Origin of the sequence: Marinomonas foliarum, assembly GCF_016906065.1 — a bacterium.
GTDB classification, from domain to species: Bacteria; Pseudomonadota; Gammaproteobacteria; order Pseudomonadales; family Marinomonadaceae; genus Marinomonas; species Marinomonas foliarum.
In genome coordinates, this window is the sequence record NZ_CP070273.1 from 3888711 (window position 1) to 3946381 (window position 57671).

48 protein-coding genes (2 of these 48 cut by a window edge) are annotated in these 57671 nt (G+C 43.1%); 33 read left to right on the forward strand and 15 right to left on the reverse strand.

The annotated features are described in order from the left end of the window. Positions 1-763: the 5' portion of an IclR family transcriptional regulator gene (locus tag JSY38_RS18005; protein ID WP_205114568.1), read on the reverse strand. It extends 26 nt beyond the left edge of the window; only the first 763 of its 789 coding nucleotides appear in the window; it begins with the start codon at positions 761-763; the stop codon falls past the left edge of the window. Positions 764-1069: 306 nt separating this feature from the next. Between JSY38_RS18005 and JSY38_RS18010 the strand changes: the two genes are divergently transcribed. The 10 genes from JSY38_RS18010 (at position 1070) to JSY38_RS18055 (ending at position 13974) form a co-directional block, all read left to right on the forward strand. Continuing rightward, positions 1070-2071 (forward strand): 2-dehydro-3-deoxygalactonokinase, encoded by a 1002-nt coding sequence (locus JSY38_RS18010; RefSeq protein ID WP_205114570.1) that lies wholly within the window; start codon positions 1070-1072, stop codon positions 2069-2071. Positions 2072-2075: 4 nt separating this feature from the next. Further along, positions 2076-2711, forward strand: coding sequence for a 2-dehydro-3-deoxy-6-phosphogalactonate aldolase (locus tag JSY38_RS18015; protein WP_205114572.1), 636 nt, complete (start codon positions 2076-2078; stop codon positions 2709-2711). Between the two features lie 40 nt (positions 2712-2751). After that, positions 2752-3630 carry an SMP-30/gluconolactonase/LRE family protein gene (locus JSY38_RS18020; protein ID WP_114412131.1) on the forward strand — a complete coding sequence of 293 codons (879 nt, stop codon included), beginning with the start codon at positions 2752-2754 and terminating at the stop codon, positions 3628-3630. A gap of 127 nt (positions 3631-3757) precedes the next feature. Further along, on the forward strand, positions 3758-5314 hold the full coding sequence (locus JSY38_RS18025) for an ABC transporter substrate-binding protein (RefSeq protein ID WP_239544048.1): 1557 nt from the start codon (positions 3758-3760) through the stop codon (positions 5312-5314). Beyond that, positions 5311-6243 (forward strand): ABC transporter permease, encoded by a 933-nt coding sequence (locus JSY38_RS18030; protein WP_205114573.1) that lies wholly within the window; start codon positions 5311-5313, stop codon positions 6241-6243. Before JSY38_RS18025 ends, JSY38_RS18030 begins: the two co-directional genes overlap by 4 nt. Then, entirely contained in the window at positions 6240-7025 is a 786-nt protein-coding gene (locus tag JSY38_RS18035; RefSeq protein WP_239544051.1) for an ABC transporter permease, read from the forward strand. The genes JSY38_RS18030 and JSY38_RS18035 overlap by 4 nt, the downstream gene beginning before the upstream one ends. Continuing rightward, positions 7022-8410 carry an ABC transporter ATP-binding protein gene (locus JSY38_RS18040; protein WP_205114575.1) on the forward strand — a complete coding sequence of 463 codons (1389 nt, stop codon included), beginning with the start codon at positions 7022-7024 and terminating at the stop codon, positions 8408-8410. The genes JSY38_RS18035 and JSY38_RS18040 overlap by 4 nt, the downstream gene beginning before the upstream one ends. A 184-nt stretch (positions 8411-8594) precedes the next feature. Continuing rightward, complete coding sequence (locus tag JSY38_RS18045; protein ID WP_114412136.1) at positions 8595-8846, forward strand: hypothetical protein; 252 nt, start codon at positions 8595-8597, stop codon at positions 8844-8846. 110 nt (positions 8847-8956) lie between these two features. Next, positions 8957-13057, forward strand: coding sequence for a response regulator (locus JSY38_RS18050; RefSeq protein ID WP_205114577.1), 4101 nt, complete (start codon positions 8957-8959; stop codon positions 13055-13057). Then, on the forward strand, positions 13048-13974 hold the full coding sequence (locus tag JSY38_RS18055; protein ID WP_205114579.1) for a GGDEF domain-containing response regulator: 927 nt from the start codon (positions 13048-13050) through the stop codon (positions 13972-13974). Before JSY38_RS18050 ends, JSY38_RS18055 begins: the two co-directional genes overlap by 10 nt. Positions 13975-14067: 93 nt before the next feature. On the opposite strand, the gene leuA is transcribed toward JSY38_RS18055, so the two are convergent. Next, positions 14068-15741, reverse strand: coding sequence for a 2-isopropylmalate synthase (leuA, locus tag JSY38_RS18060; protein ID WP_114412139.1), 1674 nt, complete (start codon positions 15739-15741; stop codon positions 14068-14070). A gap of 213 nt (positions 15742-15954) precedes the next feature. Here leuA and JSY38_RS18065 point away from each other — a divergent pair, with 213 nt between their 5' ends. Both JSY38_RS18065 and ribA read left to right on the forward strand, forming a co-directional pair. Continuing rightward, complete coding sequence (locus tag JSY38_RS18065) at positions 15955-16428, forward strand: Lrp/AsnC family transcriptional regulator (protein WP_114412140.1); 474 nt, start codon at positions 15955-15957, stop codon at positions 16426-16428. Between the two features lie 98 nt (positions 16429-16526). Then, a complete protein-coding gene (ribA, locus tag JSY38_RS18070; protein WP_114412141.1) occupies positions 16527-17135 on the forward strand; it encodes a GTP cyclohydrolase II in 609 nt (202 codons plus the stop codon). 79 nt (positions 17136-17214) lie between these two features. Here ribA and JSY38_RS18075 read toward each other — a convergent pair whose 3' ends face one another. Continuing rightward, positions 17215-18420 (reverse strand): DEAD/DEAH box helicase, encoded by a 1206-nt coding sequence (locus tag JSY38_RS18075; protein ID WP_114412142.1) that lies wholly within the window; start codon positions 18418-18420, stop codon positions 17215-17217. Between the two features lie 231 nt (positions 18421-18651). On the opposite strand from JSY38_RS18075, the gene JSY38_RS18080 reads away from it, so the two are divergent. Together JSY38_RS18080 and JSY38_RS18085 are read left to right on the forward strand one after the other, a co-directional pair. Continuing rightward, the gene (locus tag JSY38_RS18080) at positions 18652-19212 is read left to right on the forward strand and encodes a DUF1415 domain-containing protein (RefSeq protein WP_114412143.1); all 561 of its coding nucleotides are present in this window, start codon (positions 18652-18654) and stop codon (positions 19210-19212) included. A gap of 80 nt (positions 19213-19292) precedes the next feature. Beyond that, positions 19293-20126, forward strand: coding sequence for a CvfB family protein (locus tag JSY38_RS18085; protein WP_114412186.1), 834 nt, complete (start codon positions 19293-19295; stop codon positions 20124-20126). A gap of 26 nt (positions 20127-20152) precedes the next feature. On the opposite strand, the gene JSY38_RS18090 is transcribed toward JSY38_RS18085, so the two are convergent. Beyond that, the gene (locus JSY38_RS18090; protein ID WP_205114580.1) at positions 20153-21100 is read right to left on the reverse strand and encodes a ketopantoate reductase family protein; all 948 of its coding nucleotides are present in this window, start codon (positions 21098-21100) and stop codon (positions 20153-20155) included. 83 nt (positions 21101-21183) lie between these two features. Here JSY38_RS18090 and JSY38_RS18095 point away from each other — a divergent pair, with 83 nt between their 5' ends. Then, positions 21184-21669, forward strand: coding sequence for a YajQ family cyclic di-GMP-binding protein (locus tag JSY38_RS18095; protein WP_114412145.1), 486 nt, complete (start codon positions 21184-21186; stop codon positions 21667-21669). A gap of 45 nt (positions 21670-21714) precedes the next feature. On the opposite strand, the gene JSY38_RS18100 is transcribed toward JSY38_RS18095, so the two are convergent. Next, positions 21715-22047 carry an MGMT family protein gene (locus JSY38_RS18100; protein ID WP_114412146.1) on the reverse strand — a complete coding sequence of 111 codons (333 nt, stop codon included), beginning with the start codon at positions 22045-22047 and terminating at the stop codon, positions 21715-21717. A 48-nt stretch (positions 22048-22095) separates the two neighbouring features. On the opposite strand from JSY38_RS18100, the gene JSY38_RS18105 reads away from it, so the two are divergent. The 14 genes from JSY38_RS18105 (at position 22096) to JSY38_RS18170 (ending at position 36860) form a co-directional block, all read left to right on the forward strand. Then, positions 22096-22566 carry an FxsA family protein gene (locus tag JSY38_RS18105; RefSeq protein WP_114412147.1) on the forward strand — a complete coding sequence of 157 codons (471 nt, stop codon included), beginning with the start codon at positions 22096-22098 and terminating at the stop codon, positions 22564-22566. Positions 22567-22694: 128 nt separating this feature from the next. Continuing rightward, positions 22695-22985, forward strand: coding sequence for a co-chaperone GroES (locus tag JSY38_RS18110; RefSeq protein WP_024022707.1), 291 nt, complete (start codon positions 22695-22697; stop codon positions 22983-22985). Positions 22986-23045: 60 nt separating this feature from the next. Further along, entirely contained in the window at positions 23046-24692 is a 1647-nt protein-coding gene (gene groL, locus JSY38_RS18115) for a chaperonin GroEL (protein WP_114412148.1), read from the forward strand. 321 nt (positions 24693-25013) lie between these two features. After that, positions 25014-27239, forward strand: a complete 2226-nt coding sequence (locus JSY38_RS18120; protein ID WP_205114581.1) for a motility hub landmark protein FimV — start codon at positions 25014-25016, stop codon at positions 27237-27239. Then, positions 27232-28056, forward strand: coding sequence for a tRNA pseudouridine(38-40) synthase TruA (gene truA / locus JSY38_RS18125; RefSeq protein ID WP_205114582.1), 825 nt, complete (start codon positions 27232-27234; stop codon positions 28054-28056). The genes JSY38_RS18120 and truA overlap by 8 nt, the downstream gene beginning before the upstream one ends. After that, the gene (locus JSY38_RS18130) at positions 28040-28657 is read left to right on the forward strand and encodes a phosphoribosylanthranilate isomerase (protein WP_205114583.1); all 618 of its coding nucleotides are present in this window, start codon (positions 28040-28042) and stop codon (positions 28655-28657) included. Before truA ends, JSY38_RS18130 begins: the two co-directional genes overlap by 17 nt. Beyond that, on the forward strand, positions 28650-29861 hold the full coding sequence (gene trpB / locus JSY38_RS18135) for a tryptophan synthase subunit beta (protein ID WP_114412152.1): 1212 nt from the start codon (positions 28650-28652) through the stop codon (positions 29859-29861). Before JSY38_RS18130 ends, trpB begins: the two co-directional genes overlap by 8 nt. Continuing rightward, positions 29858-30664 carry a tryptophan synthase subunit alpha gene (trpA, locus tag JSY38_RS18140; protein ID WP_205114584.1) on the forward strand — a complete coding sequence of 269 codons (807 nt, stop codon included), beginning with the start codon at positions 29858-29860 and terminating at the stop codon, positions 30662-30664. Before trpB ends, trpA begins: the two co-directional genes overlap by 4 nt. Before the next feature lie 31 nt (positions 30665-30695). Next, positions 30696-31562, forward strand: coding sequence for an acetyl-CoA carboxylase, carboxyltransferase subunit beta (gene accD / locus JSY38_RS18145; RefSeq protein WP_114412154.1), 867 nt, complete (start codon positions 30696-30698; stop codon positions 31560-31562). A gap of 4 nt (positions 31563-31566) precedes the next feature. After that, positions 31567-32823 carry a bifunctional tetrahydrofolate synthase/dihydrofolate synthase gene (gene folC / locus JSY38_RS18150; RefSeq protein WP_114412155.1) on the forward strand — a complete coding sequence of 419 codons (1257 nt, stop codon included), beginning with the start codon at positions 31567-31569 and terminating at the stop codon, positions 32821-32823. A gap of 3 nt (positions 32824-32826) precedes the next feature. After that, positions 32827-33405 (forward strand): SPOR domain-containing protein, encoded by a 579-nt coding sequence (locus JSY38_RS18155; RefSeq protein WP_239544060.1) that lies wholly within the window; start codon positions 32827-32829, stop codon positions 33403-33405. Between the two features lie 76 nt (positions 33406-33481). Continuing rightward, positions 33482-34015 carry a CvpA family protein gene (locus JSY38_RS18160; protein ID WP_114412156.1) on the forward strand — a complete coding sequence of 178 codons (534 nt, stop codon included), beginning with the start codon at positions 33482-33484 and terminating at the stop codon, positions 34013-34015. A 75-nt stretch (positions 34016-34090) separates the two neighbouring features. Continuing rightward, positions 34091-35599 (forward strand): amidophosphoribosyltransferase, encoded by a 1509-nt coding sequence (purF, locus tag JSY38_RS18165; RefSeq protein WP_205114586.1) that lies wholly within the window; start codon positions 34091-34093, stop codon positions 35597-35599. A gap of 88 nt (positions 35600-35687) precedes the next feature. After that, positions 35688-36860: an O-succinylhomoserine sulfhydrylase gene (locus JSY38_RS18170; RefSeq protein WP_205114588.1), complete on the forward strand. Its 1173-nt coding sequence runs from the start codon at positions 35688-35690 to the stop codon at positions 36858-36860. 124 nt (positions 36861-36984) lie between these two features. Here JSY38_RS18170 and JSY38_RS18175 read toward each other — a convergent pair whose 3' ends face one another. Continuing rightward, on the reverse strand, positions 36985-40158 hold the full coding sequence (locus JSY38_RS18175; protein ID WP_205114590.1) for an efflux RND transporter permease subunit: 3174 nt from the start codon (positions 40156-40158) through the stop codon (positions 36985-36987). Positions 40159-40172: 14 nt separating this feature from the next. Beyond that, positions 40173-41267 (reverse strand): efflux RND transporter periplasmic adaptor subunit, encoded by a 1095-nt coding sequence (locus JSY38_RS18180; protein WP_205114592.1) that lies wholly within the window; start codon positions 41265-41267, stop codon positions 40173-40175. A gap of 256 nt (positions 41268-41523) precedes the next feature. Between JSY38_RS18180 and JSY38_RS18185 the strand changes: the two genes are divergently transcribed. From JSY38_RS18185 to JSY38_RS18200, 4 genes are read left to right on the forward strand one after another with little or no spacing between them, the layout of a single operon-like run. Then, positions 41524-43452, forward strand: a complete 1929-nt coding sequence (locus JSY38_RS18185) for an ATP-binding cassette domain-containing protein (RefSeq protein WP_205114594.1) — start codon at positions 41524-41526, stop codon at positions 43450-43452. A 21-nt stretch (positions 43453-43473) separates the two neighbouring features. Continuing rightward, positions 43474-44082, forward strand: a complete 609-nt coding sequence (locus JSY38_RS18190; RefSeq protein ID WP_114412162.1) for a DUF2760 domain-containing protein — start codon at positions 43474-43476, stop codon at positions 44080-44082. Between the two features lie 3 nt (positions 44083-44085). Beyond that, positions 44086-45864, forward strand: a complete 1779-nt coding sequence (locus JSY38_RS18195) for an Hsp70 family protein (protein ID WP_205114596.1) — start codon at positions 44086-44088, stop codon at positions 45862-45864. Positions 45865-45867: 3 nt separating this feature from the next. Beyond that, positions 45868-48588, forward strand: coding sequence for a hsp70 family protein (locus JSY38_RS18200; protein ID WP_205114598.1), 2721 nt, complete (start codon positions 45868-45870; stop codon positions 48586-48588). 40 nt (positions 48589-48628) lie between these two features. Here JSY38_RS18200 and JSY38_RS18205 read toward each other — a convergent pair whose 3' ends face one another. The 8 genes from JSY38_RS18205 to JSY38_RS18240 form a co-directional block, all read right to left on the reverse strand. Beyond that, positions 48629-49816, reverse strand: a complete 1188-nt coding sequence (locus tag JSY38_RS18205; RefSeq protein ID WP_205114600.1) for a murein transglycosylase domain-containing protein — start codon at positions 49814-49816, stop codon at positions 48629-48631. A gap of 25 nt (positions 49817-49841) precedes the next feature. Then, positions 49842-52028 (reverse strand): OsmC domain/YcaO domain-containing protein, encoded by a 2187-nt coding sequence (locus JSY38_RS18210; protein WP_114412166.1) that lies wholly within the window; start codon positions 52026-52028, stop codon positions 49842-49844. Positions 52029-52237: 209 nt separating this feature from the next. After that, a complete protein-coding gene (locus JSY38_RS18215) occupies positions 52238-53062 on the reverse strand; it encodes an ABC transporter ATP-binding protein (protein WP_205114601.1) in 825 nt (274 codons plus the stop codon). Then, positions 53059-54144 (reverse strand): FecCD family ABC transporter permease, encoded by a 1086-nt coding sequence (locus JSY38_RS18220; RefSeq protein WP_205114602.1) that lies wholly within the window; start codon positions 54142-54144, stop codon positions 53059-53061. The genes JSY38_RS18215 and JSY38_RS18220 overlap by 4 nt, the downstream gene beginning before the upstream one ends. Then, entirely contained in the window at positions 54141-55160 is a 1020-nt protein-coding gene (locus tag JSY38_RS18225) for a FecCD family ABC transporter permease (RefSeq protein ID WP_114412169.1), read from the reverse strand. The genes JSY38_RS18220 and JSY38_RS18225 overlap by 4 nt, the downstream gene beginning before the upstream one ends. A gap of 5 nt (positions 55161-55165) precedes the next feature. Then, positions 55166-56107, reverse strand: a complete 942-nt coding sequence (locus JSY38_RS18230) for an ABC transporter substrate-binding protein (RefSeq protein WP_205114603.1) — start codon at positions 56105-56107, stop codon at positions 55166-55168. A gap of 226 nt (positions 56108-56333) precedes the next feature. Next, complete coding sequence (locus JSY38_RS18235) at positions 56334-57179, reverse strand: lipase family protein (protein WP_239544062.1); 846 nt, start codon at positions 57177-57179, stop codon at positions 56334-56336. A gap of 227 nt (positions 57180-57406) precedes the next feature. After that, positions 57407-57671, reverse strand: partial view of a methyl-accepting chemotaxis protein gene (locus tag JSY38_RS18240; RefSeq protein WP_205114605.1) — the final stretch only. It continues 1640 nt past the right edge of the window; only the last 265 of its 1905 coding nucleotides appear in the window; its start codon lies off the right edge, out of view; its stop codon occupies positions 57407-57409.

The following is a 57671-nucleotide window of genomic DNA, read 5'->3' on the forward strand; positions in this document are numbered from 1 at the left end:
CCATTCGAGCGGATACTTTCCTACAGGCTTCTTTCACCAGTATTTGAAAGTGTTTAAAACGTGCGTCGTCTATTCGGAACTTTGGAACAGTAATACTTAGTGCGGCGACGGGTTCATTTCTGTGATTTAAAATAACGGAGGCGGCGCATTGAATGCCTTCCTCGTGCTCTTCCAAGTCTAAGGATATTTTGCTTTCACGGATTTTAAGAAGGTCGTCTCGTAGCATTTTTTCGTTAATAAATGTGGTGTCCGTGTGTTTGATAAAGCTCTGCTCTTTAATAGCAGCCACCAATTGCTCTTCACTAAGAAAAGCCAGCATGGCTTTTCCAACACCTGTACAGTAAGCAGGGCCTTTTTTGCCAACCGCAGAAAATAGGCGCAAGCTTTTTTGACTCTCTAGTTTGTCGATATAAATCACATCTCCTCGATCAAGTACCGCAAGGTGAATGGTTTCGCCTGTTTCATCCCATAAATGTTTTATTTGGTCTGCGGCAATATCACGTACATCGATTTTTGCCCAAGCTTGGTGAGCAAGCTCTAATAGTCCGTAGCCCGGATGATAAAGCTGTGTGACTTCGTCAAAACGAACCAAGCCCTTTTCTGATAGAGACATTAAAATCCGGTGAGCGGTAGCTTTCGGTAGGTCTGTTTTATCTACCAAATCCGCAAAGCGTAATGGCACTTTTGCTGCACACACTTCCTGTAAGAGATTAAGTGTTTTGTCTAATGACGAGCCTCCACTTTTTGTTTCTTGTTCTGACATGATGGGATCCTTACTCTTTTCGAAGTATTTGTATGATGAGGCAGCTCTTAAATATTTTAGTAAAAATAACCAGTCTTGAAAATGCCATAGATTGAGTATTGCAAATAGTGGAACTATGTTCCACTATTTGTTGGCCTGTTTGTTTGATATAGACTTCAGTTTAATCAGTAAGGTTTATAGATTTATAAAAATAAGAAGGTGTGCGCTATGCAGGCGGCATAAAGGTATTGGTGTTGTTCTAGCAGCATTTCTTCACCGAACACACTAAAAATTAACGTAGAACTTATGATATCGAGGTCTCTTGTAATGACCCAAATTAATCCTGTTCCGCAATCAGCTGATGGTAGCGCAAGCTTCATTGCTGTCGATTGGGGAACGACCAATTTACGTGCCTTTTTGATGACTCAGGATGGTCAAATTCAAGCTCAGCGAGACAGTGATCGAGGCATGCTAAAGCTTGGCCCGGCTGAATTTGAAAGCGTTCTATCTGATTTGCTGGGAGATTGGCTAACGCCTGATTTGCCGATTTATATGGCGGGCATGGTGGGCAGTCGCGGTGGTTGGCAAGAAGTACCTTATCAACACTGTCCTATCAAGTTAGACGATTTATCTGAACATCTTTTTTGGTTGACGACATCTTTGCCAAACAAGGTAGCGATTGTGCCTGGGTTACGTGGTGAAGGTGTCTCTGGACTTACTGATGTCATGCGCGGCGAAGAAACGCAATTATTGGGTGCGATTGATTGGTTAGAGGAGCAAGGTCGAGCCGATGAGTCTCCCGTATTTTGTTTGCCGGGAACCCACTGTAAATGGGCGCAAATTACAGAAGGTCAGGTCACGCAGTTTTCTACCTCTATCACTGGTGAATTATTTGCGCGTTTGAACGATGAATCCAGTTTGGTAAAAGGTTTGCCTCAATCTGATCAGCTGAATAAAGCTGCCTTCAAAAAAGGCGTTTTGGCGAGCCAGCAAGCGGGCGGTATTTTGCATCATTTATTCAGTGCTCGAAGTCGTTTTGTGTGTGGCGAGTTAGCCGCAGATGAAGTTCGAGATTACTTATCTGGTGTGGTAATTGGTCATGATGTGAATGATGTTTTGCTGGCATTAGAGGCAGAATCATTAGAAACGCAAAGTGGCCGAGTAGTGATTATTGGTAGTCAGGCATTGAGCGCGCGATATGCCTTAGCCTTGTCTTCGCGCGATCTTACTGCTGAATTTCTGGCGGCTAACGAAGCGAGTATTCGTGGTTTAAAGCGTTTGGCGAATCGTCAGGCTAAGTCGGAAACTAATCTGACAAAAGGAGCGTAATGATATGAAACATTCTTTTGATGCGTTGATGCAAGAATTTCCAATGGTTGCCATTCTTCGTGGGATTAAGCCTGACGAGGTCATTGAGCATGCTCAAGTTTTAATAGGTGCTGGTTTTCGTCTAATTGAAGTGCCACTTAATTCGCCTGATGCCTTTACCAGCATTCGCTCTCTTCAGGAAAAATTCGGTGACCAAGTATTGATTGGCGCTGGTACTGTTTTGACCATGGCGCAGTTAACCGAGCTGGTCGACACGGGGGCAAAATTAATGGTTTGTCCGCATACCGATGTTGAATTGATTAAAGCCGCGAAAGTGGCAGGTTTGTATGCAATGCCGGGATTTTTTACCGCGAGTGAGGCTTTTTCGGCACTGCATGCCGGCGCTGATGCGGTAAAACTGTTTCCTGCCGAAGCCTTACCAACAATTAACGTAGTAAAAGCATTAGGCGCAGTTATTCCTACCGAGACTTGGTTGTGTCCTGTTGGTGGTGTTACGCCAGATAACGTGGCGGACTATTTAAATGTTGGCGCTCGTGGTTTTGGTTTAGGTTCGGCTTTGTATAAAAAGGGTCAATCGGTCGAAGTCACTAAAACGAATGCAGAAGCCTTTATGGCGGCTTGGAAGGCTTTTCAAAAATAGCTCTCTTTAAGTAAAAAGCAGAGATAGGAGAATAAAAACAATGAAGCAAATTAGTACTCAACGACATCAATTAGCCGAAGGGCCATTTTGGAGTCAGTCAGAACAAGCTCTGTATTGGGTTGATATTCCTGCCTGCCAAGTGTGGCGCTGGCATCAAGAGTCTAATGAATACCAACATTGGACTTTGCCGAAAAAAGTGTCTGCGGTATTCACTACTCAAAGTGATCGATTGTTGGTGGCTTTGGCGGATTCTGTTGCGTATTTAGATAAAGCGACAGGTGAATTAGAACACTTATGTGACTTAGATACCGATATTCCTGGTAACCGCAGTAACGATGCCAAATGTGACCCAAATGGTGTGTTATGGCTTGGTACCATGGACGATGCTGAAGAAAGTGCATCGGGCCGCTTGTGGAAAATCACTCCTGAAGGCAAAAAGACACTCATGTTGGAGGGGGTTGGTATTTCCAATACACTGGCATGGGACGAGTCTCGAGGACGTTTTTATTTTGGCGATTCAATGACTCGTAAAGTGCACGTTTTTCCGTATCCAGAGTTTTGTGATGTGCGCAGCCAAAACCCATTTTTTGAAGTGAAAGAAGGTATTGGGGCTGATGGCTCTTGTATTGATGCCGAAGCCTGTATATGGAACGCAAATTGGGATGGTTCACGCATTGTACGCTACAGCCCAGAAGGTGAAGTGTTGCAGACGATTGAGCTGCCGTTCTCTAAGCCGACAAGTTGTGTGTTTGGTGGTGCGGACGGCAATACACTGTTCATCACGTCGGCGAGTGTTGCCACAAGTGAAAGCGAATTAGCAGAAAAGCCGTTGTCCGGTCATGTTGTGGCTATCGATTTAAAGGTCGCGCTGGGTCTTGATGTCACCGGTGAACCAAGTCAGCCATTTGCTGGATTTTAGCTGTCTAGCGTATATAACTAATTTTTATAAAAAAGCCCGCTCAAAGAGATTTGAGTGGGCTTTTTTATTGTGCAAAAAAAGGTAATGTTATATTATTACATTTTTGTGTTTCATGGATAATACGGATATGAAAGTAATGCCTTTTTATAAACGAATACTATTTTGTAGCTCTATATTGTTTGGGCTGCTGGCGGTGACGGCCTGTTCGGGACCTACATCCTCTAACACTGTGTCGATTAGTGCGGCTTTTGAGTTTACCAGTCTAGATCCTTCAAAGAACGGTTATATATTTAGTCGTATGCAAGTGGTGGAAACTTTGTTGGATGTTAATGAAAAGGGCTTGCTTATTCCGGCTTTGGCAAAGGATTGGCAGGTGAGTGAAGACGCAAGAACCTGGACGTTTGATTTGCGTGACGATGTTTACTTTCACGATGGTACTTTGATGAATGCTGAGGCTGTTGTTAATAGTCTTTTGATTGCTCAAACGAAGCATGGAGCATTGAGAAATGCGCCAATCAACAGTATTTCTGCTGCGGGAGATTCTTCTGTTGTTATTTCACTGTCTCGACCTTATACCTTGTTGGGGGCGGTGTTAGCGAATTATGCAAACGGCATTTTATCTCCTGCAGCGTATGGAAATGATGAGGAAGTCTTAGCGCTATCTGGCACAGGTCCATATAAAGTTTTTCAGTTTGCTCCGCCGCATAAGCTTGTCGTTGAAAAGTTTGATGATTATTGGGGCAAAAAAGCCAGTATTCCTTTTGCTAGTTATTTAACCGGTCATCGTGCTGAAAGCCGTGTCTTACAGGCGAAAAGTGGTCAAGCGGACATTGTTTTTGGGTTAGATCCTGCCAGTCTACCCTCATTACAGCGCATGGATATTTTAACTGTCTCATCGAACTCAATTCCTAGAACCATTGTATTGAAGTTAAACAGCGGACATCGCTTTTTGAATGATGTCCGTGCCCGTCAAGCGCTGAGCTTAGCTATTGATCGTAAAGGGATAGCAAAAGGTGTTCTGCGTATTCCTGGCTCTGAGGCCGAGCAGATATTGCCTGCCTCTATGTCTAATTGGCATTTGGATAATGTAACTAGTGAGACTGAATCGGAAGTTGGCACACCTGAGTCATTGTTGTCCTCTTTGGGTTGGAATAAGAATGCAAATGGTATGCTTGAGAGAGAGGGTGAATTATTTGAACTAACACTGATTACCTATGCTGATAGACCTGAATTAACAGCGGTAGCAACGGCGATCCAAGCCCAGTGGCAAGCTATTGGCGTGACAACTAAGGTAGAAATTACTAATTCAAGTGCGATAGCAATGGGCCATCAGGATGGTTCTTTAGAGGTGGCGCTTATCGCGCGGAATTATGGTTTTATTGCTGACCCTTTGGGTGTGATGCTGTCTGATTTTGGATCGAATGGCGGTGGTGATTGGGGAGCGATGAATTGGAATAATAGCGCGTTAAGTGCCGATTTAATGACGTTAGAACAAACCTCCGATCCTGTATCATATAAAGAAATTGCCCAGCGCAGTGCTCAAATATTGTTTAACCAGCGACCGATGATTCCTGTTTCTTCCTACGTGCAGCAAACCTCTGTTAATAATCGCATTAAAGGATTTCGATACGACCCTTTTGAGCGCAGCTTTTATTTGAATGAAATGGAGTTTGTAAAACCATGAAGGCCATGCTGTTAAAAAGGCTTCTGCAGCTGATTACTGTGGTGTGGGGGGTTGGAACTTTGACCTTTATTTTGATGCGTTCATTACCTGGTGATATGGCTTATCGAATAGCTGCCAGCCGATATGGACAAGACAATGTAAATTCTGAAGCTGCGGCATTGGTGCGCGCAGAATTACAGTTAGATCAAAGCCCATGGGTGGCATATTGGCACTGGTTGACGGATCTTCTTCAATTCAAGCTAGGTGACTCGTTAGTGAGTGGCTTGCCAGTGATGGATTCTGTCCAGCATATGCTGGGGCATTCATTGTTGTTGGCTCTTTCTGGGCTGATGTTATCTGTGTTAATTGCGGTGCCACTGGGGTTACTTAGTGCATGGCGAGGTAATCCGCTGGACTCTGTCTTAATGGGATTATCGAGTGCGATTCGTGCCATGCCTGTTTTTGTTGTTGGTGTATTGCTGCTTTTATTCTTTGCTTTGCATTGGGGGCTATTCCCGGTCGCCGGTTTTGGAACTCCTGCCCACCTTGTTTTGCCTGCTCTTACTTTGGCTATTAGCTTGGCTGCAGTGTCGAATCGCGTGGTAAGAGACTCTGCTAAGCATACTTTTCAGGCTGCTTTTTATCGTTTTTCTCGGGTAAAGGGCTTGTCTGAATGGCAAACCTTTCGACAGCATGGTGTGCGCAATATTGCTGTGCCTGTGGTGGCGTTCTTTGGTATCCAATTGGTGAGTATGATCGAAGGGATTGTAATGATTGAATCATTGTTCTCTTGGCCAGGAATAGGTCATGGTTTGGCCCATGCTATTTTTGCTCGCGATATTCCAGTAATTCAAGGATCCGCTTTAGTTATGGGGGTATTGTTCGTTTTGCTTAACACCTTGGTTGATATTATTTGTTTATGGATTGACCCAAGGGGAGCGAAAGCATGATGAAGATGAAAAAATCCCAATGGGTTGGTTTGGCTATCTTATTAGCGTTGTTGGCGTTTTCACTGGGGGGGATGGCTTTTTCTCCTTATAGTATTTCTCAGCAAGATTTGAATGCCATTATGGAATCGCCTTCTGCAACCCATTGGCTTGGTACTGACCATTTTGGTCGCAGTATGTTTACACGTATGGCGCATGCTGTTGGTCTGTCTTTCGGGTTAAGTCTGTTGTGTATGTTCACTTCTTCACTGGTTGGAACGGCATTTGGTGTCTGGTCTGTTTGGGGAGGCAAAAAGGTTGATGTTGCCATGGGAATTGTGGTGAATATACTCCTTGCTTTACCGGGTTTGGTGGTTGTATTGCTGTTTGCTGCGATCGCTCCGGGTTCATTCTTGGTGTTGTATTTGGCGATTTCTTTGGTGCAGTGGGTGGAGTATTTCCGAGTAGTGCGTGCTGTCACACAAGGCGTAATACAAAGCCCTGCAAGACAATCGTCACAGATGATGGGCTTTGGCCGTTGGTATCAGTTTAAGCGTCATATTTGGCCAGCTATTTCTCCATCAGTATTTACCTTGGCAGCCTTTGGTGGCGCGAATGCGATTTTAACCATGGCATCATTGGGCTTTGTGTATGTTGGTATTCAACCTCCGCTGGCTGAGCTTGGCTTAATGACGGTTGAATTGTTTCCGTATTACAGCGAAGCGCCTTGGTTACTCGCTCAGCCCTTGGTAGTGATTGCTTTGATGGTGTTTGCATTTCATTTATTGGCAGGAAAACGAGCATGAGCGTATTACTGAAATTAACCAATGTGGCTGTTTATGTGGGCGACACTTGTTTGTTGGAGCCAATGTCGTTGGAGCTAAAGCAAGGCGAGCCACTTACTATTCTGGGCCAAACTGGGTCCGGTAAGAGTTTACTGGCACAAGCCATTATGGGTCTATTACCTGATGGTTTAACGGTGTCTGGTGAAATAGAAACTTTTGGTAAAGTGATGACGATTGAAGAGCGTCAAGCTTTGTGGGGACGTGAAATGGTCATGTTGCCGCAAGAGCCTTGGCATTCGCTGGACCCTTTGATGAAAGGGGTTGATCAAGTTAAAGAGGTTTATCGGTTTGTACGTGGCAATAGTGCAGAAACGTCGCTTGCTATGGCGGAAGACGATCTAGGACAGGTCGGTTTGGTAGGTAACGGCCATAAACGTCCTGATGAACTGTCGGGAGGTATGGCACAACGTCTCGCGATTACTGCGGCCACTGCTGGTGGGGCGCATGTGATTTTGGCTGATGAGCCAACCAAAGGGCTTGATGTGTCTCGTCGTGATGGTATTGTGCAGCTGCTCCAGGCCCGTTCGAATCTAGGCAGTTTGCTGACTATTACTCACGATGTGTCGGTAGCCCGTCAGTTAGGCGGTTTGCTATTAGTAATGAAAGAAGGGTGCTTGGTGGAGAAAGGTGAGGCGGCAAATCTTCTGGATAGTCCTCAAGACCCTTATACCCGAGAACTTATTGCAGCAGAGCCGAGTGCGTGGTCAGATATTGCTCCGCCTATTAGGCGTGCAAGCTCGCACGACCTTCTTGTTGCAGATAAGTTAACTTTAGAACGTGGAGGGCGCGTCTTATTTGAAGGCTTGTCATTTACCATCAAGCAAGGAGAAGTGGTTGGCATTGTCGGTGACAGTGGCTGCGGTAAATCATCGCTTGGCGATGCATTGCTTAATTTGTTGCCTGTTTCGGCTGGCAAGCTTACTCGTTTTCATAAAAACGCTAAGCCATATCAATGGCTGAAATTGTATCAAGATCCACCATCGGCGTTTTCATCTAGTGTGTCTCTGGGGCAATTATTGGATGATTTAGTACTTTTGCATGATATTGATAAAGCGCGTATTGCTCCTTTGATGACTAAATTGAAACTACCAGCAGGGATTTTAGAACGTAATTGTTTGTCGGTATCCGGTGGTGAATTACAACGCTTTGCCATATTACGCGCCTTGTTGCTTGATCCTGTTTTTCTGTTCGCAGATGAGCCGACATCACGTCTAGACCCGATTACGGCTAAGGAGGTAACGCAGTTATTGGTAGAGTTGGCCACTGAGGCGAATTGCGCGGTGTTGTTAGTGAGTCATGACCCTGACCTTATTCAGCGAACTTGTCATCAAGTTATTGCTTTATAAGTTAGGTTAAGGATCTGTGGTATTAGGTAAGTGCGTTCAAATGCACTTGCTTAATATCTGCAGGTTACTTCTATTTAGTATTGAAACTGTTAAATACACTGGCTTAAGGGGGAGTTTAGGTTTCACTTTTGTGTTGTCTATGATCTAATTTTTCTAATTAAATGGCTTTATTTAGGAAAATTTTATGTCGTTCAAAAAAACTTTCTCTGTTGCTTTAGTTAGTGCTGCTGCAGTTGTTGCATCGACTGGCGCTTTTGCGTTTGAAGACTATTGCACGCCCAAACTGGACATTTATTTGAGCAATGTTCAGAAGACGGTGGATTCTGAGCATGTGTCAGATCGCCAAAAAGACGTAGCTCAGAAAATCTTAGATAAAGTTAAAGCAAGCCGTAATGACACTAAGGATTGTGTTCTTATCGATAAGTTACTGCCTTAACTTAAGAATCTGATGCAGCAAAACTTTTATTTTCTGTTATGTTTTATAGGTAGCCTAGTAGGATGAGGAAATCTATAAAGGCTTTTAGCTAAGCCGTTAAGGGGAAATAAATGGACCCATTACAAGCTGCTTTGAAAGTTGCTAGGACTCTTCTAGGGATGTCTTGTTCTGGCTTGCTTCTTGAAAACGGCCGTATTGTTATTTCAGGTGAAACACATGGCGTTGATTTTTCTGATACCTCATTCCGTAGCCAAGTGTTACATTCTTCTCGAGAATTTAATTTAAAGCAAACCGATACGGCTTTCCCATTTTTTTCTGATTATCCTCAAGTTTCCAGTTACCTTTCTGAGTTTTTCCCTCTTTATGGGGTACGTTTGTTTTTTATAGACGTGGCTCCCTGTTCAATTGATGAGTTGGGTTTTGATGCACATATCCATGATTTGGCCGATGTTTTTGCTGGATTGTTAGCGCCAGCCCTCAGCCAAACTTCAAGTGAATGCGTGGAGTTCGTGAAATATGAAGAGCTTTTAAGTTTAAGCAATAATATGCCTGTCTATATGGCCTTGCTTGACCGTAATTTACGCTATCAATTTGTGAATAAAGCCTATGAACAGCGCTTCAGGCCATCAGATGACGGCTACATAGGGAAATCTGTAAAAGACCTTGTGCCAGCGGATATGTTTACGAAGGTTGAACCTAAATTAAAAGAGGCGCTTCAAGGTTCAACGGTGAAATTTCATTATGAGGTTGACTATACAGGTGATGATGGTGAAGTTAGATTTAATAAATCGTCATATATTCCTCGAATAGAGCAAGGGGAAGTGACGGGGGGTTATGTTTGTGTGCAAGATGTTACCCGTCAAAGACGAACACTTGAGACGTTGCGGCTCTTACATGAGGTGACAGCTGATTCAGAATTGTTATTGGATGAAAAGTTACAAAAAATCCTCGAAATTGGCGTTGAGCAATTCGCACTTCCAATTGGGCTTATTAGTTCGATTACTGGTGATGTCTATGAAGTTCAATATAGTCAAACTCCAAATGGCGAGGTGCTCCCTGGAGCACAGTTTGATTTAGGTAACACTTACTGTGTACATACGTTAGGCAGTAATACTCCAACCTCTTATTTTCATACGGCAATTAGCGACATTAAAGAGCACCCTTGTTATGCGAATTTTGGCTTAGAAGCTTATATTGGGATGGTCCTGTATATTGGAGGCAAGCGTTGGGGGACATTAAATTTTTCGAGTCCGAACCCCAAAAAACACCCATTCAGTGAAGACGATAATGAAGTTATGAAGTTGTTGGCGCAATGGATTGGTAATGAAATGACGTTGGAGCGGGATAGAGCGATACAGGCTGAGTATGAAAAAGAGTTGCGAGAGCAAAAAATATTCTTCGAATCGCTTTTTGTGAATGCGCCTGAAGCAATTGTCATGGTAGGGGCTGACCGTGAAATAAAAATGATTAACCCTGCTTTCACTAAGCTGTTTGGTTATGAGCTTGCGGAAGTAAAAGGTAAAAGTACCAAGGTTCTTTACGCCGAAGAACGTGATTTTATTAAGCAAGGCAAGGCGTATTACAATGATGTTGAAGATGTATTAAATCGTTACCGTGTCAGCTATAGGCATAAATTAGGAAAAGTTTTTCATACCGAAACAATTGGCAATATGTTTAAAAGTGCCGATGGTCGACTGGGTGGATATATTGCCCATGTACATGACGTGACTGAACGATTAGACGTTGAAAGGAAGATGATCGACACCAACCTTCGCCTGTCTGTTGCGGCTGATGCGGCTGGCATTGGTGTTTGGGAGCTTGACTTACAAAGCGATAATTTGCGCTGGGATGAATGGATGTATCGGTTATACGGCACATCCAAATCGGCTAATGTGTCTCCGCTGGTTGTTTGGGATGATTGTGTTTTTCCTGAAGATAAACTTATGCTCAGTGAAGTATTTAGCAATTTAGACCGAAATGCCTATTTTACCGCGCAAGAAGCATCTTATATCTCAGAAAATTTAGATTTCGATTTCAAAATTACACGCAAAGATGGGCAAACCCGTTACCTCAAGTCCAATGCGATTCTAGTATTGGACAAGTTAGGTCATGCGTCACACCTTATTGGTGTCAATATGGACATCACATCGCGTAAAGAAACGGAAGTGTTGTTACGCGAAGCAAGTAAGCAAGCACTCGCCGCGAGCAAAACCAAAAGTGATTTTCTTGCCACAATGAGCCATGAAATCCGAACGCCACTAAATGGTGTGTTGGGTATGGCCGAATTACTTTCTGGGACTTCTCTTAATCCTGAGCAAACAGAGCAATTAAAAGTGTTGCAAGAATCAGGAGAAGGGCTTTTAAATCTTATTAATGATTTGTTGGATTTCTCTAAGATTGAAGCAGGCCATTTGTCAATTGAGCGAGTAGATTTCAATTTAGAGAAAAGCATTTACGATGTTGTTCGGATGCTGGTAATAAAAGCCGAAGAGAAGGGTATAGATTTATTGGTTCAATATCATGAAAGCTGCCCTAGGTTTTTGGTTGGGGATGTATTTCGTATTAAGCAAATTCTTACTAATTTGATCAGTAATGCAATTAAATTTACCAGTGTTGGGCATGTGCTGGTGACTATACACGGCACTGTAGATAAGAAAGGAATAGCGTCAATGACAATGAGTGTATCAGATACGGGGGTCGGCATTGATAAAAGCGTTCAGCCGTTATTATTTAATGCCTTTGTACAAGCAGATAGCTCGACAACTCGTAAATTTGGTGGCACGGGCCTTGGCTTGGCTATCACAAGGCAGCTTATTGATTTAATGAATGGTGATATCGCTTTGGTAAGTGAACCTGATGTAGGCTCTACTTTTACTGTCACTTTATCTTTACCCGAAAGTCATGCTATCTCTCATATCGATGCTGTTATCAATGAAAATTTGTTGATTGGTAAGAAAACATTGATTGTTGATGACAATGAAACCAATTTAACTATTTTGAAAAATCAGCTCCGCTCATGTGACATATATGCGGATGCTGAGATCAATTCGGAGAATGCTTTGCACAGGGTGAGTCAGGCAATAGATGATGGGGTGCCATATCAAATAGTGGTAACGGATTATATGATGCCTGAATTGGATGGTTTGATGCTTACTCGACTTATTCGTGAAGCAAGTGGCTCTAATCGCCAGCCGATTATTTTAATGACAACATCAGCAGGTATATTGTCCAGCGAGGAGCTGTCTGACGCGGGGGTTAATATTAATGTCGCAAAACCAATGACGGGATTTATGCTTAAAAAAGGCCTTATTTCTGCTTTGTCTACTCACTTTATTGGACGTCAATATTCTTATTTAGATGAAAAAGACCACTCTGCTGAGGTTGATTCGACGATAAAAGGTCTGGGTGAGGATCAAAAACGGGGATTAATCTTGGTTGTGGAGGATATGAGGGCGAACATGGCTGTTGCGAAAGGCATATTGGAGCGTATGGGGTTTGATGTTGTTGGTGCTGAAAATGGTGCTGTTGGTATTGAAATGTGGGAAGCTCATCAACCCGACCTAATCTTTATGGATCTGCATATGCCTGTTATGGATGGACTTTCTTCTATGCGTCATATTAGACAAGCTGAAAAAAGTGCAGGTCGTAAGCGTGTCCCTATTCTGGCGTTAACGGCGGATATTATGCCTGAGACATTGCCCGAAGTTTTTCGATCTGGTGGAGATGGTTTAGTCCCTAAACCATTTAAACAAAAGGAGTTTATTAGTATGTTAGACAAATGGTTACCAGCCAGCCAAACACCAGATATGGGTGAAGATCAATCTATGTTATCGGCCAGTTCAGCTTTTGATGTGCAATCAGATGTTATTATCGATGAGACTGCCTTAAATGAATTAAAAGTGATATTGGGGGATGATTTTGTATTATTAGTCGAGGCCTTTTTTGCAGATGCAGACAGCATCCTTGCTTCGTTTGATAAAATACTGATGAAAGATGATGGCGTAGATTGTGGGCTCATTTCTCGGCTTGCTCATAGTTTGAAATCTATTAGCCAAAATGTAGGGGCCATGACAATGTCTTCAATGGCTGCACAGCTTGAGAGAGAAGGTCGTGAAGGCGATGTTCCTGAGTTACATTTGAAGTTAAGAGAAGTATTAGCAATGTACCGCGAAGTGAAAAATAAACTACAGGATATGCTGTCATGCCAATGAAAGTATTAATAGTTGATGACACTAATACAGATCGTTTGCTGCTTAAGTTGCATCTATCGAAGTTGGGTTACCGAACGATAGAGGCTAGTAATGGTAAAGAGGCCATAGAGCAATTTATAGCGAATTCAGATGATTTGGATCTGATCTTAATGGACGTGCAAATGCCTTATTTGAATGGTTTTGATGCGGTCCGGTCTATCCGTGATATACAAGAACAACAAAAACAGGAATGGCTTCCTGTGATTTTTTTAAGTGCGAGTGCGGAAGACGATGATGTTGAAGATGGCATTTTAGCGGGTGGTGATGATTACCTTATTAAGCCTATTAGCCAGAAAATTTTGTCAGCTAAAATGTTAGCTATGCAACGTATTGCAGATATGAGACGACGGTTAGTTGAGTCTAATTTAGTGCTTGAAGAATTGGCTTCAACTGATCACTTAACGGGGGTTGCAAACCGTCGTGCTTTTGAGGTTATGTTAGAGCGAGAAATGTCATTTACGCGCCGCTATGGTGTACCTATGGCGTGTGCGATATTTGATCTTGATAAGTTTAAAATGGTCAACGATACCTACGGTCATGACGCGGGAGATGCCGTGCTTGTGGAAGTAGTACGTCGCATCACGAAAAACCTAAGAGATGGTGATGCTATTGGCCGTTTAGGAGGGGAAGAGTTTGGCATGATTTTGCCTAAAATGCCTGTGGATGAGGTACTTGCGGCGTTTGAAAGATATCGCGCAATTGTCGCAGAGCACCCTGTAATACATGAGGGTGTTGAGATTCCTATAACGGCCAGTATTGGTGTGGCAGGATATACAGGAAAGAAAGAAGATAAACTTGCTCTACTAAAGCGTGCCGATGAATGCTTGTATGAAGCAAAAGAGACGGGTCGCAATAAAGTCGTATATTACGCAGGATAAGCCGATTTATTCTGCGTAATCATCATTTAAGCATAAAAGGCCGACAATCTTATCGACTGTCGGCCTTTTATGCTTTCTATTTAGCTAAAGTGTTTAGGCTACAGCAGAATCTGTATTTTCAATAATCTTCTGATTTACTGTGGCTAATAGTGCTTGGATAGAAGCAGATACAATGTCGTTGTCGATGGCAACGCCATTGTAACGATCACCGTTGATGTTGGCTTGAACATAAGCGATCGCTTGTGAATCACTGCCGACAGTCAATGCGTGCTCTTGGTACTGGATAATATCCACTCTCATATTGAAGTGCTTACCTAGTGCTTCGCTAAAGGCGGACAATGCGCCGTTACCGTCACCAGTAATTTTGACTGAGGTATTATTACCGACCAAATCTGCATGAACGGTATCTACGTCATCTTTTGCAAGGTCGTATTTGCCCAATTTATATGGCGTTGTTCCCGTCATGAAGCTGCTTTCGAACAAGTCTTTCATGGATTCTGCGTTGACAACACCACCGTCTTTTTCCGCAAACTGCTGAACAATAGGGCTAAACTCTACCTGCAACCAGCGTGGTAATGCCAAGCCGTATTCTTGCTCAAGAGTATACGCAACACCGCCTTTGCCAGACTGGCTGTTCACGCGAATGACTTCTTGGTAGCTACGACCGACATCGCGAGGATCGATTGGCAAGTAAGCCACGTCCCAAGGTTTGTCGTCTGTTTGGTTGGCTAAGCATTTTTTAATCGCATCTTGATGAGAGCCAGAGAAAGCGGTGAACACCAATTCACCTGCGTATGGGTGACGCGGATGAACTTGTAGCAAGGTGCATGCTTGAACCACACTTATGATGCGGTCCATATCGCCCAACGCCAACTCTGGATCAATACCTTGGCTGTATATGTTCATCGCCATAGTAACTATGTCCATGTTGCCTGTGCGCTCGCCGTTACCTAGCAATGTGCCTTCAATACGGTCTGCACCAGCCATTACGCCTAATTCGGCTGCCGCTACGCCACAACCTCGGTCATTGTGTGTATGCAAGCTTACAATTATGCTGTCACGTTGTTTAACATTACGGCAGAAATACTCAATTTGGTCTGCGTAGCGGTTAGGAGTAGATACTTCTACCGTAGCTGGCAAATTGATAATAATTTTGTTGTCTGGCGTTGGTTGCCAAACATCTGCTACTGCATCGCATACTTCAATGGCGTAGTCGATTTCTGTGCCAGTAAAGCTTTCAGGTGAGTATTGGAATACCCACTCTGTTTCTGGGTGCTTAGCAGCATGTTCTTTTACGCATTTAGCGCCATTTACTGCGATCTTTTTAATGCCTTCCATGTCCATACGGAACACTTGTTCACGCTGTGTTGTAGATGTCGAATTGTAAACGTGGACAATGGCTTTTTTGGCGCCTTTTAATGATTCATAGGTGCGCTCAATCAATTCTGGGCGCGCTTGAGTCAATACTTGGATGTAAACATCATCTGGCACTTGATCTTCTTCGATCAACCAGCGGACAAAGTCAAAATCCAATTGAGAAGCGGCAGGGAAACCCACTTCAATTTCTTTAAAGCCAACATCTACTAGTAGGGCAAAAAATTGTTTCTTTTGTTCCACAGTCATTGGCTCAACCAAAGCTTGGTTGCCATCACGTAGGTCGACACTAGACCAAATTGGGGCTTTAGTGATTTCTTTGTCAGGCCAAGTACGGTTTGCAATAGCGACTGGCTTGAATGACGTGTACTTTGTATGGTCAAAAGACGACATGATCTTGTCCTTATTAATAGGAGGTCGGTAAACCCCGTTGTTATTTGCGCGTCTTGAGTAGACGCTTTCTTTTGTTAGCATTTTTTATTTCTTCAGTTTGTATAGTGTAAACAAAAAAGATGAGTAAAAGATTGCGTTTTTTATGGAATTTTCAATTCAAATAGCATTATATTGCGTAACTAAGAATAAAATTAGCGATTTGGAGTTGCGATAATGGGTTTTGATAAAATTGACTTGAGTATATTGCGAGAGTTGCAGCAAGATTCTAGCTTAACTAATCAGGACTTGGCTGACCGGGTTGGTTTGTCCGCCTCACCTTGTCTGCGGCGAGTGAAGGCGCTTGAAGACATTGGAGTGATAGACCGTAAGGTGACTATTTTAAAAAAGTCTAGCCTGGGTCTTAAGTTGACCGCGTTTTTGCAGATTAGTATGGACCGACACACACCAGATCGATTTAGTGTGTTTGAAGAAGAGGTGGACGCTTTTCCAGAAGTGAGAAATTGTAATTTGGTGACTGGACAAAACTGCGATTACCTATTGGAAGTCGTGGTCGAGGATATGGAAAAGTACCATGATTTTTTGTTAGGAAAGCTGACACGTATACCAGGTGTCACGGGTGTGCAGTCGAGCTTTTTGTTGCGTAGTGTGAAAGAGAGTACTGCTTTGCCTTTGGATCATCTGATTTAGAAGGTTTTTCCTTATTTAGCATTGATATTTTTGCTTTCGACCAAATTAATGGATGTTATACTATTACAGTGAAAAAAGTCCCTAGTAGAGAAGATGTGATGAGCGATTTGACAATTAAGCGTCGAGTGATGATTCCCGTGAGGGCTGGCGACGTGATGGCGGAGTTTATTTCCTTTGATGGTGATGACTCAGGCAAAGAACATATTGGGATATTTTTTGAAGGAACACAGACAAAAGACGTCAATAGCATTCCGTTGGTTCGTCTGCATTCAGAGTGTTTGACCGGTGATGTCTTTGGTTCTGGACGCTGTGACTGTGGTGAGCAATTAGACGAGGCCATAGACCTTATTAATGAGCAGGGCGGGTACATTCTTTATTTACGCCAAGAAGGTCGTGGTATTGGCTTATACGCAAAACTGGAAGCGTATGCTTTGCAAGATAAAGGCTATGATACGTATCAGGCCAACGAGATGCTGCATTTGCCAGATGATGGTCGTGATTTTGGTGTGGCAGCAGAAATGTTGAAAGCACTAGGTGTTAATAAAGTGCGTTTGTTGACCAATAACCCAGATAAAGCGCAACAACTTATCGAGCACGGAATTTCCGTTGCTGAATTAGTACCAACAAAAGTACATGTTAATCAGCATAATCGTTTGTATTTAGAAACCAAAGCGAAGCGTAAACTCCATACATTGAAGTTTGATTGACTTTCGTAATGTGCAAAGTGAAAAACAAGAAAGGCGCTTTAAGCGCCTTTCTTGTTTTTGTTGCTAATTTATTTAGCCTTTATTTTTTGCTTGGCGCTGGTTTTTTCTTTTTCTTCTTGCTGCTTGGCGAACGAGCTTTTGTTTTTGCTTCTAGCCCTTCTATACGACCAAATTTAATATTGGCTTGCATGAAGCGCTGAATCTTCTCGATCATTGGTAAATCGTTAATATCGATTAATGAGATGCAATCACCAGGCTCGCCTTCACGTGAAGCTCGACCTGCGCGGTGAATATAGGAATCCGCTTTGCGTGGTAGACGCAAGTTAATTACTGTGTTGATTTCAGGAAGATCGATACCGCGAGATGCCACATCGGTTGCGACCAATACTTGCAAGCGGCCACGTTTCATTTGTTTCATGTGCTCGCTGCGGTCGCCTTGTTTCATTTCACCGTGCAAGCCATCACACATTAAGCCCATTTTGCGAATACGTTGAACCCATACATCTACGTGCTCCCGATTAGAAACAAAGAGTACGGCTTGTTGAACGCGTTCTTGTGTTAATAAATGCTTTAGTATGGCTTCTTTGTGTTCTTCACTATCGACTCGGTAGGCCAATTGACGAATTTGGCTCGGTACCGTGCGTGCAGATTCACCAAGGCGAATCTGTTGAGTTTCGCTGTTTAATAGCGCGCTAGCAAAGCGGCCCATTTTTTCGCCCTCTAATGTGGCGGAAAACATTAGCGTTTGGTGTTCTGTTGGTAACTCTTTGGCGATGTGGTTAATGGCATTAACGAACCCCATATCTAACATACGGTCAGCTTCGTCGATAACAAAGTAAGATACGTCTGTTAAGTCTAGCCATTGTTTATCGTCTAGTTCGACAAGTCGGCCAGGGGTGGCGACCAAAATATCACATGGTTCGCTTAGTTGTTGCTGCTGCATTCCATAGGGTGTGCCACCGATAATTAGGTGAGACTGAATGCGTGTGTGTTGCGTTAGCTGTTCTACGACATTGAAAATTTGGCGTGCTAGCTCACGACTTGGCGCTAAAATTAGTACTTTTGGCGCCGTAGTAGATTGCTCATCACGGTCAAGAATATGTTGAATGGCTGGTGCACAAAATGCGATGGTTTTGCCTGTGCCAGTTGGTGCGGTTGCAAGGAGATCAGAGCCATCTAAGGCAATTGGTATTGCTTGTTCTTGGATTTCCGTTGGGGTTTCAAAACCAAGATCACTAATGGCTTGTTCTATGGTGAAATCCAGATCTAATTCAGCAAATGACATGTAAACTCTCTGTAGCGGGATAAGTAGCACGACCAACTATGGATATCATCAATTAACTATGAATCGCATAATGAATTTGGGCGTAGGACCACTATAATGGACTGTAATGTCAATCATGATACCTTGTTTTCTGAGGATTCGAAATCTAAACCTCTGAAGTTGGCTTGATAAGTTAGACCCTTTGTATGCTTTGCTCTAAAATACATTCAAATATTGATAAGAAGACGATTTATGTTGCTCTCGGATGAATTGGTCACAACCCAGACAATGACATGGGTAAAAGAGTTTATTGTGGCATTAAATGTCTGTCCTTTCGCAAAGCGCGAAGTGGAGAGAGAAAGTGTGCGTTGTGTAGTGTTGCGATCAAAGAAGATGGATGTGGCATTAGAAGAATTAATGTCAGAGATTCAGTGGCTGGATGAGCACCCTGAGACGGAAACAACATTGCTGATATTCCCGACGCTATTTAAAGATTTTCATCGTTATTTGGATTTTGTCGAAACGGCTGAAGATCTTATGTTTGATCAGGAGTGTGAGGGGGTTTATCAATTAGCCACATTCCACCCTGATTATTGCTTCTCTGGTACGGAACCTGATGATGTTTCTAATTATACCAATCGTTCACCTTACCCAATGCTGCATTTATTGAGAGAAGCGAGTGTGGATAAGGCGATTGAGTTTTATGGCGATACAACAGAGATACCAAATCAAAATATTGAAAAAATGGAAGAACTTGGGAAATCTGAATTAGACGTTATATTTGCTGGTTGTATGAAAGCTGATAATGACTAACTTATGATTTCGAAATGAACTATATTGTGCTTATCAATGAAGTGCGTATAGTGCGAAAAAAAATGCTTGCCGGAGAATTCATGGCTACACAAATTGGGCGCTTAAATACATTAAGAGTCGTTAAAGAAAAAGATTTTGGTGTGTATTTGGACGCCGATCAACTAGGCGAAATTTTATTGCCTAAACGTTATGTGCCTAAAGGCGTTACGGTAGATGACGAGGTAGAGGTATTCGTCTATTTGGATTCAGATGATAAATTGATTTCAACCACTGAATTTCCCAAGGCTCAAGTTGGAGAGTTTGCTGCGTTAACGTCAATCGCAGTAAACCAAGTCGGGGCGTTTTTTGATTGGGGTTTACCTAAAGATTTATTGGTGCCTTTTAGTCAGCAGAAAAACCGAGTTGAGGAAGGTGAAACGCATTTACTTTTCATCTACCTAGATCAAACCACAAATCGCATTGTGGCGACAACTAAAGTGGATGCCTTGCTGAACCGTGAAGAAGCGCCTTATCGTGTGGGTGATAAAGTGTCTATCATTATTGGTGATAAGACAAATATTGGTTTTAAGTGTGTTATTGATAACCGTTTTTGGGGTGTTTTGTTTTTTGAAGATGCATTTAGGCAGCTTCGAAAAGGTGAAAAGACAGTGGGCTTTATTAAGCAAATGCGCGAAGACGGGAAAATTGACTTAAGCTTGCAAGAAGTTGGCTACAAGAAAGTACGTAATATACTGGATGATATTCTGGACTATTTAGATGCTCATGGTGGTGAGTCACCATTGACAGATAAAGCGTCCCCAGAAGCCATTTATGCAGTGTTTAAAGTAAGTAAAGCTACCTATAAAAAAGCTTTGGGTGCGCTTTATAAAGAAAAGAAAATTTTGCTAACGAAAGAGAAAATCTCCAAAATCTAGTGTTATATGATTTGATAAAAAAGCTGCTAAGGAAGACTTAGCAGCTTTTTTTTGACCTCTTCACGCTGTTCTGCATGAGCGATACCATCAAAAAACAAGCGTTGCACAGGCAGTTCAATAGGGCTGTTATCAAGTAAAAAACCAGAAATGAAACTGTTTTCAGTTTGGCGTTGCAATCGGATGTCTTCATGCATTGATGATCGATTTAGGCGGGTTAGTTGAGCAATGGTGTGAACTCTGTTCTTGAGGTTGTCTTTAGTTAGGTGTTGGCTTTCTTGTATGTAACTAAATTCTGGGTGGGTAAAGATACTAGATAATTCGAAGAGGGTGGCGTCGATAAGTGGTTTGTATTCGTCATTTAAAATGTCGCCATTATGGATGTTGAAGATGGCAGTAATAGGGTTAATTACGGCATTTACCGCCAGTTTTTCAAGAATTCGTTGGTGAATGTTAATAACCGTCATGCCTTCGATTGGAAATTCTTTGTCTGGGGTTGTGGGGCGCCATTGACCAAAGTAGGTGTCACCTAAGCCTGTGTGCTTAATGTGGTTGGCTTCAATTTTGAGTACGCCTTCGCTGGTGGTGCCAGCCCAAAGGGTTTGTGTTTCTAGTAGTTTGTTTTGAAGTTCTTCTTGCGCCCCTATGCCATTACAAAGGCAAGCAATATCTGCATCGTTTGTAATGTGTGCTTCTACTTGGGTGAAAGCATTTGTGAGGTCAAAAGACTTAGTGCAGATTAGCACTTTATCGTATTGGTCGGCTAGCTCTTCAGCAGTAAAGCTTTTGATTTTATGTTTGGTCGTGCAAACCTGCTGTTGACCTTCTTCGTCAGTAAGCGATTCCAAGGTGATTTTCTTCCCAGGGCTCTCTGATCGATACACTAGATGGACTTTATTGCCGAGTTTTTCTAGCTTACAAGCCCAAAAAAGGCCGATAGCGCCAGCGCCGATGACTAGCCAAGGCGTATTCTTCATAATAGGTTTCCATTAGGTGTTTTATTTCAATCCCTGTTATTATCGCTCCAAATTACCTTATTGAAAATGCAAAGGAGCAGAAAATGCCATCATTTGACGTAGTATCTGAGTTGGATTGGCACGAAGTCAGCAACGCAGTCGATCAGGCTAACAGAGAAATTACAACGCGTTATGACTTTAAAGGCGTGAAAGCGCACTACGAAATTAAAGACAAGAAAAACGTTGTCATGGAAGCAGAGGCTGAACCTCAACTTCGCCAGATGTCTGATATTCTAAATCAAAAATTGGTTGGCCGTGGTATTGATTTGAAAAGTTTGGAAAAAGAAGATGTTGTGAAAGGAAATATGCGCGCATCTCAAGCGGTGAAAATGAAAGAAGGGCTTGAAACGGATGAGGCGAAAAAGATCGTGAAAATGATTAAAGACAGCAAAGCTAAAGTCCAAGCACAGATTCAAGGTGATCAATTGCGCGTCACAGGTAAGAAACGTGATGACCTGCAGCAAGTAATGGCGCTTTTACGCGGAGCTGATTTGGCGCAGCCGGTTCAATTTACTAATTTTAGAGACTAAAACTATTTTTTACGGAAGCGCTGCTAAATATTTAGTGGCGTTTTTTTATTTCAGTGTCGTGTGTTCATTCAGGGTGAGTTTGTTGCCAATAATGATCCAACCTTCTTTTTCCAACTTTTCTTTCTGTCTCAAATAACCATCTGTATTCTCTGCGAAACTGATTCGTCGTTGAGCATTAACTACACGGTGCCAAGGTAACTTGGTGTCTTTAGGAAGTTTCTTCATTAGTTGTCCTACTTGTCTCCCATAACCTGGAAAGCCAGATTGCTTGGCTAATTCGCCATAAGCTATGCAGCTTCCATATGGTATTTCACTTAAAATGAGGAGTACTTGCGATTTAAAGTGCGTCATTGCTTGATTAATCAAAGGTATGCCCATAGATAGAGATCAGTAAACGAGTTTGAGTATGACATAAAGAAGGTGAATATGAGATTTGCGCTTTTACTTTTTATTCTAGTGCCCATTGTTGAAATGACCGTACTGATTCAGGTCGGTAGTGAAATTGGCGCATTGGCAACAGTAGGTTTAGTGTTCCTTACGGCAATTATAGGTGTCACTTTAATTCGTAAGCAAGGTTTAGAAACGTCATTAAAGGCACAAGAAAAAATGCGCCGTGGTGAACTTCCTGCTGCAGAAGTGGCAGAGGGTGTGATGTTGGTGTTTGCAGGCCTGTGTTTGCTGATTCCTGGTTTCGTGACGGATGCGATTGGTGCGTTATTATTAGTGCCACCGTTAAGAAAGTTATTTGCAGCAGGTTTGATTGTTAAGTTTGTTAGTTCAATGATGGCCCGTGGCACGCAGTGGCGTGGCGGCCAACGGTATGGCTCAAAAGATGAGGGCGATATCATTGAAGGTGAATATGCTAATGAAGATAACGACTTAATAGATAAAAAATAATTTTTTGTTTGGGTTGAAATACGGATTACTAGCCGTATATAAAACTTCGATAGAGATTCTTGCTTTTATAAGTAAGAGCAGTCCTGCCAGGGGAGTCCTGGTATTGTTTTAATTGGAGAAAATGATTGATGAATATTCGTCCTTTGCACGATCGTGTCGTTGTTCGCCGTAAAGAAGAAGAGACAACAACCGCATCTGGTATCGTTCTGCCTGGATCTGCTACAGAAAAGCCTACACAAGGCGAGGTTTTGGCTGTTGGCACTGGCCGTATTCAATCTAATGGCGACGTGCAAGCGTTAGCTGTTAGCGTTGGTGACACTGTGTTGTTTGGTCAGTACTCAGGTCAAACAGTGAAAATCAATGGTGAAGAGCTACTTATCATGAAAGAAGATGAAATTTACGGCGTTGTTGAAGCCTAAATCATCTTTGTAGTTCATATTCGATTTGTAACACTTAAAACAGTTTAAAGGTATAAAAGAATGTCAGCTAAAGAAGTTAAGTTTGGAGACAGTGCACGTCAGCAAATGCTGAAAGGTGTAAACGTTCTTGCGGATGCAGTTAAAGTAACTTTAGGTCCAAAAGGCCGTAACGTTATTATCGAAAAATCTTTTGGTGCTCCGCTTGTTACTAAAGACGGTGTAACTGTTGCAAAAGAAATCGAGCTTGAAAATAAGTTCGAAAACATGGGCGCACAAATGGTGAAAGAAGTTGCCTCTCAAGCCAATGATGTTGCTGGTGATGGTACAACAACAGCGACAGTTCTTGCGCAAGCAATTGTTGCTGAGGGTTTGAAAGCTGTTGCTGCGGGCCGTAATCCAATGGACCTTAAGCGTGGTATCGATAAAGCCGCTGCTGCAGTAGTAAAAGAAATTGCTGATTTGTCTACTCCTTGCACTGATACTCGTGCTATTGAGCAGGTTGGTACTATTTCTGCAAACTCTGACTCTTCTGTTGGTAAGATCATTGCTGAAGCAATGGAGCGCGTTGGTAAAGAAGGCGTTATTACAGTTGAAGAAGGTTCAGGTTTTGATGACGAACTAGCTGTTGTTGAAGGCATGCAGTTCGATCGCGGCTACCTATCTCCTTATTTCATTAACAACCAAGAAACGATGAGTGCGGAACTTGAAAATCCATTTATCCTGTTGGTTGATAAGAAGATTACTAACATTCGTGAATTGCTTCCTGTATTGGAAGGTGTTGCGAAAGCGTCTCGTCCTTTATTGATTATTGCAGAAGACGTTGAAGGCGAAGCGTTGGCGACATTGGTTGTCAACAGTATGCGCGGTATCGTTAAAGTTGCAGCGACAAAAGCGCCGGGTTTTGGTGATCGTCGTAAAGCAATGCTTGAAGATATTGCGGTTCTTTCTGGTGCAACAGTTATTTCTGAAGAAGTTGGTTTGAGTTTAGAAACAGCGACTCTTGAGCAGCTAGGTACCGCGAAACGCGTTACTTTGACTAAAGAGAGTACAACGATTGTTGATGGTGCTGGTATTGCAGCAAACATCACAAGTCGTGTTGAGCAAATTCGTGCCGAAATTGCTAACTCTTCTTCTGATTATGATAAAGAGAAGCTTCAAGAGCGTGTTGCTAAGTTGGCTGGCGGCGTTGCTGTTATCAAGATTGGTGCTGCGACTGAATTGGCCATGAAAGAGAAGAAAGCACGTGTAGATGATGCACTTCATGCAACTCGCGCAGCGGTTGAAGAAGGTGTTGTTGCCGGTGGTGGTGTTGCTCTAGTTCGCGCTCTTACCAAAATCATTGATCTTAAAGGTGATAACGAAGATCAAAGCGTTGGTATCGCTCTTGCTCTACGTGCGATGGAAGCGCCAATGCGTCAAATCGTTATCAACGCAGGTGCAGAGGCTTCTGTTGTTGTAGATAAAGTTAAGCAGGGCGAAGGTAACTATGGTTACAACGCTGCAACTGGCGAGTATGGCGATATGTTGGAAATGGGTATCCTAGATCCAGCTAAAGTAACTCGATCTGCACTTCAAGCAGCGGCATCTGTAGCGGGTCTTATGATCACTACTGAAGCCATGATTGCTGATTTGCCTAAAGACGAAGCTGGTGGCATGCCTGATATGGGTGGCATGGGCGGAATGGGTGGTATGGGCGGAATGATGTAATTCCACTCTCATCCATTGAGATAAAAGAAACCTCGCTATTTAGCGGGGTTTTTTTATGCTTGACTGTGATTAGGCTGAGAACTTTTGGCGATGTGCTATAGTTGCTATTACCATATTTTGGTAGGGTGTTGTTTTTTTGACTATGAAAACGGTATGTTTTAAAAGTGAGAATTAGTCATTCAAAAACGTTACTTTTGGATTTTTTGTACCTCTCTTACATTTAGTGCAAACCATTGATTCTAAAGCTATTGATAAATAGTCACCTGTGTAAGATACTTGTTCAGATATTTATGTCCATTATTTGTAAATAAAGGGAAGCTTATGCTCAGAAAAACCCTCGTTAGTATTGCTGTATCAGGCGCGTTGTATGTGTCCAGCAGTTACGCATTGGAACTGGGTGAGTTAACCTCTCAATCAAATTTGGGCGAGCCTTATCGCGGACGAATAGAGCTTTCCGATGTAGGCGCATTAACTGACAATGATATTTTAATTCGTCTAGGCAGTGAGAGTGAATTCCGTCAAGCGGGTTTTGCACCAACTAGAGTATTATCCCAGCTAAAATTTGATGTGATCCGAGAGAATGGTCGACTGGCTGTTTCTGTCTCGTCTGACCAAGCCTTAAGGGTTGATGAGCTTCATTTTGTTTTAGCAGCTCGTTGGCCAAGTGGGCAACTTGTTCGAGAATATCAAACGCCCCTGAATCAATCTGCATTGGTGAAAAAAACGCAAGAAGATGTTGTTCAATCGACTGCAGTGTCTACACAGCAAGCAGCTTCTGCTTCCAATTCAGTTTTTCGTCAAGCAACCTTGTCTGCTGAGAGAATGTCTCCTAAAGGCCAGTTAAATGTGGTCAAGGGTAATACTCTTTGGTCTATTGCTGGGCAAAACCGCCCAACCAATCAGCTGACTATTTATCAGACGATGATGGCAATACAGGCTCTCAATAAAGACGCATTTTATTCTGATAATATAAATCTTCTTAAAGAAGGTGCAATTTTACGCTTGCCAACACAAGAGCAGATTGCTCTTTTCAATAAGTCGATTTCACAAGAAGAGTTTCAGCGACAGCATAATGCTTGGATGGCTCTGAAAAGCTCTCAATCTGGTGCTTCTGTTGAACAGGCTCAATTGAATACGCAAGCAAAAGCGAAAGCCGCTGCTGGTACAGCTGGTGCTGGCGGCGATAAATTAACGCTAGCGTCTGGTCAAAGCTTATTGCCTGAGAATATGGCTAGCTCAAATGCTGGACAAAGTTCTAGCGCCTCAATGAGTGCTATGCAGAATGAGCTATCTGCATCAAAAGAGATGCTCGACAAAGAACAAAGAGAAAAAGCAGAGTTATCAAATCAACTTGGTGATCTGAATAAGCAGTTAGAGACGCTAGAGAAGCTTATTAGCTTGAAAGACAAGCAAATGGCAGATTTACAGCAACAGTTTGCTAGTGCTCAACAAGCTCTTCAAGAGCAAAAGAATACCGTTGATCAGTTATTAGAAGCAGATCAGATACGCAGAGAGAAAGAGCAGGCGGAAGCGGATTCATTTGTAAATAAGGTTTTCGGTAACCCTATTGTTGTCTCTATAGGTGCGGTTGTTTTATTGCTGATTGGACTTTTAATCGGCTTGGTTATGCGTCGCTCAGGAAAGAAACAGGAGGAACAAGATTCATCAAAAAAGGATGAATTTGACCTTTCTCCTGCTGCTGCAGTGGCACCAGTTGCTGCTGTCGTGGCAACTGAATCCGCTGTGGCTGATGAGCCAGATGTGGCGGAAGAGCCTCAGGAGGAAGATCCGTTCGCATTTGATTTTGATACTCCAGATGAAGATGACGACTTAGCGGATTTTGGTTCATTTGGAGAAGACGTAGCTTCAACAGAGCCATCTTATGACGCGCTCGAAGATGAAGATGACTCAGCAGTTGAGGATGAGTTTGAACGTGCTCTTGAAGAGGATTCCGAAGAAAGCGTTGAGGATATTTTTGATTCCTTTGGTGGGGATGATGGGCTAACTGATACTTTGCCGGATTTAGAGGATACGGATGATTTTGATGAGTTAGAAGCGTTTGATGAAGAAGATGACATTCCAACAGTAACGCCTGAACCCATTGAGGTGGATGAAGATCCTATTGCTGATGAAGCTGAGAGTGAAGAAGAGTCCTTTGTATCAAGTTTATTAAACGACGTTGATGAAGAAGAGCAAGATGATGTCGATGAATCAGCTGTTTTTAGTGGTTCTCCAAGCGATACATTGGCTAACTCTATTGAAGAATCTTTAGCGGAAGCACAGCAAGAAGAGGAGATGGAGGTTCCATCTTTTGGGGAAGCTGAAGCGGCACAAGATGAAGAAGTTAGCGATGAAGAAGAGGAGTTTGACTTCTTTGATGCCAGTGGTGATGAAGCTGCAACCAAATTAGATCTAGCAAGAGCCTATATGGATATGGGTGACGAAGAGGGCGCGCGAGTGATCCTTGAAGATGTTATTGACTCCGGCAATGAAAAACAAATCGCAGAAGCGCAGAATATGATGGAGCGAATGTTCCCAAGTGACTAAAAAAGTAGTACTGGTTGTTGAATATAATGGCTCTGAATATAAGGGCTGGCAAGCACAAAAATCTGGTGTTCCAAGTGTTCAGGAGAATTTAGAAAAAGCGTTAGCGGTTATTGCAAATCACCCTGTTAAGGTGGTTTGCGCAGGGAGAACCGACTCTGGTGTTCATGCAAGTGCGCAAGTTGTTCATTTTGAGACGGATGTTGAGCGTAATGAGCGAGCATGGACGATAGGCGTTAATACCTATCTCCCCTCTGATATTACCGTTGTCGCGGCGAGCTATGCTTCAGAAGACTTTCATGCCCGTTTTAGCGCATTAAGCCGTCGTTATCGTTATGTTATTTATTCTTCTCCTTTTTGCCCTGCAATATTGGCAAAGGGGGTAACTTGGACATATAAAACACTTGATGCTGATGCAATGAAAGAGGCTGCGGAAGTGTTTCTTGGTACTCATGATTTCTCTTCTTTCCGTGCTATTGGCTGTCAAGCCAATACCCCCATCCGTACCATTCTTAACTTTGACGTACAAAAACTCGGTCAGTATATTGTTCTAGATGTCAGGGCGAACGCCTTTTTGCATCATATGATTCGAAATTTTGCTGGCGTGTTAATGTCTATAGGGGCGGGAGAAAAGCCCGTATCTTGGGCAAAACAGACTTTAGATGCGAAAGACCGTACTAAAGGTGGTATTACGGCGCCACCGACAGGCTTGTATTTTGTCGATGCTCAATACCCTGATGTTTTCAATGTGCCTAAACTCCATTTAGGTCCTCATTTTTTACCCTATGTAGACGAGCCTAGCTATGAATTGCCGAGTTAAAATCTGTGGAATAACAAACCTTGAAGATGCAATGATGGCTTGTAAGCATGGTGCGGATGCTATTGGTTTTGTTTTTTATGAAAAAAGCCCAAGGTATGTTTCGCCAGAAACGGCCAATTCTATTGTCGAGCAATTGCCTCCTTTTGTTACGCCCGTTGCTTTATTTGTTGATGCAAGTGCATCGCTAATTGAGTCTGTGGTTAGTGCGAATGCACGTTGGATGATTCAATTTCATGGTGTGGAATCCGAATCCGAGTGCTGTCGATATAAGCGCCCTTATATGAAAGCTTTGCGGGTCAAGCAAGGGGATAATGTTTCAGCTTTGGTTGATCAATACCCAAGTGCTCTGGCTATATTGTTAGATGCTTATAAAGCGGGCGTGCCAGGTGGAACTGGCGAGGTATTTGATTGGTGTTTAATTCCTGAAGGCTTATCGAAGCCGATAGTGCTAGCAGGTGGTTTAACAGGAGAGAATGTTAAACAAGCGATAGAACAGGTTTCCCCTTACGCTGTAGATGTAAGTGGTGGCGTTGAGTTGTCAAAAGGCATTAAGAGCGAGCCTAAGGTTCAAGAATTTATTCGTGGAGCAAAGTGTGGATAGCAACGATATTAATCTAGATTTACCAGATTCTCATGGCCGTTTTGGCTCTTACGGTGGAATCTTTGTCTCTGAGACATTGATGTCCGCTTTGGAAGATCTATCCGAAATGTACGAACGCTTGTCTAAAGACAGTAATTTTCAAGCCGCGTTTGATTATGACTTAGCCCATTATGTTGGCCGACCATCTCCGCTTTATTTTGCTGAGCGTCTGACTAAAAAAGCCGGTGGGGCTAAGATTTACTTAAAACGCGAAGATTTAAATCATACTGGCGCTCATAAGATAAATAATACTATTGGTCAGGCTTTGCTCGCCAAGCACATGGGGAAGCCAAATATTATTGCAGAAACCGGGGCTGGTCAGCACGGTGTAGCCTCTGCAACAGTGGCTGCTCGTTTGGGGTTGAAGTGTAAGGTGTTTATGGGAGCGGAAGATATTCGCCGTCAATCACTGAACGTTTATCGCATGAAGCTGCTAGGGGCGGAGGTTATTTCTGTTGAATCTGGCACTAAAACGTTGAAAGATGCTCTGAATGAAGCCATGCGTTATTGGGTTGGTAATGTAGATGACACTTTTTACATTATAGGTACTGCTGCCGGTCCTCACCCATACCCGAAATTGGTACGAGATTTTCAGGCTGTAATTGGTCGTGAAACCAAAATGCAATGCCTAGAGCACGAAGGCCGCTTGCCTGATGCTGTTGTGGCTTGTGTTGGTGGTGGTTCAAATGCTATTGGTATGTTTCACCCATTCATCAAAGATGAAAGTGTTGCCATGTATGGCGTTGAAGCGGGCGGTGATGGCATTGAAACTGGCCGTCATGCCGCTCCATTGAGTGCTGGTCGTCCTGGTGTTCTTCATGGAAATCGTACTTATGTGATGGCGGATGATGACGGCCAAATTATTGGCACGCACTCTATTTCTGCGGGTTTAGATTATCCGGGCGTGGGCCCTGAACATGCTTGGTTGAAAGATATTGGTCGTGCTAACTACGTAGCAATTAATGATGATGAAGCGATGCAAGGGTTCAGAGATCTTACTCGTCTAGAGGGGATTATGCCTGCGCTTGAATCAAGTCATGCTGTTGCTTATGGCATGAAGCTCGCTGCGACGATGGAGAAAGATGAAATAGTTGTAATTAATCTTTCCGGGCGTGGTGATAAAGATATTCTTACCGTTGCAGAATTGGATGGGATTGAAGTATGAGCCGCATTAAACAATGTTTTGAAAATTTAGAAAAATCTGGTAAAAAGGCGCTCATTCCGTATATTACCGCTGGTGATCCTAGTCCTGATTATGCAGTAACACTGATGGATGCCTTGGTTGATGCGGGTGCTGATGTGATTGAAATAGGCATGCCATTTTCTGATCCTATGGCGGACGGTCCAGTTATTCAGTTGGCTTGTGAGCGAAGCTTAGCTGCTGGCACAAGTGTTAAAAAAGTATTGCAAATTATTGCGGACTTCAGAAAAAAGAATACTCACACTCCGGTTGTTTTGATGGGCTATTTGAACCCAATTGAGTTTTATGGGTATCAAGCTTTTTCAAATGCCGCAAAAGAAGCGGGTGTTGATGGCGTTTTATTAGTAGATCTGACTCCAGAAGAGGCGACAGATGTAGTAGAATGCTTCCGAGAGAATGAAATTGATCTTATTTATCTGCTGTCACCGACTACGACACCAGCGCGTGCTAAGAAAATTTGTGATTTGGCGACAGGTTACGTTTATTACGTTTCCGTTAAGGGTGTGACTGGGTCTGCTGAGTTAGATGTAGATAGTGTTAAAAAACATGTTGATTCATTGCGTGCAATTACTAGCTTACCGATTGGTGTTGGCTTCGGTATTCGTGATGCGAAAACAGCAGCGTTAGTCAGTCAATGTGCTGATGGGGTCATTGTAGGTAGTGTGTTGGTTAATGCCATTGCCGAAAATAAAGATCATCAAAAAGAATATATAGCTGGCGCTTTAAAAGATATTTTATTACCAATGCGTAATGAAATGGACGCTTAAGCGGCAGCCAACGAGAGATATGGAGAATTAAATGAGTAGCTGGTTAGATAAATTTGTCCCTTCCATTGTGCGCAGTGAATCAAAGCGCAGCACAGGCTCTGTGCCTGAAGGTCTTTGGAAGAAGTGTCCGAAATGTGAAAACGTTTTATATCGTCCCGAGCTAGAAAAGAATTTAGATGTTTGTCCTAAGTGCGAGCATCATCTTCGTGTAAGTGCACGTCGTCGTTTGGATATCTTTTTGGACAAAGAAGGTCGTCATGAAATCGGCGCACATCTTGAGCCTGAAGATAAATTGAAGTTTAAAGATTCAAAACGTTATAAAGACCGTATCGCGGATGCACAAAAAGCAACTGGCGAGAAAGATGCTTTGGTTGCTATGCAGGGTGTCTTGAACGGTATGCCTGTTGTTGCTGTAGCATTTGAATTTAGCTTCTTGGGCGGCTCTATGGGTGCCATTGTAGGTGAGCGATTTATCCAAGCGGTAAATGTTTGTTTAGAAAAACGCATTCCTCTTATTTGCTTCTCGGCAAGTGGCGGAGCTCGTATGCAAGAAGCTTTGATTTCTTTGATGCAAATGGCTAAAACAAGTGCCGGCCTTGAGCGTTTGAAGCAAGAAGGTATTCCATACATCTCTGTGATGACAGACCCTGTATTCGGTGGTGTATCTGCTTCTTTGGCTATGCTAGGTGATTTAAACGTTGCTGAGCCAAATGCATTGATCGGTTTTGCTGGTCCTCGTGTAATTGAGCAAACAGTACGTGAGAAACTACCAGAAGGCTTCCAGCGTAGTGAGTTCCTGCTTGATAAGGGCGCTCTTGATATGATTATTAAGCGTGATGAAATGCGCGGTCGTTTATTTAATATCTTATCTTTGCTTACCAATAATAAGGTTGCTTAATTAGATGACGCACACGTCATTAGCGAGTTGGCTTTCATACATTGAAAGCCAACATCCCTCTGAAATAGAGCTAGGTCTAGAACGAGGGAATGCTGTATTAGCTCGATTGAATTTATCTAGACCTAAAGTCAATGTGATTACTGTGGCTGGCACTAATGGCAAAGGTTCGACTTGTGCCATGCTGACACAGTATTTATGTAGTCAAAATTATTCTGTTGGTACTTATACCTCTCCTCATTTTCTTCGATTCAATGAGCGTGTTGCTCTTAATAACTCTTCTTGTGATGACGATCTTTTGTGTCGCGCATTTGAAGCTGTAGAAGCGGCACGTGAAGGCATAACTCTTACCTATTTTGAATTTAGTACTCTGGTAGCTTTGTGGATTTTTGATCAAAGCGAATTGGATTATTGGGTTCTAGAAGTTGGTTTGGGTGGGCGATTGGATTCTGTCAATATGATCGATACTGACGTTGCTGTTGTGACTTCTATCGCGTTGGATCACGTCGATTGGCTTGGTGATAATTTGGATGTTATTGCCAGAGAGAAAACAGGTATAGCTAGAAAAAACAAATTATTGATCAGTGGTGTGGTGAATCCTCCTGAGACCATTGCTAGCACCGCGTTAGAAATTGGCGCTAGGCTACATCAAAAGGGAGTGGATTATACCTTTGACAGTAACGAGCATGAATGGTCATGGGTCGGAGGTGGTGTTCAGTATGAGCATTTACCGATTCCTACATTGCCTTTGCAGAATGCTGCTACTGTTCTCGCTGTCTTAGTGTATATGGGGTTTGCCCCATCTCAGGAAGATCTTGAGACACTATTTAGTACAGCAGAGCTAACTGGGCGTTTTCAGAAAGTAGCTTCTTCACCTGATGTTTATATTGATGTCGCACATAATCCGGAAGCGGCTTTGGAGCTGGCGCAGCGCATAAAACATTTGCCTGTCAAGCCAATTGCTGTTTGTGGCATGTTAAAAGACAAAGACATTAATAGTGTGATGACTTATCTTGCTGATAGTTTTTCTAGCTGGTTTTGTTGTGATTTACCTGGTCCAAGGGGTGCGAAAGCCAATGAACTTAATAAGTATATTGTGCAGCATTCCCATAGCCCGTCTTTTGATATTAATGCTTTCAGCTCTGTTCAAGGTGCCTTTGAGGCAGCTTTAACGCAAGCAAAGCAAGTTGGGTGCCCTGTGATTGTTTTTGGCTCCTTTGTAACCGTCTCAGAATATTTGGCGCTCGGTCAATTGGAAGAGTGATTTATGATAGATAGAACCATTATGTATAGGCTTATTGGTGCAGGGATTATGGTGTTATCCGCCTCGATTATTCTACCATTAATCCTAGACGGAGAACGTCCGGAAGAACTGGATATGCAGGTTCAAGTAACGTCGCCCCCGGCGTTTCCTACTATTGAAATTGCCCCTGTTCAACCTGTTGACAGCTTACCTGTTGCGTCTATGCAAGACTCAGGCAGTGACACTGGGAATATTGAATTAATACCTGTGCCAAAAGCGGCAAAAGATGTTTCTCAGATTAGTGCAGCTCAACCAGAAGTATCGACACCGCAAGTAAAAGCGCCTGTTGAGAAACTCACACCTACGGTAGTGGCTGATCGCTGGACATTGCAAATTGCCACGTTCAAAAGCAAAGACAATGCTACCCGATTGGTAGAAAAACTTAAGGCTGCTAAGTACGATGCATACAGCCTTACGACCAACTCGCTTTATAAAGTGTATGTTGGTCCAGAATTAAAGCGTGAAGTCTCCGATAAACTGCGAGATGAAATTAAAAAAGAGTTTAGTTTGAGCGGCATTGTTGTGAAATATTCAGTTAATTAAGCTGAATATTTATTTTGCAGTGTTTGGAAAAAGTTAGGCGTCTGTTAAACTCCGCAGCGATTTTTTAGAGGTTTTCATGGAGCAGGTAAGTTCTCTATCGACTGTTGATTGGTTGATTATTGCAGTAGTAGTTCTTTCTACTCTTTTGAGTTTAAAAAGAGGGTTTGTGAAAGAGGTTTTATCCTTGCTAACTTGGGTTGTGGCCTTTGTGGTGTCGGTAAAATTTTCTGATCAAATGCAGTCTCTATTAATTGATCAAGTTCAAAATGATCAAATTCGATATATTGTTTCTTTTGTTTCGCTTTTTATCGCTTCGTTAATTGTAGGGGCGTTAGTAAGCTTTTTGCTAGGCTCCTTAATTCAAGTGACGGGCTTGTCGAGTACCGACAGGGTGTTAGGAATGTTGTTTGGCTTTGCTCGTGGTGGCTTAGTCGTTGTGGCTTTTGTTGCGTTGTTGAGTTTAAGCCCAGCAATAGAAAAAACGGAGTTTTGGAAAACATCTCAATTGATTCCTCAATTGGGGCAGTTGAATAACTGGACGCGTGATATGTTAGGCAAGAGCTCGGATCTTATGGATTCGTCTCTCATTGATCGTGCTCTTGGCAATTAGTTGTTATCGGTAACAACAAAAATAGATAGAAACTTGCGGTGTTTGCCGCAATTCCCCAACACGAGGATTTAGAACATGTGTGGTATCGTTGGTGTCGTAGGCACATCCATGGTCAATCAAGCCATCTTTGATGCATTAACCCTTCTTCAACATCGCGGGCAAGATGCAGCAGGCATGGTAACAAGCCATAATGGACGTTTGTGCTTACGCAAAGACAATGGTCCGGTGAGTGAAGTATTTCGCACTCGTCATATGAAAAAACTACACGGTAATATTGGCATTGGTCATGCTCGTTACCCAACCGCTGGTACTTCTAGTTCAGCAGAAGCTCAGCCTTTTTACGTTAACTCTCCATATGGTATTTCACTTGCGCATAATGGTAATTTGACGAATACCGAAAAGCTTAAGCAAGAAGTATTTGAGTCTGATTTACGCCATGTGAATACTACGTCTGACTCAGAAGTGTTATTGAATGTTCTTGCTCATGAGTTGCATTTGGAAAATAAGCTAATCCCAACGCCAGAAGATATTTTTAATGCGCTTGAGCGTGTTTATAATCGTATCGAAGGTGGTTACGCCGTTGCGGCCTTGATTACTGGTTATGGCATTTTGGCATTCCGTGATCCAGATGGTATTCGTCCGTTGATTTATGGTTCTCGCCAAACTGAGGCGGGGGTTGAATACATGGTTGCTTCTGAGAGCGTCGCTTTGGATGCAGCAGGCTTTAAAATTGAGCGCGATATTCAGCCTGGCGAAGCGATTTTCTTCGATGTGAATCACAATGTACATGTACGTCAATGCACAGAGAAAAAAGTAGCCCGTCCTTGTTTGTTTGAATATGTATACTTTGCACGTCCAGACACAGTAATCGACAGTATTTCTGTTTACAAAGCACGCATGAACATGGGTGACCGCCTGGCGGCTAAAATTGAGCGTGAATGGAAGGATCATGACATTGATGTTGTTATCCCAATTCCAGACACGAGCCGAACAGCGGCACTGCAGATAGCGCAAACGCTTAATATCCCATTTCGTGAAGGTTTAGTTAAAAACCGTTATATCGGTCGTACTTTTATCATGCCTGGTCAATCGGTACGTAAGAAATCTGTACGCCAAAAACTTAACCCAGTACCTTTTGAGTTTAAAGACAAAACAGTATTGTTGGTTGATGACTCTATTGTTCGTGGTACGACGAGTAAAGAGATTATTGAGATGGCACGTGAAGCTGGCGCGAAGAAAGTGTATATCGCTTCTGCCGCTCCGGAGGTTCGCTATCCTAACGTGTATGGTATTGACATGCCTGCAGTAACTGAGCTGATTGCTAATGGTCGCAATGTAGAAGAAATTTGCGAATTGATTGGTGCTGATAAGCTGATTTTCCAAGATTTGGCTGATTTGATTGAAGCATGTATTGATGACAAACACTCGGACGTTCGTGAATTTGACACTTCTGTGTTTGATGGTAAATACATCACTGGCAATATTGATGGTGCTTATCTTGCTCGCCTTGAGAATGCACGTAATGACTCTCAGAAATCTTCAATTGAAGTCGCTTCTGGTAGTGACATGATGCACCCTATGTAGCAAAATCATTTGATAGTGACTTACGAAACAAAGCCAGGTCACGCCTGGCTTTGTTGTTTTCAGCTAAGGCAATTTTGGAGAGACACGAATGTCGGAATATAATGATGCGACGAAAGCCATTCATGCAGGCGCTCGTCAAACGCAGGAACAAGAAAACAGCGAAGCTATTTTCATGACATCAAGCTTCGCCTATTCCAGCGCAGAAGAAGCGGCTGGTAAATTCTCTGGCGAAGATGATGGTAATGTTTATTCTCGTTTTACCAATCCAACAGTAGAGCTTTTTGAAAAGCGTCTTGCTGCATTGGAGAAGGGGGAAGCGGCCATAGCGACCAGCTCAGGCATGGCAGCCCTAATGACTCTGGCATATAGCTTGTTAAGTGCGGGCGATCGTGTTGTCTGTTCACGAAATATTTTTGGCTCTACGGTTAAGTTTTTTAATACTTATACCGTGAAATTTGGCGTTGAAGTCGTGTATGTAGATGCGACAGATTATACCGCATGGGAAGAGGCGATCAACGACAAGACCCGTTTATGTTATTTCGAAACGCCTTCTAACCCATTGTACGAAGTGGTTGATGTAGCTCGAGTGGCTGAATTGGCTCATGTCAAAGGTGCCTTATTGTGTGTTGATACTGTGTTAGCAACGCCGGCATTGCAAAATCCGCTGACGCAAGGTGCTGATATCGTCATGCAATCTGCTACGAAGTTTATTGATGGCCAAGGTCGCTGTCTTGGTGGTGCCTTGATTTCTAGTAAAGACATTGTTGATGTTTTCACAGCATTTATGCGTAGTGCAGGGCCATGCATGAGCCCGTTTAATGCATGGGTGCTACTGAATGGTCTTGAGACCTTGTCATTGCGTATGACGGCGCATTCCTCTAATGCATTGAAATTGGCCGAGTTCTTAGAAACTCATCCTAAAGTGTTGAAGGTGAACTATGGCGGCTTGCCAAGTCATAAGTACCACGAACTCGCTAAGCAGCAACAAAAAGACTTTGGTGGTTTATTGTCATTCGAAGTTGAAGGTGGTCGTAAGGCTGCTTGGACTTTCATTAATGCCACTAAGTTGATGTCTATTACTGGGAATTTAGGCGACACAAAAACGTTAGTTACGCACCCAGCAACCACGACGCATGGTCGATTAACGGATGATGAGAAGTTCAAGGCAGGTATTGCTGAAGGCTTGGTTCGAGTATCTGTAGGCTTAGAAGGTATCGGCGATATTATTGCTGATGTTGATCAGGCATTGGCAAAACTATAACAAAGCATTTATGTACTTTGTTTTACAGTGAGTAGTGTGAAGATTCAAAAAAGCGGACTTAGAAAATATCTAAGTCCGCTTTTTTATTTTCTTAGAATGTAGTCAATTTGATAAGGGGCCGTCGTTAGGATTCTTCATCCTTATTGACTGTCGTTTGGTCGGCTTTTTCTATAGTTTGTTCTTGTAGTGCTTCTAGTTGCTTTCGCTCTTTGCGCCTATAGCCCAGCACTAATAAACACGGGGTTAGTATAAGTGTCAAAGGGGTTGCGAATGTTAAGCCTCCAGCGATAGCTGTCGAAAGTTGCGTCCACCATTGTGCTGAGGGGGCGCCAACACTAAAAGATTGATGGATAAGATCAATATTAAATTGAAACACCATAGGTACTAAGCCAAGGATAGTGGTGATGGTCGTCAGCATTACTGGTCTGAGGCGTTGAACACCTGTACGGATTGCTGCTTCACGCACCATCATGCCTTGTTTGCGTAGACCGTTGAATGTATCAATAAGAACAATGTTGTTATTGACCACAATGCCAGCCAAGGCAATAACACCGACACCACTCATGACAATGCCAAAGGGCTGACCTTTAGTCAGTAAGCCGATCAAAACGCCCATAGTTGAGAAAATCACCGCGCTTAAAATCAATAAGCATTGGAAGAAATTATTAAACTGGGTGACCAAAATAATCGCCATGATAAAGAAGGCAACCCCAAATGCTTTCAATAAGAATATCATCGATTTTTGCTGCTCTTCCGTATTGCCACGGAAGTCGTAACGGACCGACTGATCAATATTCGCAGCATCGAGTTTCACTTTAATTGCTTTAATAACTTCATCAACAACTAAACCATCTTTCACATCGGCATCAATTTTGATTGTTTTCTTACCATCAGTGCGGTTAATGACACCTTGCTTAGGTGCAGCGTAGCGATAAATAAAGTTACTAGCTGGGATGCTACCTTGATTAGTTGGGATCTGTAGCTGATCCAACTGGTCCAGATTTCGTTGATTTACTGGATAGCGCAGCACGATATCAATTTTGTCATCTGCGCCTTCAGGTAGAAAATCACTTAGGGTAATGCCGGTCGTCACTAGCTTTATTACATTACCTAGACTAGTAACATCAACACCGTAGCGGCTTGCTTCGGCACGGTTAATATCAATACGCCATTCAATTCCGGCTAGAGATCGATCGTCACTAACTGTCAGAATCTCATCTCTTAGCAGTAGTTGTTTACTTATTTCGTCGGCTGCAATATTCAGTGCTTCTGAGTAATTAGAGCTTAATTGTAACTGGATATCGGCGCCAGATTGAGGTCCTCCTTGCTCTTTTTCAGCGGTAACTTCTATACCAGGGATTTGTTTGGTTTTCTCTCTAATTCTATCGAGAATGACATTAGCTGAATCTCGTTTGTACCACTCGATAAACTCCATAGTAATGGTGCCAATACTATCTGGTGCCACATTATTACCTGGTGTTGCATAGGTTGTAGCAACGACACTTTTCAATTCACGAGTGCCGATAACTTGTCGTTCTACTAATTGAACGAGTGTGTCTTTTTCCTTAAGAGAGAGGTCACCACGAGCACGAATGTCTAGGTTGGCTGATTCGGGCTCAATATTAGGAAAAAATTCGACGCCTTTACCGAATTTTCCATAACTCATGAAAATACTAATTAGCAAAACGATAGTAAACATTAAAACCCAAATAGGCTTTTCGACTAGGCGTGTCAGCACTCGACCGTATAGCCCTGTTGGGCCAGTGAGCTCTCTAAGGTCGCCCGTCTCTGTAATGCGTAGAGCGTGCATTGTTTTATCACTATAGGCGCCTTTTTTACCAATAATCGATCCTATCGTGGGGATCACAATAAGCGCCATGACAAGAGAAGAGGCCAGTGTTGCAATGATAGTGATCGGCATAAAGCGCATGAATTCGCCAACTATGTCAGGCCAAAACAATAGCGGCATAAATACAGCCAATGTTGTGGCTGTAGAGGCGGTAATTGGCCATGCCATGCGTTTAGCTGCTTCGCTATAGGCTTGTCGTTTAGATGCTCCTTCAGCCAGCTTTCTATCAGCGTACTCGGTGACTACAATAGCGCCATCTACAAGCATGCCTACGCTGAGGATTAAGGCAAAGAGCACCACCATATTAATGGTGAAGCCTTGTAGGTTTAAAATCAGAATGCCTGCTAGGAATGCCCCAGGGATTGCTAAGCCGACTAATATAGCGCTTCTTATTCCGAGGGCCCAAACAATTACGATCATTACCAATAGAGTGGCTGCTAGAACATTGTTGAAGAGATCGTTGAGTGAGGTTTCTATGTCGGTTGATTTGTCACCTGTGAGGTTATATTCAACGCCACTTGGCCATTGCTGACTTTCGTTTTCAACTACGTTTTTGACTGCCGCAATAGTATTTATAATATTGGCGCCAACGCGTTTAGAGACTCCTAAAGTGATGCTGCGTTTGCCTTCAACTCGCGCATAACTGCTGGGATCCTCGAAAGTTAGCTCACCTGTGGCAATGTCGCCTAATAAAACAACCTGATCACCATCTGCTTTAATTGGTAAGTTAAGAATGTCTTCTTTGGTTTTTAATAGACCTGGGACTTTTAGAGAAAAGCGTCCTGCGCCCGTATCTAAATTACCAGCGGCCACCAAGCGGTTATTATTAGAAACAAAGTTAGCAACATCACTCAGGGATAAGTTGTAAGATTCAAGCTGCTCTGGGCGAATGATGATTTGTGCTTCCTGCTCTCTATCGCCACTAATGTTTGCTTCTAATACACCATCAACCGCTTCAATAGCGTCCTGTAAGTTTTTGGCTGTGCGGCTGAGGGTACCGAAATCTACATTACCGGATAAATTAACTCGTAAAACTGGAAAAGTAGACAGATTGATTTCGGATACAGTTGGCTCATCAGCATCGCTTGGTAGCTCACTTTTGGCCCTGTCAACTTTATCTTTGGTGTCGCTGATAGCTTGGTCAATGTCTACGCCAGATAGAAACTCCAAGATAATTGAGGCATGGCCTTCTGAAGCGGTTGATTTCAGCTCTTTGAGGCCGTCCAAGCCCTTTAATTCTTTTTCTAAAGGGTGGACTAATAAACTGTCAGCGTCCTCAGGGGAAATACCTTCTAGTGATACGGACACATAAGCCATGGGGATTGTAATGTCAGGATCGTTTTCCTTAGCAATTTCGATATAAGACACCGTCCCCATAATTAATATAAGTACGAAGAACATCATGACGGTACGAGAACGTGCTAAAGCGGCCTCAATTAATGCTTGCATATTGGTAGGCCTCTCTAGTTTTGGTAGTGTGCGTCAACAAGATCGCCTGCAGATACAAAACCTTGTCCTACAGTGATGACGTTGACATTATCAGGTAGGCCAATAACCCAGACGTGATCGCGTTCAGATTTAACAATGTCGACTGGCGTGATAGTCACAGTATTGTCGATGCTGATGGTTTTGATGGCGGTGCGACCTGTATCGTCTAGGGTCAATAGAGCAGGGGACAATGCATGTGCTTTTTGTTCATCAATAATGAAATCAACCGCTGCGGTTAATCCTGCTGGGATAATGTTGTTTGGGTTGTCTATTTGCATTTCAACACTAATGGTGCGGCTAGATTCATTTGCTGTCGCGCTAATGTAAGAGACAAAACCATCTGCTTCATAACCAGATTCAAGTCGAATATTACCTGGAGTGCCAATTTCCACTTGGTGGATTTTGTTTTGCGGTATGTCCACTTTCACTTTAATTGGATTGATCGAAACTAATGAACCTATAGATTCTCCAGATGAAAGAACCTGTCCTACCTGCACATCAAGAGTGTTTAGGATGCCTGAGAAAGGTGCGCTAAGACTGGCGTTTTCTAAATCGATTAGCAACGAACTCTGATTAGCTTTTGCAGAAGCAAGATCTGTTTCAGCTTGCGCGACATTAACTTTTGACGTGAGATTAGTAGAGTTAAGCTTTTTAATTCCATCTAGTTCAAGCTGACGTTGTTTAACCTGTAAGCCAGCTTGTTCAATTTGTATCTTTAGTGTTCGTGTGTCGATTTGCATCATCGACTGGCCTTTTTTAACAAACTGGCCTTTTTCGATTGGCAGTTTAGTGACTCTTCCTTGATAGCTATTAACTAGGTTTAAAGTCTCTCCGGCTAGTGTTTTACCACTCAGAGGTAGGTGCATTTCAATGCGTTTAGGCGTTAACGTTTTGGCTTGGACTGAATAGGCTTGTTTAATCTCAGCTGATTGAGAGGATACAGTGTTTTCATCGGGCTGACCTTGAGGATTACTAACAGTAATGCCATTGCCTCCAGCGAGCATCCATCCCACTGTTGCTGTTGCCACGACCACTGCTGTTATTGGTCCTAACTTGTTTTTTAACGCCATTCAATACTCCGTTGATTGAAAATCATTATTATGCCAAACCTAGTATATGCTCAAAAGATAATGAATAAAGAGGTTTTATAAAATTACTGTACTAATGGTTATATTGTTAATTCGTTGCAGGGAAAAAAACACTATAAATGCTCCGTTAAACTAAGATTTCTTTTCTTTTTATACTTTGAAAGCTTGTATTTGCTGAACCTTCTCTTAGAAGAATGATACTATACCGCCACAAAATTTTTACTTTATATGGATAGATATGAGTCTATTGTCGTTAGAACAGATTAGTGTAGCTTTTGGGCATAATCCACTGCTGTCAAAAATTAGTTTTGCAGCTGAGGCTGGAGAACGTGTCGCAATAATTGGTCGTAATGGTGCAGGTAAATCTACACTGTTAAAAGTTATCTCCGGCGAGCAAGTTGCTGATGAAGGTATGGTGCGCATTGAAGGTGGCATGAAGGTCGCTCAGTTACCCCAAGAGCTGCCGGATGCGAATGAAAAAACCGTACGTGAAGTGGTCAGTGAGGGTGCTGGTGAAGCGCACTCGTTAATGACTCGTTACTTCAAATTATTAGAAGATTTCGAGAATGATCACGCCAATGAGTTAAGTGATATTCAGACTGAATTAGATCGAATTCAGGGCTGGGATTTAGAGCAACGAGTGAATCACATGATTCAGCGTTTGGCTTTGCCTGCTGATAAGCTGATGTCTGAACTGTCTGGTGGTTGGCGTCGTCGCGTTATTTTGGCGCAGGCGTTGATTTCTAACCCAGATGTTTTGCTATTAGACGAGCCAACCAACCATTTGGATGTGCCAACAATCGAATGGATGGAGCAACAGCTTCAGCAATTTCGCGGTTTGATCTTATTTATTACCCATGATCGTCGTTTCCTAGAGAAGCTGGCTAACCGCATCATAGAGCTTGATCGCGGTAATCTTATTTCCTTCAGCGGTAACATCACCGCTTTCCTTGCTTTTAAAGAGAAGATGCTCGAAGAAGAAGAGCGCGCAAACGCCTTGTTCGATAAGCGTCTTGCAGAAGAAGAAGTCTGGATTCGCCAAGGTATTAAAGCGCGTCGTACTCGTAATGAAGGCCGAGTTCGAGCTTTGAAAGCCTTACGTGAAGAACGTTCTGAACGCATTAACCGCCAAGGCAACGCAAAAATGGCGATTGAGACCAAAGACAAGTCAGGTAAGTTGGTAGCAGAATTCACCCAAGTGGGTCACTCTTTCGAAGATAAAGTGATTCTTCAACCAATGGACTTTGTTGTAAATCGCGGAGATCGAATTGGTCTGATTGGTCCAAATGGTTGCGGTAAAAGTACTTTTCTGAAAATCCTGCTGGGAGATCTTGAGCCCACAGCAGGTGTTGTTCGTCAAGGAACAAAACTAAACGTAGCGTATTTCGATCAGCTGCGAGAGCAACTAGATCCAGAACAAACGGTTGCGGAAAATGTTGGTGAAGGCAAAGACGTTATCGAAATTAATGGTCAGAACAAACATGTTATTGGCTATCTTGGTGACTTCCTTTTCCCACCTGAACGTGCTCGTACTCCAGTAAAAGCCTTGTCTGGTGGTGAGCGAAATCGTGTATTGCTAGCGAAGTTATTTACTCGCCCAGCCAATCTATTGATCATGGATGAGCCAACCAACGACCTTGATGTGGAAACATTAGAACTGCTTGAAGAGCTTCTAATGAGCTACGATGGCACCTTGTTATTGGTCAGCCATGACCGTGCTTTTCTAGATAATGTGGTCACCAGCGTGATTGCTTTTGAAGGCGAAGGCCGAGTGAAAGAATACGTTGGCGGATATCAAGACTGGATTCGTCAAGGTGGTAAATTCCCAACAGAATCCACATCGCAAACCGACGACATACCAAGTAAAAAAGAAAAAGCCAAAGCAGACGCAAAAAAAGTCGAAGAGGATAAAAAATCCTCTGTGCAGGTGAAACCAAAAGCGAAGCTAAGCTATAAAATACAGCGCGAATTTGACAACATGCCTGCGACCATTGCGAAGTTGGAAGAAGAAATCGCCGCTTTGCATGTCACCACTAGCGCGCCAGAATTTTATACCGATGATGCGGATAAGGTTCAGAAAACCTTGGCGAAATTAGCGCATAAAGAAGAAGAGCTTGAAACAACCATGGAGCGTTGGTTAGAGCTTGAAGAAATGCAAAACGGTTAAATTGCGCAAAACGGGTAGATTATGACGAATAAAATTAAACCAGTTTCATTTATGCCGCGCTTTTTTGGCGCTTTTGGTCAGTTCTTTAAATACATGGGGAGCGGCGACTATGCCGCTCGCTGTCAAACAGTTGATCAAGGCGAGCCATTTGCCTTCGAAGTCGAGCCTAAAGTCATAACAGAGGAAGTGGAAGTGATTCGTGAAATCGAAGTCGCTGCACCTGTTTTGGATACGGTCAACACTGACGGAGCACATCAGTTACTACAACTGTTGCAACAAGAAGCGCGCTTTATCGATTTCATCCAAGAAAGCATTGATGATTACAGCGATGCGGACGTGGGGGCGGCGTCTCGCCAAATTCACGCTGGTTGTTCTAAAGTATTGAAGCAACATTTTACCATCGATGTTGTGTCTCTTGATGCTGTGAACAGTGCCGCGGAAAATAGCCGTGTAGAAGTGCCATCTGGTTACGATTCCAAGCAGATCAAGTTGGAAGGTCGAGTGGAGGGTGATGGGCCATACTCTGGCACGCTGATTCATCCTGGTTGGAAAGTGACGGAAACTCGTCTGCCAAAAGTAACCAATACAGAAAGCCTAAATATTCTAGCGCCAGCTGAAATCGAGGTATAACTCATGAGTCAATATTTCATTGGTATCGACCTAGGTACCACGCATTCGGCTGTCTATTTTTCGCCATCTAGTCAAACGGCAACCGAATCAGATCAAGTAGGGCGTATTCAGCAATTGGCGATTCCGCAATTTATCGCGGCAGGTCAAGTGGATGCTCGTCCTCTACTTCCTTCTTTTGTGTATTTTCCTCACCAAGGTGAATTCTTAGAGAGCGATTTACAGCTTCCTTGGGGTAAAGCTGATTTTGTCGTCGGACAACTGGCGCGTGAGTTAGGTGCGAAATCTTCTGGTCGATTGGTACAGAGTGCTAAAAGCTGGTTGTGTCATTCTCGCGTGAGTGCTGATGAAGCGGTATTACCGGTAGATGCGCTTGAAGAAGTAGAAAAAGTGTCTCCAGCGCAGGTGACAGAAACCTTGTTAGCGCATTTGGTTAGTGCATGGGACCATCAATTTCCTGATACGCCAATTGCCGAGCAAACTCTTGTTATTACTGTGCCTGCGTCATTTGATCCTGCTGCTCGTGCTATTACTGAGCAAGCCGCGGAAAAAGTCGGTTTGCGTGCTCGTTTGATTGAGGAGCCGTTAGCGGCATTTTATGCCTGGTTAAGTGATCAGCAAAGCTGGGCTGAAAGCCTAGATGTTAATGAGCATATTTTAGTTGTTGACGTGGGTGGAGGTACGACAGATTTGTCGCTAATCCAAGCGGTAGAGCAAGATGGGGTGCTTGGCCTAGAGCGTGTCGCTGTGGGCCGTCATATTCTTCTTGGCGGCGACAATATGGATTTGACACTGACTTACCATTTGGCTGCTCAGCTAGCGCAAAACGGCACTAATCTTGAACCTTGGCAAATTAGCGGCTTGACTCAAGCTTGCCGAGAAGCAAAAGAGCGTTTGTTAACCAATGCGGATTTAGACGACGTGAGCGTTGTTGTGCCTAGTCGTGGTCGCAGTTTGTTTAATAACAGCATCAAAGCAACCTTGACGCAGAGCGATGTTCAACAGCTTTTAATTGATGGTTTTTTTCCTAAAGTTCAGTTGGGTGAGCAAGCTCAAAAAACGGCTCGTAGTGGTTTTAGTGCGATTAACTTGGACTACGAAGGTGACCCAGCGATCACTCGTCACATCAGCGAATTCTTGGCTCAGCATGATGTCAAACCAAGCAAGGTGTTGCTAAACGGTGGTGTGTTTAATGCCAGTGTCATTCGCAATACCCTAGAAACTCGTTTGGCTTCTATGCTTGCAGAATCATTGGGTGGCCACGAATTAACTATGTTGACGCCATCACATTTGGATCATGCGGTTGCCAAAGGTGCGACTTATTATGCCCAAGTGCAAGCCGAAGGCGGTGTCAAAGTAAAAAGTGGTCTAGCGGCAAACTACTACATTGGTGTTGCTAGTCCAATGCCTGCGATTCCTGGAATGGCACCACCTGTGGATGCTATTTGTGTGGCACCATTTGGGTTGGAGGAAGGTTCAGAAGAGCAAATGCTGCCCAACGAGTTTTCTCTTGTAGTTGGCGAAAGTGTTACATTCCGTTTTTTCCAATCAAAACACAGCGATGTGGAATCGGTAGGTAAAGTCATTGCGTCATTTTCTGTGCCCCAGCTAAATGAATTGAACCCTTTGTCGGTACGATTAGACGCAGGTCATTACCAAGCTGGCGATATGGTGCGAGTCTATCTGACGGCCCGTGTTACTGAGTTGGGATTGTTGCTGTTACAAGCACACGATACCCAATCGGACCTAAGTTGGACTATTGAGTTTCAAGTTAGGGAGTCTTAACGCATGGTAAAGATGGCTTTTCCTTCTGCTTATCGCGTAGGTATCGATTTGGGGACAACCAATTGTGTTGTCTCGTATGTTCCAGTATCGGATGATTCGAACCAAGATGTGCCTGCATTATTGCCTATTCCGCAAGTTATGGCGGATGGTTCTGTGCAAGAGCTTACGCATTTGCCGAGTGCTATTTATGTTTTGGCCGCTGATGAAATTGGCAAAATCGATCCGGTTTTGCCTTGGCGCCATCATGATAAAGAGCGCATCGTAGGTGTTGGTGCGTTAGCGTTAGGCCAGCGTCGAGCTGGGCAATTGATACAAAGCGCGAAAAGTTGGTTAAGCCATCGTCAAGTCGATCGTCGCTCGGCGATTTTGCCTTGGGCGAGCGAATTCCCTAAAAAGCTCAGCCCACTTGAGGCGAGTAAGATTCTTTTATTACATATTAAGCAGAGCTGGAATTATCGATTTTCTGATGCGCCGCTAGAGTCACAATCCATCGCGTTAACTTTGCCGGCTTCTTTTGATGAAGAGGCGCGAGCGTTAACTTTGGAAGCGGCCAAACTAGCAGGTCTAAACGATTTGTACCTTCTGGAAGAGCCGCAAGCGGCTTGTTATCACTATATCAGTGATGACGAAAAACTCTCTGCATTAGCTGATAAAAAAATGCTTTTGGTGGTCGACATCGGCGGTGGTACTAGCGATTTTAGCCTAGTGGCGATCAAGCCTACGTCTTCAAAAACCAACAGTGTATCGCTTAAGCGTGTTGCTGTAGGTGAACATTTATTACTGGGTGGCGATAACCTAGATCAAGCCTTGGCGTTTCAGTTAGATCCAAAACAAATTTCTGCTTTATCAGCCACGCGCTTAGCGGCTTTGGTTCAGCAAACTCGTCAAGCAAAAGAAACCTTGTTAGGCGAAGATGCACCGGAATCTTTAAGTATTACGGTGCTTGGTGGTGGTAGTCGTTTAATCGGTGGTTCGCAAAAATTTGATGTATCGAGAGAAGCCTTACTGGAACAAATACGCAGCGGCTTTTTTCCTTTGGTGAATAGCGATGACAAGGTGAAAAAGAGCGATTACGCCATGCATACCTTGGGCTTACCTTACGAATCTGATCCTGCTTTTACACGTCATTTAGCGGCGTTTTTGCAACAGCATAAAACTGTCATTGAAGCGGCAACTGGCTCTCCTATGCCTGATGCGGTGTTGTTTAATGGTGGTTTATTTAATAGTCCGATATTGAAGTCGCGTTTATTAGAGCAGCTTAATGCTTGGTCTGCTGAGCCTATTCTCGCTTGTACTGCTGATGAACCAAACGACGCGGTTGCCAAAGGCGCGGCCATGTATTTGAACGCTTTAGCTGGTGAAAGTACACGCATTGAAAGTGGCGTGGCGCACAGTTTGTATTTGAAGCTTGGTGAAGATCAATTCGTCGGCATCTTGCCAAAGGGTACCCTGAAAGGTGAAACCATCCGCTTGGAACAAGAGTTCTTTGTGACTCTGGGTCAGCAAGTTCAGTTCCCTTTATATCGATCAGACGATCATATTGACTGTGTTGTCGGTAACATTCGCGATCAAGATGGGCTGCATTACATTTCAACCTTGATGACAGAGCTAGATGGCTCCATCGACTCCCAAGAAACCGCGGTAACGCTATCGGTGCAAATGACCGAAGTGGGTGTGTTGCAAGTGGTGTTAAATGCCAATAATCAGAAAGATCAGTGGCGTTTGGATTTTTCTACCCAAGTGGGCTCCTCACAAGGCTCTGATCAAGCTGATGAAAGTGGTTTTCTGCACGCCAATATGGGCCAAGCGGAAGAGCATCTAGCTAAGTGCTTTTCTAGCGCGGGTCAAAAACAAAATCCGGACTTGGTTAAATCACTTAAGCAGGATTTGGATCAGCTTCTGGGCAATAGAGATGATTGGAATCTTGCCACGTCACGTCGTTTGGTGGATAAACTGTTAAGTGTAAAATCAGGTCGAACCAAAAGCGCCCAGCATGAGCGACAATGGTTGCAGCTCATGGGCTATTGTCTACGCCCAGGTTTTGGTGCCGCGGATGATATGGCACGGGTTCAACAAGTCGTTAATACTACCAAAGCAGGCGCTCAGTTTGATACGGCACCCGTTTGGGGGCAATATTGGACCTTGTATCGCCGTGTTGCAGGTGGCTTATCGGTGGAACAACAAACGCATTTGTTTAAGCAGTTTAGCCAATACTATTCACCAACAGGGCAGCGTTCTCGTGACAAGATGAAAGCACTGACGACTAAATCCAGCGATGATTTAATTCGTTTGGTTGGCGCGTTAGAGAGTTTGTCGAATGAAGACAAAGTCACCACGATTGATTGCTTGCTGAAGCGTTTACAAAAGACTTCTGAGCCAGACACAGCTTGGTGGACGATAGGGCGCATCGCTTCTCGTCATCTTTTATCTGGCAAGCAAGAGCAAAGAATTGCAGAGGATAAACTCTTTCCGATTCTAGAAACGGTTCTCAAGGAAGATTGGAAGAAACGCAAGCAAGCAGGGTTGGCAGCCGTTTTGATGAGCCAAGTCAGCCTTGGCGAATCCGACAAGCTGGGTGCTATGCGCAAAAAAGTCGCTAATAAACTCAAAAAAGACAAATGCCCAGCGCAATGGTTGGAGCGTTTAGAGAGCCAAATCGAGATTAACAGCGATGAACTAAACGCCTTGGTCGGTGAGAGCTTGCCAATTGGTTTACGTTTATAGAGCGTTAACTTTCTAATTTGTCACCAGAGTGATTAAAACACTACTCATAGTTTTTTTTTGCTTTGGTGACTTTCTCTAGGTACATTTTAGATTCCGATCTAGGGTGATCGTACCTAAGTTTCTTATAAACGTTGCTGGTAGATGTCTGATTAATTTTGTTCATCGCTCTTGTACGATCATTTGGATCAAAGGTCTTCAACACGTTGCCTGTGCCGCCGTTGTAAGCAGATATCATTGAGTATTCTTGACTGAGTTTATTGGTGACTTTTACAAGATAGCGTGTTTGTAAAAGGTGTAGGTAAGCGCTGCCAATATCAATATTATTCTGTGGAACAAACAACACTTCTTTGGTTGGTTCCCCCGACTTTTTCTTTACTAAATTATAAACGTCTCGTCCAGCTGTCGCAGGCACTACTTGCATCAGACCATAAGCGTTTGCAGGACTAACCGCATAAGGGTTAAAAGAGCTTTCTGTCTCTATTATGCCGTAAATAAGTGCTGGAGAGAGATTATAGCGTTTGGCGGCAGCGATCACATATTGGCTGTATTTTTCTTGTCTTAGATGCTCATGTTGTGGGACAAGATTGAATTCTACTGCATAAACAGATTTGCCATTTGTATTAGATTTTTTCAGCTTGTTTGACACTAAATAGTCAGAATAGCGCTCTGCTCGCCAGCGGTATTGAACAAGTTTACCATCGTGATCCATGACTTGTGGATACAAAAAAGGGACGCCTTCCGTATCTGGTGCATCGCTTGAAAAAATATCGGTTTTGGTTGGGTCTGCAGTAGTGAGTAGGGTGGTTGTAACAGCCTGCTTTAAGGTGTCAAGCGGTTGTTCCGTGGTTAGTGTTTCGACTCGTACAGTGCCTTTTTCAAAGTCGACAATGGTTCTTGCTTGATAATCGTTGGTGTATTTAACGTACTTTTTCTTTTCGGGTAGCTCACTATTGCCTTTGCCCCATCGCTTATTCACTCTTTGGTCAAGCTCTGCGTATAAAGCTTTTATCGCTTCAATATCTGCTCGAATGATTTTGCTGGTTGTTTTTACCTGCTTTGCAATGATTTTTACGTCTTTAATATCGTCAGCATTTTTGATTTGAGTTGTAAGCTTATTTACCGAATCTACAGAGTCTATGGACCAAGACATGGATTCACAGCCACTTAATGTTAGTAATAAAGGGCCAATCAATACAAATCGGGACTGGCGGACGATACTCTTTAACATTAAATGGCCTCTCTTTATGTTCGTATTATTTCAATGTACTTGTTTTACGCGCTTGATGAAGTTTCTTATAACTTTCAATTAAGCGCAAATGCGGTTCAATGCCTTCGAGTTGCATGCTGGTTTTGGTCAAGCCATAAAAACGTACATCGCCTGTGACAGAACCTATAACGTTATCGATAACCTCTTTACCAAACATGCGGCTAAAGCTATGAGTAAAATCTTCTAGTTCTAATTCTTCATCTAACGTCACTTCTAACACGCAGTGCATGGCTTGATAAAATAGGCCGCGTTTTGCAGAATTGTCGTTGAACTGTAGGAACTCGCCAACTAACTCTAGTGCATCTTCATGGGCTTCAAGGGCTAAGTAGACTAGTATCTTAAGTTCTATGATGGTTAACTGACCCCAGACAGTATTTTCATCAAATACAATCCCAATTAAAGTCGGGATGTCTGTGTAGTTATCCAGTTGGCTTTCTTCAAGGCGATTAACTAAGTCTTCTAATTGTCCATCACTTAAGGAATGAAGATTTAGAATATCTTCACGATAATCCAGTGCTTTGTTTGTGTTATCCCAAACTAAATCTTCAACAGGGTAAACTTCTGAATAATCTGGCACCAAAATACGACAAGCAGAAGCGCCTAAATCCGTTAACTCTGCCACGTATACTTCTTTTTCTAGGCCTTCTAAGATGCCAAATAAAGCATCGGCTTCTTCTTCACTGCTGCCAGAGAAATCCCACTCACAGAAGTCATAGTCGTGCTTATCACTAAAGAAGCGCCAAGAAATCACGCCAGTTGAGTCAATAAAGTGTTCGACAAAATTTTCTGGTTCTGTGACAGCCATGCTGTTAAAGGTAGGTTTTGGTACATCGTTTAAACCTTCGAAGCTACGGCCTTGCATTAGCTCAGTCAAACTACGCTCTAAAGCCACTTCAAAACTTGGATGAGCGCCAAAAGACGCAAACACACCGCCGGTTTTTGGGTTCATCAAAGTGACGTTCATTACAGGGAACTGACCACCAAGAGATGCATCTTTCACTAGGATAGGAAAGCCTTGTTCTTCTAGTTCTTGGATGCCAGCAAGGATACTTGGGTATTTCTCCAAAATTTCCATGGGAACATCAGGTAAGACAATTTCCTCTTCAATAATTTGGCGTTTCACCGTACGCTCGACGATTTCGGATAGGCATTGTACTTGTGCTTCTTGCTGGTTATTGCCCGCACTCATACCATTGCTTAAAAACAAGTTTTCGATGAGGTTTGATGGGAAGTAAACCGTTTCTCCATCGGATTTACGTGTGTAAGGAATTGTGCAAATACCGCGCGCTTTATTGCCAGAGTTGGTATCAATTAAATGCGAACCACGTAATTCATCGTCTGGATTATAAATTTCTAAGCAGTACTCATCCAAGATGCCTTCCGGTAAGGAATCATCCTCAGTTAACGCAAACCACTTTTCATTTGGGTAATGTACAAAGTCGCTGTTGGCGATTTCAGTTCCAAAGAACTGGTCGTTGTAGAAAAAGTTGTTGTTCAAGCGCTCGATAAATTCACCAAGGGCTGAGCATAGAGCACTTTCTTTCGATGCACCTTTACCATTGGTGAAGCACATTGGTGATGCGGCATCTCGAATATGTAGCGACCAAACGTTTGGCACTATGTTGCGCCATGATGAAATTTCAATCTTCATTCCGAGATCCGCCAACATTGTTGTCATGTTCGCGATGGTTTTTTCAAGCGGCAGGTCTTTTCCGGCAATAAAAGTGTTGGATGAACCATCTGGCTTGCCCATTAACATCGCATTGGCATCGGCGTCTAGATTCTCAACCGTTTCAATTTTGAACTCTGGTCCAGTTTGTACGACCTTTTTAACGGTACAACGATCAATAGAACGCAGAATACCTTGGCGGTCTTTGTCAGAAATATCGTCAGGCAACTCAACTTGAATCTGGAAGATTTGATTGTAACGATCTTCTGGATCGACAATGTTGTTCTGGGATAAGCGAATGTTGTCTGTCGAAATGTCACGTGATTTGCAATATACCTTAACGAAATAGGCGGCACACAGCGCGGATGAAGCGAGGAAATAATCAAATGGACTGGGTGCTGATCCATCACCTTTGTAGCGAATAGGCTGATCAGCAGTGACAGTGAAATCATCAAACTTGGCTTCTAGTCTGAGATTGTCGAGAAAATTAACTTTGATTTCCATTGAAACGTATTTCCACTAAATAAGGCGTATGTGCAGGGCAGTTATCGAGCTCTAGGGTCGATAAAAAATGATAGTGAGATTATCTTCGATAAGAGGGGGGTGAGTAAAATTAAATTGGCCATTTTAAAAAAAATTGCCTTCTTTTCAGTTTTAGTTTGCCCAATTGCATTATAAAACATCATAAGAAGGCTTTATTTTGTACTTTGCGATTAGCTTCTCAAGCGTCTGATGTTGATTAGAATAGGGCTTCCTGTCATGGGGTCTGGCATAAGGTCGCAATCAACACCGTAGAGTTCACGTACCAGCTCTTTGGTCATAATGTCTTTTGGGCTGCCTTGGGTCAGTATTTTGCCCTCTTTCATGGCAATAATATGGTCTGAATAGCGACAGGCACTTGGAAGATCATGAACAACCATCGCCAATGTCTTGCCTTGTCGAGATAGGTTTCTTATTAGCTCAAAAACTTCAATTTGATGGCCAAGGTCGAGTGCAGATGTTGGTTCATCTAGTAACAGTAATGGCGTTTCTTGTGCAATTGACATGGCAATCCACGCTCGCTGGCGTTGGCCACCAGATAGAGTGTCGAGAAGGCGGTCCTTTAAACCTTCAAGATCCGCAGCATGCAGAGCATACCTAATGGCTTCTTGATCATCCATTGCCCATTGTTTTAGTAAGCTTTGGTGAGGATGTCGGCCAAATCGAATAAGCTCTTCAATCGTAATGCCGTCTGGAGCTAGTGTGTCTTGTGGTAATAGGGCAAGACGTCGTGCAACTTCCTTAGAGGGTAATGAGTGGATATCTTTACCATCTAACAATACAACACCTGAGCTTGGTGTATGAACACGAGATAACCCATTTAATAAAGTGGATTTTCCACAGCCATTTGACCCGACAATCGCCGTCACTTGGCCTTCTGGCAAGGTAACGTCCAATTGATCGATAATACTAACTTTGCCGTGTTTAAGGGTGAGCTTATCTGCACTAAGGCTAGCGCAAAAAGTGTTTGGCTTTTGTTTTAAAGCAGTAGGTGTCATAACGAACTCCTTGAAGAGCGTCTTACCAGTATCCAGATTAAATAAGGGCCACCTACCACTGCGGTAACAATGCCTACTGGTAGTTCAATAGGTGATAAAACAGTTCGTCCAAATAAATCGGAAAGCATCATAACTAGCGCACCAGTGAGGGCAGAGCTGATAAGTGGGATGCCGCGATAGCGAGATAAAACACGGGCTATCTCTGGCCCAACTAATGCGACCAAGCCAACAGGGCCTGCAACAGCGACAGCCAGTCCAGTTAAAGTAATACATAGAATTAGAGCTATTATTCTGATGTGCTTTATATTGGCTCCAAGGCCCGTAATCACCTGATCAGAAAAAGGTAACAAGGCAAATTGCGTTGAAAACAAAAGACATCCAATGACACAAATAGCAATACCGATCCCTAGGACGTTAACCATAAAAGGGTCACGAGCACTTAAACTACCTACTGTCCATGGGTAAGCGCTATTTGCAACATCGATACTGACTTGGCTTAGTAAGAGCTGAGTCACAGAACCTGCTATGGCACCAATACCAATACCGGCAACAATGAAACGATAGCCACGGGTACCACTTCCGCCGGCTAAACCAAATGCCAGTGCTGTTGCTGTTGCCGCGCCCGCTAGTGCCATAAAAGAAGGGGCCAAAGAAATACCCATGCCAACAACTGAAGAGACAGCAAAGGCCATTGCTGCATTGTCGATACCAATGATGCCTGGCGTGGCTAATCGATTTCGCGCCATGGTTTGCATTAGGCAGCCAGCTAAGCTGAATGCTGCACCAGTATAAATTGCAGCCATTAAACGCGGAAAACGTATGTCTTGGACAATGAATTGGCTCATTGTGTTGCCATGACCAAAGAGTACCGCAACGACTTCTTTGGGTGATATAGCCATAGTGCCGCTACCCAGTGTGATGACGCTGGCACAGAATAAAAGAATCAAAAGCCAAGTGTTGCGAATAATGGCCTGCTTCTCAATGAGGATATGCGCGTATTGTCCAATAGATATTAGTCGATAGCCATCTGGAGTCGAAGCATCCAGCGGGGTATCTGGCATGGAAAGGCTGTGATTAATCATAATGTGGGCAGTCTACGTGATCGAACAATCAATAAAAGTACAGGGGCACCGACTATGGCTGTGAGTACACCTAATGGCATTTCTGCTGGCTGTGCGACAAGTCGAGAAATAATATCTGCTGTTATTACAATAATTGGACCTAGAGGCAGGCATAACCATAATGTTCGGCGAATATCAGGACCAACCAATGCTCGAGCTGCAAACGGAACGACCAAGCCGATAAAGGCAACTGGACCTGCTATCGCTGTAGCACCACCAACCAATAATGCAACAGCGACAATAATAACACCTCGAATTCGTCTTGGTTTGTGACCAAGACCGATGGCGACTCGCTCGCCCAAAGCCAACGAAGCCAATGGCTTTGCCGAGTAAAGAATGCAAGCAACAGCAACTAACATGGAGGGTAAAACAGACATGAGAGTATTGGTATCACGACCAGCCACACTACCTGTAACCCAAAAGCGAATTTCGTCTGCTGCTCTTTGATCAAATAAAAGAATGAGAGACGTCATGGCCAATAATAGGCTGGATAATGCTGCCCCTGCGAGTACAAGACGAATAGGATCGTTATGTTGACCTTGCATTCGTGCGGCGCCGAGGACGCAGATGCAGCCAATTAAGGCGCCTAATTGAGCAATACCAACGGTTAGTGTTGCTGTACTGGCCCCCATTACAAGTGCCATTGCCACAGCAAATGAGCTTCCTGCACTTACACCCAGTAAGCCTGGTTCTGCCAAAGGGTTTCGAGCAACAGCTTGCATTAACGCACCTGCAATACCTAGTGTTAAGCCGACAAATAACCCGATTAACGTTCTTGTTGAGCGCAGGTGGAAAACAGTAAATTCGTCGTCAGCAGTGCCATTACCCAATAAAGTTTGTAGGGAAGCCTGAGGAGTTAACCCTCCAGCACCAAATAATAAGCTCAGCAAACAGCAAAGTGCCAACACTAAAAGTGCTGACACTAAGACGTAAAATAATGGTCGCTGTGCTGGTGTCTTAATAAACCAACTTAGCATCGAGGTTATTTAATCTTTGTATCGATAACAGTTTGAATATTGTCTAAAATTGCATGTGCAGCTAATGGACCAGCCGCACTTGTCCAAAGTTGTCCGTTAACAGTTACAACATGGTCGTTTTTAACAACATTCAAGCGAGAAAAAGAAGGTGATGTTTTTGCTGCATCCAGTGCATCTTTACCTTCCGTGTTCAGTGTAGCAAGGAACAGCCAATCACTATCCACTTTTGATAAATTCTCTAAGCTAAGAGGGCTACTGTGCGGGCGTCCTTCTTTGATAACTCCTGCATCATTAATTTCAAAGCCAACTGAAGCTAGCATATCAGTTGAAAATATTTGTGACGACATTACAACAGGGCCTTGTGGCATCCATCGAGCAAGCGTTGCAGAACGTTCAGCTTCAGGTAATTTCGTAGCAATTTTGTCTTTAAGGTTGCTTGCACGTTTTTCAATATCAGCAAGAATTACATTCATTTCTTCGGTTTTGTTCAGCGCATCCGCATAAACTTGGGCTAACGTGATCCAAGCATCTGCAACCATTCCAGGCGAATTAGGTACAATAGTTGGCGCTATTTTAGAGAGGATACTATATTGGTCTTTAGATAAAGAAGCTGATGCCAAAATCAGATCTGGTCGCTGGGCAGCAATGGCTTCTAAGTTATTTTGTCTAGAGGTGCCAACGATACTGATATCCTCAACACGTTCTTGAATGTATTCGGCAACAGAATCGCCGCCACGTGTTGCAACAGCTGCTAATGGTTTAAACCCCAATGCGATTGCACTATCTAATGCATCTTCAGATAAGGTCACGATACGCTTTACATCGTCATTAACCTTTACGTTACCGTACTTTGTGTTAACAGTATGCTCAGCTGCGAACGTTCCTAAAGATGTGGCTAAGCAAGCACACAGTAATATTTTCTTAAAAATAGGGCGATTAAACGTCATAAAATGCATTCCTTAAAAATGAATAACTTCAGTAGACATCTGGCTTCAATGTGAGCCAAGGCGTTGAAATACTGAAAGTGCAAGCAACTGAATTAATTTCAATAATGATAACGCTTCTTATTACAGTGTTTAACTGTTTAATCTTATAAAAGCGTTACAAAAAGTGAAACGTAACGTTTTAGTTTTAGATGTATTGAGCTATTCGCCGCTTCAGGTACAAGTGGGGCTAATCGAATGAAAAGCCAAATAAACTAATCTCTGTTTTGTAGGTAGTTTCTTTTGGAGAGGTTTGTAATTGTTCTATTAAGCTTATATAAGTGGTCATTTTGTGGGCTCGTAGGTTCTTCTCACTGGGAATGGCGGTTGCGAATTTGGAGGCCCTTAACATGGCTTTTACGCCATTAGTTTGGGCAAATTCACCTTTGTCTATAAGAATGATCTCTTCTCCCATATGCCAAAAAATATCTAAATCTTTTATTTGCATTGGGCTAATTGGCGGCACTAAAGGCACAATATCATCTGGTGTGACGACTCTGGTTAGAGGTAAGGTGTGAAATTTATTTGCGCCAGTGACATTGGTGACTTTAGGCTGGCCAAAAGTAATTATTTGCTCTACTGGGTAGCCATCGTTTTGCAGATACATACCAAGGATTACGGCAATAGCACCACCTAAGCTATGGCCGGTAAGTTGGATAGGTTGGTCTTGTGTGAGAAAGGGCTTAATATCTTCGTACACTGCTTTTGCACCAGAACCAAAGCCTTGGTGTAGTTTTATATCAAGTAAAGTATCTGGCTGTAGTTGTAAATCCAGATCCAGCATGGCGTTTTCTAAGTTCGCTGTGCCTCGGATGGCGATGGTCTGAACTTTCTTGGAGCGACTTAAAAAGTAACTCACTTGTGATAAGGAGATTAGTGATTGATGAACCAAGGCTTGGCCTTGTTCAATAAGGCGTTGCTCTAAAGTGCTTGATTCTAGATAGGTGTCATCCGATAGTTTTGCTTGAGCTTTAATCACTGTGAAGTTTGGCTGAGCAAGTGCCAATTGAAAAGGAATTACAACTAACAGAGACAATAACAAGATCTTATTTTTTAACATGCAAGTCAGAAACAACAAAGTAATAAAGAAGCGCAGAGTACTAAAAAATATTTTTCTGGAACAGAGCTTTATGGTGATAAGTGATATGAGGGGTGTATTTCCATCTTTGTTAGCGATTAGAAAAACGGTCTTTACTGTTTATAGTTGATTTACAATGTGTATGGCCTCCCTAACTGTGCAGGGAGGCTTTTGGTGATCAAGTACTAGCGTTTAATTTTAAAGCGTTGAGTTAATGCTTTCAGTTCTAGGCTTAGCGCTTTTAAGTTGCTCACAGCCATTGCTGACTCAGCAGCGCCTTCAGTAGTTTGATCTGCTAGCTGACGTACATTTTCGACACTACTGCTTATTTCTTCAGAAACGTGCGACTGTTGTTCCGCTGCAGTAGCAATTTGTTGAGTCATATCTTGCACATGTCCCATTTCCTTATTGATACTTGCAAACAGGGCAACGACACCTTTTGCTTGTTCT

Excerpts from the sequence above, each read along its gene's own strand:
- JSY38_RS18010 (WP_205114570.1), top strand. The coding sequence starts at position 1,070 with ATGACCCAAATTAATCCTGTTCCGCAATCAGCTGATGGTAGCGCAAGC.
- JSY38_RS18015 (WP_205114572.1), top strand. The coding sequence starts at position 2,076 with ATGAAACATTCTTTTGATGCGTTGATGCAAGAATTTCCAATGGTTGCC.
- JSY38_RS18020 (WP_114412131.1), top strand. The coding sequence starts at position 2,752 with ATGAAGCAAATTAGTACTCAACGACATCAATTAGCCGAAGGGCCATTT.
- JSY38_RS18025 (WP_239544048.1), top strand. The coding sequence starts at position 3,758 with ATGAAAGTAATGCCTTTTTATAAACGAATACTATTTTGTAGCTCTATA.
- JSY38_RS18030 (WP_205114573.1), top strand. The coding sequence starts at position 5,311 with ATGAAGGCCATGCTGTTAAAAAGGCTTCTGCAGCTGATTACTGTGGTG.
- JSY38_RS18035 (WP_239544051.1), top strand. The coding sequence starts at position 6,240 with ATGATGAAGATGAAAAAATCCCAATGGGTTGGTTTGGCTATCTTATTA.
- JSY38_RS18040 (WP_205114575.1), top strand. The coding sequence starts at position 7,022 with ATGAGCGTATTACTGAAATTAACCAATGTGGCTGTTTATGTGGGCGAC.
- JSY38_RS18045 (WP_114412136.1), top strand. The coding sequence starts at position 8,595 with ATGTCGTTCAAAAAAACTTTCTCTGTTGCTTTAGTTAGTGCTGCTGCA.
- JSY38_RS18050 (WP_205114577.1), top strand. The coding sequence starts at position 8,957 with ATGGACCCATTACAAGCTGCTTTGAAAGTTGCTAGGACTCTTCTAGGG.
- JSY38_RS18055 (WP_205114579.1), top strand. The coding sequence starts at position 13,048 with ATGCCAATGAAAGTATTAATAGTTGATGACACTAATACAGATCGTTTG.
- leuA (WP_114412139.1), bottom strand. The coding sequence starts at position 15,741 with ATGTCGTCTTTTGACCATACAAAGTACACGTCATTCAAGCCAGTCGCT.
- JSY38_RS18065 (WP_114412140.1), top strand. The coding sequence starts at position 15,955 with ATGGGTTTTGATAAAATTGACTTGAGTATATTGCGAGAGTTGCAGCAA.
- ribA (WP_114412141.1), top strand. The coding sequence starts at position 16,527 with ATGAGCGATTTGACAATTAAGCGTCGAGTGATGATTCCCGTGAGGGCT.
- JSY38_RS18075 (WP_114412142.1), bottom strand. The coding sequence starts at position 18,420 with ATGTCATTTGCTGAATTAGATCTGGATTTCACCATAGAACAAGCCATT.
- JSY38_RS18080 (WP_114412143.1), top strand. The coding sequence starts at position 18,652 with ATGTTGCTCTCGGATGAATTGGTCACAACCCAGACAATGACATGGGTA.
- JSY38_RS18085 (WP_114412186.1), top strand. The coding sequence starts at position 19,293 with ATGGCTACACAAATTGGGCGCTTAAATACATTAAGAGTCGTTAAAGAA.
- JSY38_RS18090 (WP_205114580.1), bottom strand. The coding sequence starts at position 21,100 with ATGAAGAATACGCCTTGGCTAGTCATCGGCGCTGGCGCTATCGGCCTT.
- JSY38_RS18095 (WP_114412145.1), top strand. The coding sequence starts at position 21,184 with ATGCCATCATTTGACGTAGTATCTGAGTTGGATTGGCACGAAGTCAGC.
- JSY38_RS18100 (WP_114412146.1), bottom strand. The coding sequence starts at position 22,047 with ATGGGCATACCTTTGATTAATCAAGCAATGACGCACTTTAAATCGCAA.
- JSY38_RS18105 (WP_114412147.1), top strand. The coding sequence starts at position 22,096 with ATGAGATTTGCGCTTTTACTTTTTATTCTAGTGCCCATTGTTGAAATG.
- JSY38_RS18110 (WP_024022707.1), top strand. The coding sequence starts at position 22,695 with ATGAATATTCGTCCTTTGCACGATCGTGTCGTTGTTCGCCGTAAAGAA.
- groL (WP_114412148.1), top strand. The coding sequence starts at position 23,046 with ATGTCAGCTAAAGAAGTTAAGTTTGGAGACAGTGCACGTCAGCAAATG.
- JSY38_RS18120 (WP_205114581.1), top strand. The coding sequence starts at position 25,014 with ATGCTCAGAAAAACCCTCGTTAGTATTGCTGTATCAGGCGCGTTGTAT.
- JSY38_RS18130 (WP_205114583.1), top strand. The coding sequence starts at position 28,040 with ATGAATTGCCGAGTTAAAATCTGTGGAATAACAAACCTTGAAGATGCA.
- trpA (WP_205114584.1), top strand. The coding sequence starts at position 29,858 with ATGAGCCGCATTAAACAATGTTTTGAAAATTTAGAAAAATCTGGTAAA.
- accD (WP_114412154.1), top strand. The coding sequence starts at position 30,696 with ATGAGTAGCTGGTTAGATAAATTTGTCCCTTCCATTGTGCGCAGTGAA.
- folC (WP_114412155.1), top strand. The coding sequence starts at position 31,567 with ATGACGCACACGTCATTAGCGAGTTGGCTTTCATACATTGAAAGCCAA.
- JSY38_RS18155 (WP_239544060.1), top strand. The coding sequence starts at position 32,827 with ATGATAGATAGAACCATTATGTATAGGCTTATTGGTGCAGGGATTATG.
- JSY38_RS18160 (WP_114412156.1), top strand. The coding sequence starts at position 33,482 with ATGGAGCAGGTAAGTTCTCTATCGACTGTTGATTGGTTGATTATTGCA.
- purF (WP_205114586.1), top strand. The coding sequence starts at position 34,091 with ATGTGTGGTATCGTTGGTGTCGTAGGCACATCCATGGTCAATCAAGCC.
- JSY38_RS18170 (WP_205114588.1), top strand. The coding sequence starts at position 35,688 with ATGTCGGAATATAATGATGCGACGAAAGCCATTCATGCAGGCGCTCGT.
- JSY38_RS18175 (WP_205114590.1), bottom strand. The coding sequence starts at position 40,158 with ATGCAAGCATTAATTGAGGCCGCTTTAGCACGTTCTCGTACCGTCATG.
- JSY38_RS18180 (WP_205114592.1), bottom strand. The coding sequence starts at position 41,267 with ATGGCGTTAAAAAACAAGTTAGGACCAATAACAGCAGTGGTCGTGGCA.
- JSY38_RS18185 (WP_205114594.1), top strand. The coding sequence starts at position 41,524 with ATGAGTCTATTGTCGTTAGAACAGATTAGTGTAGCTTTTGGGCATAAT.
- JSY38_RS18190 (WP_114412162.1), top strand. The coding sequence starts at position 43,474 with ATGACGAATAAAATTAAACCAGTTTCATTTATGCCGCGCTTTTTTGGC.
- JSY38_RS18195 (WP_205114596.1), top strand. The coding sequence starts at position 44,086 with ATGAGTCAATATTTCATTGGTATCGACCTAGGTACCACGCATTCGGCT.
- JSY38_RS18200 (WP_205114598.1), top strand. The coding sequence starts at position 45,868 with ATGGTAAAGATGGCTTTTCCTTCTGCTTATCGCGTAGGTATCGATTTG.
- JSY38_RS18205 (WP_205114600.1), bottom strand. The coding sequence starts at position 49,816 with ATGTTAAAGAGTATCGTCCGCCAGTCCCGATTTGTATTGATTGGCCCT.
- JSY38_RS18210 (WP_114412166.1), bottom strand. The coding sequence starts at position 52,028 with ATGGAAATCAAAGTTAATTTTCTCGACAATCTCAGACTAGAAGCCAAG.
- JSY38_RS18215 (WP_205114601.1), bottom strand. The coding sequence starts at position 53,062 with ATGACACCTACTGCTTTAAAACAAAAGCCAAACACTTTTTGCGCTAGC.
- JSY38_RS18220 (WP_205114602.1), bottom strand. The coding sequence starts at position 54,144 with ATGATTAATCACAGCCTTTCCATGCCAGATACCCCGCTGGATGCTTCG.
- JSY38_RS18225 (WP_114412169.1), bottom strand. The coding sequence starts at position 55,160 with ATGCTAAGTTGGTTTATTAAGACACCAGCACAGCGACCATTATTTTAC.
- JSY38_RS18230 (WP_205114603.1), bottom strand. The coding sequence starts at position 56,107 with ATGACGTTTAATCGCCCTATTTTTAAGAAAATATTACTGTGTGCTTGC.